51 protein-coding genes, 1 tRNA gene and 6 pseudogenes (1 of these 58 cut by a window edge) are annotated in these 57,671 nt (G+C 35.5%); 25 read left to right on the top strand and 33 right to left on the bottom strand.

What is annotated here, in order from left to right:
• Together NHG98_RS06030 and NHG98_RS06025 are read right to left on the bottom strand one after the other, a co-directional pair.
• A protein-coding gene (locus tag NHG98_RS06030; RefSeq protein ID WP_259245394.1) for a hypothetical protein crosses the window boundary here: on the bottom strand, positions 1-1,351 show its 5' portion. The gene continues 377 nt to the left of window position 1, outside the view; only the first 1,351 of its 1,728 coding nucleotides appear in the window; its start codon is at positions 1,349-1,351; the stop codon falls past the left edge of the window.
• A gap of 102 nt (positions 1,352-1,453) precedes the next feature.
• Positions 1,454-2,089: a hypothetical protein gene (locus NHG98_RS06025; protein WP_096617521.1), complete on the bottom strand. Its 636-nt coding sequence runs from the start codon at positions 2,087-2,089 to the stop codon at positions 1,454-1,456.
• A 257-nt stretch (positions 2,090-2,346) separates the two neighbouring features.
• Here NHG98_RS06025 and NHG98_RS06020 point away from each other — a divergent pair.
• From NHG98_RS06020 to NHG98_RS06010, 3 genes are all read left to right on the top strand, one after another.
• Positions 2,347-2,419 (top strand) — tRNA-Val (locus tag NHG98_RS06020).
• 11 nt (positions 2,420-2,430) lie between these two features.
• Positions 2,431-3,342, top strand: a complete 912-nt coding sequence (locus tag NHG98_RS06015) for a cation diffusion facilitator family transporter (protein ID WP_096617519.1) — start codon at positions 2,431-2,433, stop codon at positions 3,340-3,342.
• A 52-nt stretch (positions 3,343-3,394) separates the two neighbouring features.
• Positions 3,395-5,272, top strand: coding sequence for a hypothetical protein (locus NHG98_RS06010; protein ID WP_096617517.1), 1,878 nt, complete (start codon positions 3,395-3,397; stop codon positions 5,270-5,272).
• Here the strand turns inward: NHG98_RS06010 and plsY are convergent.
• The 7 genes from plsY to recA all read right to left on the bottom strand — a co-directional run bounded on the left by plsY (position 5,267) and on the right by recA (position 11,615).
• Complete coding sequence (gene plsY / locus NHG98_RS06005) at positions 5,267-5,842, bottom strand: glycerol-3-phosphate 1-O-acyltransferase PlsY (RefSeq protein WP_096617523.1); 576 nt, start codon at positions 5,840-5,842, stop codon at positions 5,267-5,269. The genes NHG98_RS06010 and plsY overlap by 6 nt on opposite strands.
• Entirely contained in the window at positions 5,842-6,069 is a 228-nt protein-coding gene (locus NHG98_RS06000; protein WP_096617515.1) for a hypothetical protein, read from the bottom strand. Before NHG98_RS06000 ends, plsY begins: the two co-directional genes overlap by 1 nt.
• A 10-nt stretch (positions 6,070-6,079) precedes the next feature.
• Positions 6,080-7,546, bottom strand: a complete 1,467-nt coding sequence (locus tag NHG98_RS05995; RefSeq protein ID WP_096617513.1) for an alanine/glycine:cation symporter family protein — start codon at positions 7,544-7,546, stop codon at positions 6,080-6,082.
• 2 nt (positions 7,547-7,548) lie between these two features.
• Entirely contained in the window at positions 7,549-8,892 is a 1,344-nt protein-coding gene (locus NHG98_RS05990; protein WP_096617511.1) for an alanine/glycine:cation symporter family protein, read from the bottom strand.
• Between the two features lie 31 nt (positions 8,893-8,923).
• A complete protein-coding gene (locus tag NHG98_RS05985) occupies positions 8,924-9,694 on the bottom strand; it encodes a CDP-alcohol phosphatidyltransferase family protein (RefSeq protein WP_096617509.1) in 771 nt (256 codons plus the stop codon).
• Positions 9,691-10,383, bottom strand: coding sequence for a phosphatidylserine decarboxylase (locus NHG98_RS05980; protein ID WP_096617507.1), 693 nt, complete (start codon positions 10,381-10,383; stop codon positions 9,691-9,693). The genes NHG98_RS05985 and NHG98_RS05980 overlap by 4 nt, the downstream gene beginning before the upstream one ends.
• 164 nt (positions 10,384-10,547) lie before the next feature.
• Positions 10,548-11,615, bottom strand: a complete 1,068-nt coding sequence (gene recA / locus NHG98_RS05975; protein WP_096617505.1) for a recombinase RecA — start codon at positions 11,613-11,615, stop codon at positions 10,548-10,550.
• A gap of 141 nt (positions 11,616-11,756) precedes the next feature.
• On the opposite strand from recA, the gene truA reads away from it, so the two are divergent.
• Positions 11,757-12,494 (top strand): tRNA pseudouridine(38-40) synthase TruA, encoded by a 738-nt coding sequence (truA, locus tag NHG98_RS05970; protein ID WP_096617503.1) that lies wholly within the window; start codon positions 11,757-11,759, stop codon positions 12,492-12,494.
• An 88-nt stretch (positions 12,495-12,582) separates the two neighbouring features.
• Here the strand turns inward: truA and dnaN are convergent, their stop codons facing one another.
• The 3 genes from dnaN to NHG98_RS05955 form a co-directional block, all read right to left on the bottom strand.
• Positions 12,583-13,740, bottom strand: coding sequence for a DNA polymerase III subunit beta (gene dnaN, locus NHG98_RS05965; RefSeq protein WP_096617501.1), 1,158 nt, complete (start codon positions 13,738-13,740; stop codon positions 12,583-12,585).
• Between the two features lie 122 nt (positions 13,741-13,862).
• Positions 13,863-14,360, bottom strand: coding sequence for an invasion associated locus B family protein (locus tag NHG98_RS05960; protein ID WP_096617499.1), 498 nt, complete (start codon positions 14,358-14,360; stop codon positions 13,863-13,865).
• Complete coding sequence (locus NHG98_RS05955) at positions 14,353-15,246, bottom strand: RNA polymerase factor sigma-32 (RefSeq protein WP_096617497.1); 894 nt, start codon at positions 15,244-15,246, stop codon at positions 14,353-14,355. Before NHG98_RS05955 ends, NHG98_RS05960 begins: the two co-directional genes overlap by 8 nt.
• 250 nt (positions 15,247-15,496) lie before the next feature.
• Between NHG98_RS05955 and NHG98_RS05950 the strand changes: the two genes are divergently transcribed.
• Positions 15,497-15,799, top strand: a complete 303-nt coding sequence (locus NHG98_RS05950; protein WP_259245392.1) for a hypothetical protein — start codon at positions 15,497-15,499, stop codon at positions 15,797-15,799.
• A 71-nt stretch (positions 15,800-15,870) separates the two neighbouring features.
• Here NHG98_RS05950 and NHG98_RS05945 read toward each other — a convergent pair whose 3' ends face one another.
• On the bottom strand, positions 15,871-16,365 hold the full coding sequence (locus tag NHG98_RS05945) for an RDD family protein (protein ID WP_096617492.1): 495 nt from the start codon (positions 16,363-16,365) through the stop codon (positions 15,871-15,873).
• Positions 16,366-16,507: 142 nt separating this feature from the next.
• On the opposite strand from NHG98_RS05945, the gene icd reads away from it, so the two are divergent.
• Together icd and nth are read left to right on the top strand one after the other, a co-directional pair.
• The gene (gene icd / locus NHG98_RS05940) at positions 16,508-17,935 is read left to right on the top strand and encodes an isocitrate dehydrogenase (protein ID WP_096617490.1); all 1,428 of its coding nucleotides are present in this window, start codon (positions 16,508-16,510) and stop codon (positions 17,933-17,935) included.
• Between the two features lie 27 nt (positions 17,936-17,962).
• On the top strand, positions 17,963-18,601 hold the full coding sequence (nth, locus tag NHG98_RS05935; RefSeq protein ID WP_096617488.1) for an endonuclease III: 639 nt from the start codon (positions 17,963-17,965) through the stop codon (positions 18,599-18,601).
• A gap of 296 nt (positions 18,602-18,897) precedes the next feature.
• Here the strand turns inward: nth and NHG98_RS05930 are convergent, their stop codons facing one another.
• The 9 genes and pseudogenes from NHG98_RS05930 to NHG98_RS05890 form a co-directional block, all read right to left on the bottom strand.
• Positions 18,898-19,032, bottom strand: a complete 135-nt coding sequence (locus tag NHG98_RS05930) for a hypothetical protein (protein WP_259245391.1) — start codon at positions 19,030-19,032, stop codon at positions 18,898-18,900.
• Between the two features lie 35 nt (positions 19,033-19,067).
• Positions 19,068-19,304, bottom strand: a complete 237-nt coding sequence (locus NHG98_RS05925) for a hypothetical protein (RefSeq protein ID WP_259245390.1) — start codon at positions 19,302-19,304, stop codon at positions 19,068-19,070.
• A 232-nt stretch (positions 19,305-19,536) separates the two neighbouring features.
• Positions 19,537-20,457: pseudogene (locus tag NHG98_RS05920) on the bottom strand (IS110 family RNA-guided transposase).
• Between the two features lie 214 nt (positions 20,458-20,671).
• Positions 20,672-20,842 (bottom strand): hypothetical protein, encoded by a 171-nt coding sequence (locus NHG98_RS05915; RefSeq protein WP_259245389.1) that lies wholly within the window; start codon positions 20,840-20,842, stop codon positions 20,672-20,674.
• Positions 20,843-20,954: 112 nt separating this feature from the next.
• Positions 20,955-21,317 (bottom strand): holo-[acyl-carrier-protein] synthase, encoded by a 363-nt coding sequence (locus NHG98_RS05910; protein ID WP_096617618.1) that lies wholly within the window; start codon positions 21,315-21,317, stop codon positions 20,955-20,957.
• A complete protein-coding gene (gene proS / locus NHG98_RS05905; protein ID WP_096617620.1) occupies positions 21,314-22,582 on the bottom strand; it encodes a proline--tRNA ligase in 1,269 nt (422 codons plus the stop codon). The genes NHG98_RS05910 and proS overlap by 4 nt, the downstream gene beginning before the upstream one ends.
• Positions 22,583-22,669: 87 nt before the next feature.
• Positions 22,670-24,136 carry a hypothetical protein gene (locus tag NHG98_RS05900; protein WP_096617622.1) on the bottom strand — a complete coding sequence of 489 codons (1,467 nt, stop codon included), beginning with the start codon at positions 24,134-24,136 and terminating at the stop codon, positions 22,670-22,672.
• 177 nt (positions 24,137-24,313) lie between these two features.
• On the bottom strand, positions 24,314-24,448 hold the full coding sequence (locus tag NHG98_RS05895; protein WP_259245388.1) for a hypothetical protein: 135 nt from the start codon (positions 24,446-24,448) through the stop codon (positions 24,314-24,316).
• Positions 24,449-24,486: 38 nt separating this feature from the next.
• Positions 24,487-25,653 (bottom strand): aspartate kinase, encoded by a 1,167-nt coding sequence (locus tag NHG98_RS05890; protein ID WP_096617628.1) that lies wholly within the window; start codon positions 25,651-25,653, stop codon positions 24,487-24,489.
• A gap of 184 nt (positions 25,654-25,837) precedes the next feature.
• Between NHG98_RS05890 and recJ the strand changes: the two genes are divergently transcribed.
• Positions 25,838-27,577, top strand: a complete 1,740-nt coding sequence (recJ, locus tag NHG98_RS05885) for a single-stranded-DNA-specific exonuclease RecJ (RefSeq protein ID WP_096617624.1) — start codon at positions 25,838-25,840, stop codon at positions 27,575-27,577.
• 18 nt (positions 27,578-27,595) lie between these two features.
• Here recJ and NHG98_RS05880 read toward each other — a convergent pair whose 3' ends face one another.
• The gene (locus NHG98_RS05880) at positions 27,596-28,768 is read right to left on the bottom strand and encodes an NADH-quinone oxidoreductase subunit D (RefSeq protein WP_096617626.1); all 1,173 of its coding nucleotides are present in this window, start codon (positions 28,766-28,768) and stop codon (positions 27,596-27,598) included.
• Positions 28,769-29,696: 928 nt separating this feature from the next.
• On the opposite strand from NHG98_RS05880, the gene NHG98_RS05875 reads away from it, so the two are divergent.
• From NHG98_RS05875 to NHG98_RS05850, 6 genes and pseudogenes are all read left to right on the top strand, one after another.
• A complete protein-coding gene (locus tag NHG98_RS05875; protein ID WP_259245386.1) occupies positions 29,697-29,831 on the top strand; it encodes a hypothetical protein in 135 nt (44 codons plus the stop codon).
• Positions 29,797-29,958 (top strand): annotated as a pseudogene (locus NHG98_RS05870) (transposase); the annotation flags it as partial. The gene NHG98_RS05875 and the pseudogene NHG98_RS05870, both read left to right, overlap by 35 nt.
• A 96-nt stretch (positions 29,959-30,054) precedes the next feature.
• A complete protein-coding gene (clpB, locus tag NHG98_RS05865; protein WP_096616905.1) occupies positions 30,055-32,709 on the top strand; it encodes an ATP-dependent chaperone ClpB in 2,655 nt (884 codons plus the stop codon).
• A gap of 27 nt (positions 32,710-32,736) precedes the next feature.
• Positions 32,737-37,479, top strand: a complete 4,743-nt coding sequence (locus NHG98_RS05860) for an NAD-glutamate dehydrogenase (RefSeq protein WP_096616903.1) — start codon at positions 32,737-32,739, stop codon at positions 37,477-37,479.
• A 5-nt stretch (positions 37,480-37,484) separates the two neighbouring features.
• Positions 37,485-37,781: a Sec-independent protein translocase subunit TatB gene (gene tatB, locus NHG98_RS05855; RefSeq protein WP_096616901.1), complete on the top strand. Its 297-nt coding sequence runs from the start codon at positions 37,485-37,487 to the stop codon at positions 37,779-37,781.
• A complete protein-coding gene (locus NHG98_RS05850) occupies positions 37,753-39,135 on the top strand; it encodes a PleD family two-component system response regulator (RefSeq protein ID WP_096616899.1) in 1,383 nt (460 codons plus the stop codon). The genes tatB and NHG98_RS05850 overlap by 29 nt, the downstream gene beginning before the upstream one ends.
• Before the next feature lie 102 nt (positions 39,136-39,237).
• On the opposite strand, the gene NHG98_RS05845 is transcribed toward NHG98_RS05850, so the two are convergent.
• Together NHG98_RS05845 and tnpC are read right to left on the bottom strand one after the other, a co-directional pair.
• Positions 39,238-40,170: a recombinase zinc beta ribbon domain-containing protein gene (locus NHG98_RS05845; protein WP_096616898.1), complete on the bottom strand. Its 933-nt coding sequence runs from the start codon at positions 40,168-40,170 to the stop codon at positions 39,238-39,240.
• Between the two features lie 51 nt (positions 40,171-40,221).
• A pseudogene (gene tnpC / locus NHG98_RS05840) lies at positions 40,222-41,422 on the bottom strand (IS66 family transposase); the annotation flags it as partial.
• A gap of 62 nt (positions 41,423-41,484) precedes the next feature.
• On the opposite strand from tnpC, the pseudogene NHG98_RS05835 reads away from it, so the two are divergent.
• A pseudogene (locus tag NHG98_RS05835) lies at positions 41,485-42,244 on the top strand (IS5 family transposase).
• Positions 42,245-42,333: 89 nt separating this feature from the next.
• On the opposite strand, the gene NHG98_RS05830 reads toward NHG98_RS05835, so the two are convergent.
• Together NHG98_RS05830 and NHG98_RS05825 are read right to left on the bottom strand one after the other, a co-directional pair.
• Complete coding sequence (locus NHG98_RS05830; RefSeq protein WP_259245385.1) at positions 42,334-42,708, bottom strand: hypothetical protein; 375 nt, start codon at positions 42,706-42,708, stop codon at positions 42,334-42,336.
• A 300-nt stretch (positions 42,709-43,008) separates the two neighbouring features.
• Complete coding sequence (locus tag NHG98_RS05825; RefSeq protein WP_259245384.1) at positions 43,009-45,330, bottom strand: DEAD/DEAH box helicase; 2,322 nt, start codon at positions 45,328-45,330, stop codon at positions 43,009-43,011.
• A gap of 86 nt (positions 45,331-45,416) precedes the next feature.
• Here NHG98_RS05825 and NHG98_RS05820 point away from each other — a divergent pair, with 86 nt between their 5' ends.
• The 5 genes and pseudogenes from NHG98_RS05820 to NHG98_RS05800 all read left to right on the top strand — a co-directional run bounded on the left by NHG98_RS05820 (position 45,417) and on the right by NHG98_RS05800 (position 49,001).
• Entirely contained in the window at positions 45,417-45,617 is a 201-nt protein-coding gene (locus NHG98_RS05820) for a hypothetical protein (RefSeq protein ID WP_096617692.1), read from the top strand.
• Positions 45,607-46,167 carry a hypothetical protein gene (locus NHG98_RS05815; protein ID WP_096617690.1) on the top strand — a complete coding sequence of 187 codons (561 nt, stop codon included), beginning with the start codon at positions 45,607-45,609 and terminating at the stop codon, positions 46,165-46,167. The genes NHG98_RS05820 and NHG98_RS05815 overlap by 11 nt, the downstream gene beginning before the upstream one ends.
• Positions 46,164-48,053 (top strand): lipase family protein, encoded by a 1,890-nt coding sequence (locus tag NHG98_RS05810; protein ID WP_259245383.1) that lies wholly within the window; start codon positions 46,164-46,166, stop codon positions 48,051-48,053. The genes NHG98_RS05815 and NHG98_RS05810 overlap by 4 nt, the downstream gene beginning before the upstream one ends.
• Positions 48,054-48,085: 32 nt before the next feature.
• Positions 48,086-48,882: pseudogene (locus tag NHG98_RS05805) on the top strand (IS5 family transposase).
• The gene (locus NHG98_RS05800) at positions 48,879-49,001 is read left to right on the top strand and encodes a hypothetical protein (RefSeq protein ID WP_259245382.1); all 123 of its coding nucleotides are present in this window, start codon (positions 48,879-48,881) and stop codon (positions 48,999-49,001) included. Before NHG98_RS05805 ends, NHG98_RS05800 begins: the two are co-directional and overlap by 4 nt.
• 97 nt (positions 49,002-49,098) lie before the next feature.
• On the opposite strand, the gene NHG98_RS05795 is transcribed toward NHG98_RS05800, so the two are convergent.
• Both NHG98_RS05795 and NHG98_RS05790 read right to left on the bottom strand, forming a co-directional pair.
• On the bottom strand, positions 49,099-50,277 hold the full coding sequence (locus NHG98_RS05795; RefSeq protein WP_096616531.1) for a ribonuclease D: 1,179 nt from the start codon (positions 50,275-50,277) through the stop codon (positions 49,099-49,101).
• Positions 50,278-50,407: 130 nt separating this feature from the next.
• Positions 50,408-51,118 (bottom strand): class II aldolase/adducin family protein, encoded by a 711-nt coding sequence (locus tag NHG98_RS05790; protein ID WP_096616529.1) that lies wholly within the window; start codon positions 51,116-51,118, stop codon positions 50,408-50,410.
• Positions 51,119-51,398: 280 nt separating this feature from the next.
• Between NHG98_RS05790 and NHG98_RS05785 the strand changes: the two genes are divergently transcribed.
• Positions 51,399-52,016 (top strand): AAA family ATPase, encoded by a 618-nt coding sequence (locus tag NHG98_RS05785; protein ID WP_259245381.1) that lies wholly within the window; start codon positions 51,399-51,401, stop codon positions 52,014-52,016.
• Between the two features lies 1 nt (position 52,017).
• Here NHG98_RS05785 and tsaB read toward each other — a convergent pair whose 3' ends face one another.
• The 3 genes from tsaB to NHG98_RS05770 all read right to left on the bottom strand — a co-directional run bounded on the left by tsaB (position 52,018) and on the right by NHG98_RS05770 (position 54,996).
• The gene (tsaB, locus tag NHG98_RS05780; RefSeq protein WP_096616526.1) at positions 52,018-52,611 is read right to left on the bottom strand and encodes a tRNA (adenosine(37)-N6)-threonylcarbamoyltransferase complex dimerization subunit type 1 TsaB; all 594 of its coding nucleotides are present in this window, start codon (positions 52,609-52,611) and stop codon (positions 52,018-52,020) included.
• Positions 52,611-53,741: a cation:dicarboxylate symporter family transporter gene (locus tag NHG98_RS05775; RefSeq protein ID WP_096616524.1), complete on the bottom strand. Its 1,131-nt coding sequence runs from the start codon at positions 53,739-53,741 to the stop codon at positions 52,611-52,613. Before NHG98_RS05775 ends, tsaB begins: the two co-directional genes overlap by 1 nt.
• A 265-nt stretch (positions 53,742-54,006) precedes the next feature.
• Positions 54,007-54,996 carry a ribonucleotide-diphosphate reductase subunit beta gene (locus tag NHG98_RS05770; RefSeq protein ID WP_096616522.1) on the bottom strand — a complete coding sequence of 330 codons (990 nt, stop codon included), beginning with the start codon at positions 54,994-54,996 and terminating at the stop codon, positions 54,007-54,009.
• 130 nt (positions 54,997-55,126) lie between these two features.
• On the opposite strand from NHG98_RS05770, the gene NHG98_RS05765 reads away from it, so the two are divergent.
• Entirely contained in the window at positions 55,127-55,465 is a 339-nt protein-coding gene (locus NHG98_RS05765; protein WP_096616519.1) for an outer membrane protein assembly factor BamE, read from the top strand.
• A gap of 87 nt (positions 55,466-55,552) precedes the next feature.
• On the opposite strand, the gene NHG98_RS05760 is transcribed toward NHG98_RS05765, so the two are convergent.
• Positions 55,553-56,173, bottom strand: a complete 621-nt coding sequence (locus NHG98_RS05760; protein ID WP_096616517.1) for a hypothetical protein — start codon at positions 56,171-56,173, stop codon at positions 55,553-55,555.
• A gap of 305 nt (positions 56,174-56,478) precedes the next feature.
• Between NHG98_RS05760 and NHG98_RS05755 the strand changes: the two are divergent.
• From NHG98_RS05755 to recO, 3 genes and pseudogenes are all read left to right on the top strand, one after another.
• A pseudogene (locus NHG98_RS05755) lies at positions 56,479-56,700 on the top strand (PDDEXK nuclease domain-containing protein); the annotation flags it as partial.
• Entirely contained in the window at positions 56,700-56,840 is a 141-nt protein-coding gene (locus NHG98_RS05750) for a hypothetical protein (RefSeq protein WP_007548500.1), read from the top strand. The pseudogene NHG98_RS05755 and the gene NHG98_RS05750, both read left to right, overlap by 1 nt.
• 67 nt (positions 56,841-56,907) lie before the next feature.
• Positions 56,908-57,630 carry a DNA repair protein RecO gene (gene recO / locus NHG98_RS05745; RefSeq protein WP_096616515.1) on the top strand — a complete coding sequence of 241 codons (723 nt, stop codon included), beginning with the start codon at positions 56,908-56,910 and terminating at the stop codon, positions 57,628-57,630.
• Positions 57,631-57,671: the final 41 nt, after the last annotated feature.

Genomic DNA, 57,671 nt, shown 5'->3' with positions numbered 1-57,671 from the left:
CTGATTCAGCCAATTTGTGCCAAAACTTTAACACAGATTGCTTTTCTGCTCCTTCTGCTCTATCATACAAGGCTTTCACATCATTATAATCTATCGTTACATTTGCCTTGTGTTTTCCTTCTGAACCTTGATCGTAGCTCTTTTCTATTTTCAAGATTGTATCCTTTAGAACAATCTTTTCTTGCCCTTCATTTTGCTCATGTATTACTGGTTTTTTAAGTGCTTCCAAACCACGCAATGAACCAGTAGGCTGGACTTCCGCCTTCTTTTCACTTATTTGTTCTCTCGAATTGTCAGGCTGCACTTCGTCTTCTTTGTTATCTACTGATTGATGCTCAAATTGAGCATCAACAGAACTATCTTCCGCGCTTGAGTGGGTTTTTACCCAATTAGAAAACTCTTCTCCTTTTTGGATTTTCTCTGCTTCGCTTTGGTAGATTTTTTGCATCATCTCCTTGAAATAAAAACGGCCATTTATAGTTTTCCTATCTTCTGTTGCTGCATAAAGTAAATTATCAATGAAATTTGGATAAGTTTCTTCGATATATGCAATAACTGCTGCACCGGTTTGATAAGGATCGATGGCTCCTTTAACTATTTCCTCTAGAGTATGTTCCTTGTATTCCTCATTAACAAGTTTTGCAAAATCAGCCGGTTTTTCTCCTTCTGTTAAGTGCGTTACGTACTCTGCTAACCCTTCCATTAAAACTTTGCCAAGATCGAGCTTAGAAGTTAAATAGAACGTTAACGCATGGACAAACTCATGCTTAATAACATAATTATAATCGTTATGATCAATTTTTCCATCATGGGTAAAATCACCATTATTCCTAGCGTTTTCAGCATGAGAGTACATATTACTGATATAGTTATTGTCAGAGGATTCTGCTGCACCACAACCTGGTATGTGAACGTCATGACCGCCACTTAAATATTTCTGATAGCTCTCCTTATTTTCAAACAGGAACAGCCTAAAATTAGCAACGTTTCCATGCGTTAGAAGTGGATTGTTATCTTTCTTTATTCCAAAGACTTCATTGAATGTTTTTACAGTTTCTTCTAGTGATTTTAGGAGACCTTCATTGTTGATAACACCATCGTTGTTTTGGTCAGTCAAATCTTCAAAACTTTTGTCCTGAAATAGGTCAATGTTTAGATTAAACTTATTGTCAGCATTGTCATCAGTAACGTTTAGATTTATTCTACCTTGGAATGTTAAACCTGTTTTTTGTTCATAATGCTCACTTGATCTTGTTTCCTCCTGAACTTTTTTTATCCCTCCGAATTCACTTTCTGTTGGAGGTGTTATATCATACTTATTATATATCCCCTTAATTTGATCAATACTCATACTGGTGTGAACAAGTTCTTCAGAGATTTTCTCATATAATACATTATACTCTACATTTGTATATCCCTTATTTGCCGGATCGCTTAGCCATCCCTTGAGATTTCACTCTGGATTATCTCTTAGCCAAGCTTTAAGCTCCTGATCGTAAGAACTATTTTTCAAATATTCTCTCATACTGTCTTCGCTTGACTTTGATCCATCAAGATTTTCAAGAACCCAGCTTCTTATAGATCCTTCCACCATCTTTTTGTATATAAATTTATAATACGCATCTGAATCCACAACGTAATTTTGGTAATCTTGATGGTTGACTGAATCCGCCCTTATATATGAAGCTTTAATATTAATCTGATCAGCCATATATCCGTGATCATGGGTTTTTACTGAATTTGTTTCGTAATTTACATAACATTTTGTGTCTTCCTTTGGTACAAGAGTAAGTAATTCATCCGTTGTAAACAAAGGAATACCTTTTTCCTTGCAGAAGTCATTTATTTCCTGAGTGGTAAAAGGTTTTTTTATCATCTTCTCAGAAATTTCATAATATAGTGAATTAAATTGCTCCACTGAAACATCCCCATGAGCTTGTTTTTCACAAATCAATTTATAAAAAGCATGGTCATTTGTGATCTTTACGTCTTCAACAGATTGATCGTTTGCTCTAACCCTACCTGTTGTTTGTAACTCGTTCTTTATAACTCTAGTTTTACTATTTTGTATTGACATATAATTAGACATTTTACCCTCCATTTCGTATTTAATTTTCAAATATATGTTTCAATATTAATATGATCTCTACTAAAAAAGTGTGAATTTTCATATTGATATAATCTATATCTTAGTGAAGAAGTATAAGTAATTAATTTAATATGAATAATATAAGATATAGCTTGACCACAAAAAAAATCTAAATTCTAACGTTACATTAGGATAGGGTAAGAATTTAAAAGCAAATTGACTTTCATTCCACCAAAGCACTATACTAAAACCACGATGGGTAATTAGCTCAGTTGGTAGAGCACTTGCTTGACGTGCAAGCGGTCGCTGGTTCGAACCCAGTGTTACCCACGTTTTTGTTCATGAAAAGATTTTATATGACAGCAGTGCATAACGGTAAACACTCAGCAGCGCAGTCCAAGCGCTTAATCTATTCCATAATAATAGTTGCGATAACAATGCTTATGGAAATAGTAGGTGGAATAATTTCACATTCGCTTGCTCTATTATCAGATGCAGGGCATATGCTTACTGACCTCTTTGCCTTAGTTTTAAGCTGGTTAGCACACAAATTTTCAGCTAAGAAATCTGATTTGCAAAGATCATACGGGTATCATCGGTTGCAGATAATTGCAGCATTTGTTAATGGTTTAACTTTATTCTTCATTGCAGTAATCATTATAATTGAGTCAATAAAAAGATTTATTTTTCCGGTAAATGTTGAGTGGAAAGTAATGTTAGTAATTGCTACACTTGGCCTGATCTCTAATATCATAGTCTTTTTTATATTACATAGTAAATGCGAGAGCAATATAAACATAAAAAGTGCTGTACTACACGTTATAGGAGATATTTTAGGTTCTGTAGCTGCTATACTTGCATCCATAATTATCATGTTTACTGGATGGCAAATGGTGGATCCGATTTTATCGGTATTTGTCAGTGTAATCATTTTGAATAGTGGCTACAAAATTCTAAAGAATTCTTGCCACATACTTCTTGAAGGTACACCTGAAGGGATATCTACTGAGGAAATAAAAAGTAAGATCACATCAGAATTACCTGAAGTGATAGATGTGCACCACATACATGCATGGTCACTGTCTGATAATTATTTTATAATTACCATGCATGCCAAAGTAAAGCAAGATGCACAACACACTGATATTTTGTATGAGATAAAAAAAATACTACTAAATAGGTTCGAGATAGCACACTCTACAGTCGAGATCGAATACGATGAGTGTGCGGATAATAAAATACTTAAACATTGACGTTTTAAATTATTATGCTATTACTAGAGTGTAATGATGTCAAAGGTAGGCTATGATAGGTATTTCTCAACTGCAATTTCCTTCAAAAGATTCTAGTAGACTGAAATTCGCTAGTTATTTTGTAAATTTCGTTGCGTTAAGTATTTTAGTTAATCCTGCTAACGCGTTCTTGTCCTTTGCTACTATATTCTTTAGAGCTGAGATAAAAACTTTTTACATTTACAAAGAAATAAAGGCCGCAAAGCGTGAGAAAATAACCAAAAAAGACTATTGGGAGATATTTTTTAAGAATAACATGATAAAGCTAGTATCTTTCTTCTTGTTTTCAGCATTTATAACATATCTCACTTTTACAACTACTTTCTTACTAATTTCATTTCTGGCAACGATACCACTCGCAATGGTGTTAATTCTATTGCAGAGTGAGCTAAGACCAAAAGATTTTAATCCAGTTACGTTATTTAAGGCTTCTATAAGTTTTTTCTTAGAAGGCGTAAAAGAAAATGTACGAGCTAGCGTTAATAAGCTCGATAATGCTTATGAACATTTACTCCCTCACCAATTAAATGATGATATCGTTAAAAATATTGATAAATTAAAAGATAAGTATTGCGAACAAGTACCTGAAGACGTAATCAAAAACGATGAATATATTCAATTCATTAGATATATAGATGGTTCATATGAGTTTAGTGATAAAGATAAAGGAAGAGTAATCGAGTTTTTAGGGGATTTTTGCAAAGATGATCAAAAGCATAGCTCTGGTTTCACAGGTGGACAGATTTTACTTTTAGTTCTGAAAGCCTGCAATGATGGAGATAGAGAAGCTGCAAAAAATAAAAAAGACGCGTTAATTACAAACTTGCTTGATAGCCAAACTTTCTCTAGAAAAGAGCGTATTCCTAACACCTGCTTTACCGGTATTGTTTATAGGATGTTAAGTACATTAGAAGGTATTCATCCTGATCCGGAAATTAGATTTATTCCTCCTAGGCAAATATTATTTTCAGAAGCAGAAAGTGAAGCACGTAAGTTTATGTTAGACAGGTTAAAGAATAAGAAAAATAACAAAGAAATCTTTAACGCTTGGTATAAGGCTCAAGATAACCCAGGTGATAATGAAAATCAAAAAATAGTTGATGATTTCATCTCAGAAGTAAGTGTTCCCTTAATGAGAAAATTACTGAATTTTACTTCTCAATATAGTGAACAAGTTGTGCTGACGTTAATGAAAAATATCAACTCTATAAAGTTAAATAGACTACAATATCTTGAACTGAGTCAGCACGTGGAAGATAAACTGGATGGACATGGTTTAAGCAATCAAGAAAATTTACTTGAAAGTATTAAAGAAAAAGTATTCTTGGGACTATTAAATCGAGATTTACTCAAGACAGATTTTTTCCTTAAGGGTTCATCTCTGGATGAAGCTGAGGAGATAGCTGATAAAATAATAGAGAAGGAAGTGAAGGAATTTAAATTAAAAGCTGAGGGGAATATTGAGGGTCAAGTGGTTAGGATGTTAGATGGATTAAGGTTTCTACCACAAGAAAAAAAACTCTATAGAGTATATTCAGAACTCAGTCGAAATAACGAAAATGATAAGGAAAAAATAAAGAAAATTTTGCAGAAAAAATTAGCAATGACGGAAGCAGTGATAAATGACATGCTAAAAAAAGAAGCTTCATGCAAACTAGAGTTAGAAATTGAAGACATTTATAATCAAAACAAATGTGACATAACTACGCTTTATAAAAAAATAAAAGAAGTGAAACAAGGGTTTATTGAAGATGGTCTTTTGACAACACAAGAAATAGATAAAGTAGTAAAAGAAAGAATAATACCTTTGAATAATGAAGCAAGGATAATACCGTCAAGCAATTTGTCTCGTATTTTAAGTGTCAATAATTTGGCAGCACATGAATTATAAAAACTTATGTTCCTTGCCTTGTAAAAGATTCGCAATATTTCTATGGTGTGTTAGGAAAACTAGTGTTCCTATAACTAGTAATATTAAAAACAAATTCCTCTGAAAAAAAAAGGACCATGCTACAGTCGTTGAGGTAGCACTTAATGAAGCAAGGGAAGAATATCGAAAGGTAAAAAACACTGCTAGCCAAACAAATATAAACACTAATGCCACAGGTATGTTAAACGCTATCAACACTCCCAGAGTTGTTGCAACTCCTTTGCCTCCTTTAAATTTTAGCCAAATAGGAAACATGTGCCCTAAAACTGCTAAAATTGCAGATACATATATATAAAAATCGTTATTATCACAAAATTGTTGTGCTATATAAACGACGATGAATCCTTTCAAGGAATCCAGAAATAATGCCAGAGCAGCAAGACATTTATTTCCTGTTCTTGCAACGTTTGTAGCGCCAATGTTTCCTGAACCTACTGCTCTTAAGTTTATCCCTTTTATTCTTATAATGATTAAGCTAAACGGTATTGAACCTAATATGTAGGATAGTATAAGGATTACGTACCTCTCCATCATTCTAGCATCCTCTCTCTTGTCATCCCAGTGCGTGACACTGGGATCCAGCGAACTTTGTTCGCAAACGAACCTAGTAGATAAATATAAAATTTTACATTAAAACATAACACTATGGTGGAATTATATACAAAATAGATCCCAGTGTCACGCACTGGGATGACAAGAGGGAGTTTTGCTATAACAAGAAGATGGCACTGGAATGACATCTGTTGTTGTACCTTCATATGCCAAAATTTAATTAATTTTATTATTCCTCAGCCTTTTTAGGTAGCACTGAACTTCATCGTTAATCTGATTACTAAACAGTATAAGCGCTGTCATGTTGATGAGAGCTAAACAAGAGAACGAAGTTCCACCGATATTGGCAATAGCCATTATATCTTTAGAAAGACCAGAAAAAAACGCTACAATTATTACTGCTATGCGGTATATCACTATACTTTTTGCACCGAATAAATATAGCCACCCCATTTCACAACAATATACAAACGAAATTACTGAAGAAAATGCAAACAAAGGTGCAGCTATGGTTAAAAGTATAGGAAACCATGAAGAAACAGTTTCAAATGCCTTTTGAGTGATTAATATCCCTTCGCCAACACTAGTCTGGTATGCACCTGTTATTACTATCGTTATTCCAGTTAAACAGCAAGTGAGCATTGTATCAAAACACGGTTCTATCATAGCAACAAGCCCAGTTCTTACTGGTTCTTCATCTTTAGTTGTTGCATGAGTAATTGCAGCAGAGCCGACACCAGCTTCGCTGGCAAAAATTGCTCTTTGAATTCCAGCAACAAATGCTCCTACCATCCCTCCGCCAACAGCATTAAAATCTATCATGTTGGAAAATAATATCTTAAATGTGTGACCAAGATTGTGGATATTAAATCCAATAATAACAAGGCAGCTACATATATATATGAGTGACATAATAGGCACTAGTGCAGAAGATACTCTAGCTATCCTTTTAATTCCGCCAATAATCACTAGAGCAAGCAGCGCAGAGATTATGGAAGAAAGAAACCAAGAGTGACCATCTACCCAACTTGAATAGCCAGATAATATTGAAACCATTTGGTTAGTTTGAAACGCTACACTTCCACCAAGACCTGATAATACAAAGAATACCGCATATATTGCAGCTAAAACAATACCAAGTTTTTTAAATCCAAATTCCTCCAGACCATTCCTTATATACTGAAAGGGACCACTAAACAATTGCTCCTGATCTTCTGTTCTATGTCTAAATGCTAGAGTCACTTCGGCAAATTTTGCTGACATACCAAAAAAACCTGTAATCATCATCCAAGGCACTGCTCCTGGCCCTCCCATTGAAACTGCAATTGCGACTCCAGCAACAGTTCCAAGGCCTACTGTGCTTGAAAGTGCAGTCATAAATGCCTGAAAATGCGTAATATGACCATCATGGTGATTCGTGTCATATTTTCCACATAAAATAGCAAACGCATGCTTAAACATTCTTATGTTGAGAAACTTAAAGCGTAAGGTTAAAAATACATAACCAAAGGATAGTAGAAGAAGTATGAACGGTATATAAAAGATTTTGAAAAACAGCACTTCATTAATGAAGTTATTTATTCCATTCAACACAGCGTCATAACTTTCGTAAAAACCTGAAGCAGCGTACACATCATTAAACAATAGGCAAAATAACACCATACAAAGCAATCTATAAACCATGTTTAATACCCTTTAGAATTGTAATAAGAATCTATTGTATTCAAAACTTCCCTTCTCAGTAGATATATTGCAACAGCATTTGGAACCATAAGGCACATAAACAAACTGTCACCTAGATAAGATATAAATTCTATATCATTTGACATACAACTGATATACACTGAAACCACTATAAGAATTTGGAACGGTATCAGTATTTTTTTATTACCAAATAAATACAGCAGAGCAACTTCACAGTAGTAACAATAAGCTATTATTGTAGAAAATGCAAAGGAAAACATCATTAGCGGAAAAACTAACTTGCTGAACAAGGGTAAAACTGTTGAAAATACCGAGCTAATTAATGTAATATCACCCACGTTATCAGTGCTATGCATATCAGTGATAATTATCACAATACCAGTCAAAAATGAGATTAATATTGTATCTATAAGTGGTGCAATCATTGCAACGCATCCAACTTTAATTGGATCTTCTTCTTTTACAGCTGAATGTGCTATAGCTGCTGTTCCGGTACCTGCTTCGTTAGCAAACACTGATCTTCTCACTCCGGCTATTAATCCGCTCAATACTCCGCCTCCTATAGCTGATTTGTTAAAGATGTCTTGGAATATTATGGATAAAGCATTCAGCAAATTACTTCCGTTCATACAAATTAAATATATACACATACCCACATATAGCACTATCATGATTGGTGCTAAACCTGTTGAAACAAAAGCAATACGCTTTATTCCTCCCAATATTACAATTAAGACGAGCAGGGATATAATAACAGATGCATTGTATTCAAAGAGGTTGGTTGATAATGCTGCAATTTGATTTGCTTGAAATGGTATGCCGCCTAAAATCATCGCAATAAGCAGCATAATCGCATAAGTAAGGGCAAGAAATCTACCAGTTTTTGCAAATCCAATTTTTGCAAGCCCGTACTTCATGTAATAAAAAGCCCCGCCAGTTGCATTTTCAGAGCGATAAGTGAATGCAAGCACCACCTCGGCAAACTTTATCGACATACCAAGTATTCCGGTAATTACCATCCAAAAAACTGCACTTGGCCCCCCTATTGTGATAGCTATTGCAACTCCTGATATTGTTCCAAGACCAACTGTTCCTGAAATTACTGTTGCAAACGCTTGAATATGAGTGATTATGCCATTGTTATTGTGATTACACTTTAGATTGAATAGCGTCTGTATTCCATACTTGAACAATCTAAAGTTAGTGAATTTGAATTGGATGGTACAAGAAACTCCAGTTGCAATTACCCAAATAATTATAAATGGAATGTTGAATATCTTTATGTACAGAAATGAATTTAACAGTTCACTTATTTTTACAATCATGCTGCTCACTACTTTTTATTATAACTTATAGCTAACGAGCTTTATACGAGTAATATATATAAAGCCCAGTGCTTACTGGAATAGTAAGTACATACACTACACCTAAAATTGGTAGCGTCATCCAGGGCTTACTGATGAAAAATATAATAAGTACTCCAAAAAATGACACAAATATATAGGATAGGCTTTTGGGAACATAAATATATTTTGCAGAGAAAGTTGGAATGTGACTTATCGAAAAAAATGAAATGGCCAGAAAGTAACAAGCTACGTTTCTTGTGTTAAAAAATCGCTCTATGAGAAGTAAGTATTCACTCTCATGAGATTGAAAGGTAATAATTATTGGTAACAAAGAAAGTAAAGCACACACTGGAGCTGGAACACCAGAAAAGAAAAATTTTTCCTGGTGTGATTGTTCTGAGTGTAGCGAAACATTAAATCTTGCAAGTCTTATTGATATGCAGATTACGTATATCATTACTAAAATCCAACCTATGACTTTGATTTCGTTTAGCTTCCAAAAATACAAAAGAAATGCAGGCGCTGCACCAAAATTTAGAAAATCTGCAAAAGAATCAAGCTGGGCTCCAAAATCGCTAGTTGATTTTAGAATTCTAGCTATTCTGCCATCCATTCCATCTATTATTGCTGCAATGATGATAAAAATTACTGAGAATTCCCATTGTTCATTAAATGTAAATTTAAGTGAAGTGAGACCAGAACATAAACCCAATAAAGTTATAAAGTTTGGGAATAATTTAGTAATAGGTAAGAATCTACTGTTACTTCCATCGTTATTCATATGACGTCAAAAGTAAGCTTCTCTTGAATGTTTTCCTTATTTAAGTTTGCTATAATTGTTTCACCACCAATAACAGTTTGCCCTTCTGAAACTCTGACTTCTGTATCAGCAGGAACATAAATATTCACTCTACTACCAAATCTTATAATGCCAAACCTTTCACCTGCTTTCACATTCTGGGATACTCCTAAATTACAAACGATACGACGTGCAATTAATCCAGCTATTTGCTCCACAATAATTTCTTTTCCCTTTTTGTATTCAATCACAATAACCTGCTTTTCATTTTCATTACTAGACCTATTGCTCATTGCAGATACAAACTTGCCTTTTTTATAATTCATTTCCTTTATCGTACCAGATATTGGTATACGGTTCACATGGACGTTCAAAACACTTAAAAATATGCTAACAAGCGTGAACTTCTTCTCTTCTCCATTTTCTGCCGATAAAGGATAATTAACTTCTTCAATTTTTGAAATCACACCATCAGCAGGACTCAATATAAGATCCTTATTGTTTGGCACAGCTCTTGCTGGATCGCGAAAGAAATAAGTACACAATAATGTCGGAAACAAGCACGTAACACCAAACCCCCAAGATATAGAGAATGCTATACACGTTACTATAAAGGCAACGACTATAAATAAATAACCTTCCCTGTTTATATTAGGTAAACTAAAACACATAATCTTATTAACAATAACCTATTGTTAACAATTTATCATTTATAATTTCTCATGAAAAGCTTTTTTTAACTGCTTCAGCAAAGTCCTCTTGATACAAGGTAACATTACAGATTAGCACACACCGTCATACTGTAACAACCCATCCAACACAAACTAAGTTTAGATCAGAACACGGATTCTTCTAAAAGTTGCTCACTATCTTCGTCTATTATGATAGAATTATCATGATTTCTGAGTAAATCTCTGATTTTTGTTTCTATTTTATTTGCGACTTCTTTGTTTGTTTTTAGGTAAGTTTTTACATTCTCTCTTCCTTGTCCAAGACGTGTGTTGTTATATGAATAGTAAGCACCTGCTTTTTCAAGCACACCAAGCTTTGCTCCCATATCTATTATTTCTCCGAGTTTTGATATACCTTCATTGTACATTATATCAAATTTCGCTTCTCTAAATGGAGGAGCAACTTTATTTTTTACAACTTTAACTCTTGTTTCATTGCCTGTAATATTTTCTTTGTCTTTTATTACACCAACTTTTCTTATGTCAAGCCTTACAGAAGTATAGAATTTTAATGCATTTCCACCCGTGGTAGTTTCAGGATTTCCATACACTACTCCTATTTTCATACGAATTTGATTAATAAATATCAATATACAGTTCGCTTTTGAAACGGCAGAGGTTAGCTTTCGTAGCCCGTGACTTAGAAGCCTTGCTTGCAGCCCCATATGTTGATCACCCATATCACCTTCAATTTCAGCTCTTGGAGTTAACGCTGCAACAGAGTCAATAACTATCACATCAACCGCACCAGAACACACTAAGTACTCAACAATGTGTAATGCTTGTTCCCCAGTGTCTGGTTGCGAAATTACTAAATCATCAGTGCTTACCCCAAGTTTACGAGCATATAAGACATCCAATGCATGTTCTGCATCGATAAATGCGCATGATCCTCCTTTTTTTTGTGCTTCAGCAATCACATGCAAGGCAAGAGTGGTTTTACCAGAACTCTCGGGACCAAATATTTCAATTATACGTCCTTTTGGCAGACCTCCAACACCTAGAGCCGAATCAAGCGCAATTGATCCCGTGGATATTGTGTCTATTTTCTCTACAGGGTTTTGCTTCAACTTCATTATTGCACCTTTACCAAATGCTTTTTCAATCTGGCTTATTGCGTTATCTAGCGCTTTTTGTTTATCATTATTTCTTTCTTCTGAGTTGTTTGCCATGGATCATTTATTAACTTGTATAACTTTCATGATAATCGAACGTGAACAATCTGCCAAGGGTTTTTTAATAACGAAGAACGTTATCGTAGAAAAATTAGCTACCTAAATTATATTAAGATAGAAAGTTAGATAGACTCTGCAGTGCGATACAAAATAACGATAGAATACAATGGTAGTAGTTTCTCTGGCTGGCAGAAGCAGCAACATTCTGCTAATTCAATCCAGGAAGCCATAGAAAATGCTATATTTAATTTTAGTGGTGAGAAAGTTACTTTGTACTGCGGTGGCAGGACTGATGCAGGGGTTCATGCTTTAGGACAAATTGCTCATTTTGATATGGAAAAGGAATTTGAGCTTTATAGAATAAGAAACGCAATAAATTATCATTTAAAATCAATTCCCATAGTCGTGCTTAATGCAGAAGTTGTAGATGATGCGTTTCACGCACGGTTTTCAGCAAAAAAAAGATATTACGAATACAGAATAGTTAATCGCTATGCTCCTGCCGCTCTGGAGACAGGTTATGTATGGCAAGTGTTTAACCCACTTGATGTAAATATTATGCGTGAAGCTGCTAAACATCTACTTGGAAAACATGACTTTTCAAGTTTTCGTTCAAAAGATTGTCAAGCCGCAAATCCGATGAGAACAATTGATGATATTGATATAATACAAAATGGGAATCATATACACATCAAAATATCTGCTATTTCCTTTTTACATAACCAAGTGAGGATCATTGTGGGTACTTTAGTTGAATTTGGAAAAAATAGAACCAATCCGCAAGAAATGCTAAATATATTAAACCAATGCAAAAGAAATGCAGCTGGAGTTACTGCACCACCTTTTGGCTTATATTTGGTAAAGATAGATTACTAATTTAATAAAAAGTAACGTTCTTAGTGAAATAAGTGTCATACCGCCACGGTATCTCCAGATCCTGCTAACAAGAAGCGGGATGACAAGTTTAAGTTCTCATTGGCATCACTACATATAATACACTTGAATCGTCTTCATCAGTGATAATTGTAGCACTATTACCATCGGCTAAGCTAAATTTACATTTATTTTTTATGCAGGATAGAACATCAAGCAAATAACGCGAGTTAAACCCTATTTCTATAGGAGCTTCATTGTAGTCCACTTCTATGGATTCAGTTGCATCACTGCACTCTTGAGAGTTTGAATGCAGAGTCAGCAGCTTTTCTTGTAGTGAGAATTTAATGGATTTTACTTTATCAGATACAACAACGGAAACTCGATCTATAACATCTGAAAGTTTTTTACTTTCAATAATCATATGCTTGTCTTGAGATGCTGGAATAACTGCTTTATAATTTGGAAAAGTCCCATCTATTAATTTTGATATTAGAATATATTCACCGCATGTAAACTTGATTTTTCTGTCTGAGAGTTTTACATTAATTTCATTACAATCGTCCAATATTTTTAACAGCTCCATAACAGTTTTACGTGGAATGATCACACCAAATTCGCCATTGATGTTCCCAGGCTTTGGTCTCTTTATACATGATAAACGGTGACCATCAGTTGCAACGCAGTACAGAAACTGCTCGTCTGTATGTAGATATATTCCATTTAAATTATACCTTGTATCATCTAGTGATACAGCAAATTTTGTTTTAGTTAATAAGTCTATCAGGTCCGTATTTAGTAGAATAAAATCATGTTTATAATTGTCTTCTTCAAGAGCAGGAAAGCTGCTTGAAACTACATTCGGTAAAGAAAAGTTTGCATTTCCGCAAGACATCAATAATTTTCCTTGGTTGTTTACTTCAAAATTGACATCCAAATCAGCGGGTAACTTCTTCACTATGTCATGTAAAGTATGCGCTGAAATTTTTACTTCTCCTTCTGTTAATACGGTTGCAGCAAGTGAGGCAAACATTGAAATGTCAAGATCAGTTGCCATTAATTTTATGCTGCCGTGTTGTGCTTTGATATTTATACATGCCAAAACATCTATTGCATTACGCCTTTCAACCACTCCACTTACTCTGGATAATGTATTTAAAAGACTTGTACGGCTCACGCTAAAACGCATCTGCTCGCACACAGAATTTTGCTTTTTGATTTCTGTATCTACACCTGCAGCCTCTGACATTGCTAACTCTCAAAATATATTTTAAATGATATCCACATCCCATATAAAGTAAAGTGCTATTTATATTTCCATTGAAAGAGTAGTCCAGTTTATACTATAGCTGGGTATTTTGTTACAATGATTTACTTTATATGGCATAAATCATGCATTTTTTGATACGCTTTTTGAAAGCCAAGTAGGGAATAAGTATCATCAATGGTCACTGTTTTTGTTTTTCCATTAACTACCATTGATAATCCCTGCTTCATTTTTAGAATGAGATCTTGATCTATTTTTGTATGCTCTGCCCACGCAAAACTTCCCTGTATTATAGGCAGTGTATATTTAATTTTTTTGTCGATATTGAGAGCTACAGGCTCCTTATCATACTGAAAACCAGAGGTAACGCTTACCTCATCTGCTTTTTTATCAACATAACTGACCATTACATACGGCTTGCGATTGGTTGTATAATGCTCGCTTTTTGTTTTAGGGTAAGATACAATGTAACACACTTTCTCTCCATCTTCTGATGCAGTATATACAAGCCAGTCTTTGTATTTTTCCTTCAATTGTACATCACTAACCGATGCAAAAGCGCCTATCGAAAAAAATATTAGAAATATAAAAAAACTACGCATGCAAACCAAATTTCAAACTTTCAGATTGTATATATTGTTTTACCTTAGCCATCGCCTGCTCAGCCAACTGCCTTATTCTTTCTCTTGAAACACAATATTTTTTACTAAGTTCATCCAGAGTTTGAATGTTTTCAGACAAATATCTACTGATAAAAATGTCTCTTGCCCTTTCGTTGAGGATCGCTAGTGCATTGTTTAAAATTGTTTCTTTTAATTCTTTTTCTTCATGATTCTGATAGGTTACTTCTTGACTAACCAAGTTACATGGGATCATATCTTGTAGCTCCCTTTTAGAGTCATCACCTATTTTTATGCAATCGTTTAGCGACTGATCCTTACAAGCCATACGGTAATTCATCTGCAGAACGTCTCCTTCGGATACAGAAAGCTCATTAGATATTGCTTTTATTTCTTCATTATTTAAGGTTTCCCTGTTTGTATACTGTAAAATTCTTTTTTTTATTTTACGTAAACTAAAAAACAATCTTCTTTGTGCTTGCGTTGTGCCTATTTTCACAAACGACCAAGATTTCAATATAAAGTCTTTTATTGAAGCTTCAATCCACCACACCGCATAAGTTGAAAAACGAAACCCTAAATCAGGATTAAACTTTTTCACTGCATGCATTAAACCCATATTTCCTTCCATGACCAGGTCCATCAACAATAGTCCATAATTTTTGAATTTCATTGCAATTTTCACTACCAAATTCAAATGGCTGGTAATCAATTTATGAGCAGAAGAAACATCCTTATATTGGTTCCAATTTTTTGCTAATCGTACCTCTTCCTCTTGAGACAGCATAGGAAATTTTTGCACCCTAGCAATATATTGCATGAGATTGGTTCTGCTATCGACACATAAGCTTGCCATTGGAGTCAACATAACAACTTAAATTAAAACTTCATATATATAATATATTGATTTTCGGGCAAAAATTCAAGCTTTGATTTGAAAAAAGTACAAACCTTCTATCTAGTTGGGATCTTAAAAACGATAAGCCCCAGCATCAGCTACCTGGGTAACACTATATATGACATCCTGCCAGCGTGTAATGATGAACATTATAGTTTAAATACGTAGTAAGTGGTGTCATCCCAGTACTCCTTTTTTTGTCATCTGAGTAGCCCCTTTCTTGTCATCCCAGTGCCTATTTCTTTGTCATCCGAGTAGCTTGACACTTGGATCCAGGAAAAAGAATGATGTCATGCAAGCCCCTATGATGTCATTCCAGTGCTCTTTTCTCGTCATCCCAGTGCTCCTTTCTCGTCATGCAAGTAGCCTCTTTCTCCTGTCATCCCAGTGCCCAGACACTGGGATCCAGGTTGCTCACAAGCAAACTAGCATAGAAAGTGGTTACAACGTTTTCGATGGGATTATATGGAAAACTGGATTCCAGACTGGAATGACACCGTCTGTTATGCAAATTACCTGCTAATTGCAATGTTCGTACAGCTGTGGGTCACGTGCTGGAATAATACCCTTGATGGTAACAACTAAAGAAAAATATCAACTAGGTTTATAGTCTATTACTACTGTTTTTGCAATTTTGTCGTGAAGAAATTGTTTACGCTGGTCAAGGATTGCAAATAATATGATTAAGATTGATACAACTATGAATAGACTAGAAATATTGAATAGTGTGTAGCAGATTATAAAATATAATACTCCAAAAACTGCTGTTCTGCTTATTGCTTGTATTAGAGTGATTTTTTCAAGTGTATTTTCGTCTTTTACACGCATGCGAAGTAACAATTGTCCTGGAGTACCACCAAATTCTATTATCGTAAATACATAAAATATTAATTCCAATATCAACCCTATTACTTGTATAGCTACTGCTTTATCTAAAATCATTTCAGTTACATTGAGTGATAGAGAATATGCTAAAGTAAATCCAATGATAAATCCGATAACAAACCCCATTCCCTGTACTAAAATATAATCAATTGCAAATGCAAAAATACGTCTTGTAATCCCTGCATAACTTACTTTAGTATCCATACTCTGCCCTGTTCTACTGTGACGTAACTAGTATAAAAATATGTTATTAAATAATCGTAAATATACTAATTTGTGCAATATTAGCTGCTTGTGCCACTCTATTATTTGAATTAACATTAAATCATTTATAACTAGGAAAGTTATGTCAACATCAGTCACAGTTGCGTATGGTGATGGTATTGGACCAGAAATTATGGAAGCGGTGCTGTCAATATTGCGCGAAGCAGAAGCAAAGATTTCAATAGATATTATTGAAATAGGAGAATGTATTTATAATAAGAAATGGTCTCACGTAATTTCTCCAAGTGGTTGGGAATCTATTGAAAGAACAAAGATATTACTCAAATCTCCGACAACCACTCCTCAAGGTAAAGGCCACAAAAGCTTGAACGTTGCACTCAGAAAAAATCTAGGGTTATATGCAAACATCAGGCCATGTATTTCATATCATCCTGTTATAGAAAATAAATTCGATAAGTTTGATATCGTAGTGATACGCGAAAATGAAGAAGATGTTTACACCGGAATGGAGCATAGGCTCACTGGTGACTTGTACCAATGCACTAAAATTATTACTAGGTCTGGCTCAGAGAAGATATGCAGGTACGCTTTTGAATACGTAAAAAAACACAATAGAAAAAAATTAACTTGCCTGACTAAAGATAACATAATGAAAATGACTGACGGAACTTTCCATGCCGCGTTTGATCGCATTGCAAAGGAATACCAGGACATAAAGGCAGAACATTATATAGTTGATATTGGAATGGCAAAAGTTGCTACAGAGCCCGAGAATTTCGATGTTATAGTAACCGAGAACTTGTATGGCGACATATTATCAGATATAGTGGCACAAACCTCTGGATCTGTGGGGCTTGCAGGAAGTAGTAACATTGGCAACGAATACGCGATGTTCGAAGCAGTGCATGGTTCTGCTCCTGATATTGCAGAAAAAAATATAGCTAATCCTTCTGGACTTTTAAATGCTGCAGTGTATATGTTAATTTACGTAGGTCAAGCCAGCACTGCAAAACTAATTTACAATGCATGGTTAAAAACCTTAGAAGATGGAATACACACTGCCGATTTATATAAAGAGAAAAAGAGTAAACAAAAAGTTGGTACAAAAGAATTTGCAGGAGCTATTATAGAGAATCTAGGAAAGAAGCCTGCAATATTATCTGAGCTTACAGTCGGTAGCAGTACAAATAGCAAAATAAGTGAAATACAAAATAGCTACGAACAGGACTACAAAGTTAGAAAGCTAGTTGGTAGCGATATAACGCTTGCCTGGAGTAAGCCGGCTGATTTTGACCAAATAGTGAAGTTGTTTGAAACAAGTAATCCGCAGATTATAGCAATATATTCAAAAGGCCTTGCGATTTGGCCAGGAAGTTCAAAGTCTTCAAGTGACCAAATAACCTGCAGGTTCATTGCAAATAGCGAAAAAAAACCTATCACAAATAGTGACGTAAACGACCTACTAATCAAACTTGAAGAAAATACCTTTGACGTAGTAAGAATGGATAAGTTGTATTTGTATGATGGGAAAGAGGGTTTCTTCGTTTAAATATTTAAAAGAGGTGTGGTAAATGAAATGGACTCAAAAAAAGTAGAACTGATATTTGAAAAATTCAAGCAATCAAATCCTGCACCAAAAATAGAGCTGAATTATACCAATGATTTTACGTTATTAGTTGCGATAGTTCTATCAGCGCGAACAACTGATATAAGCGTTAATAAAATTACAAAGGAGCTATTTAGTATCACTGATACGCCAGAAAAAATGCTGAGTTTTGGGCAGAGTGAGCTAAGAAAATGCATAAGCAGTATTGGTTTATATAATTCCAAAGCAAAAAACATAATCGGGCTCAGCAAAATATTGATTGAGAGGTACAATAGCAAAGTGCCTACTGATTTCGATGATTTGGTATCTTTACCAGGGGTTGGGAGAAAGAGCGCTAATGTGTTCTTAAATTCAGGGCTTGGCATTCCAACATTGGCAGTTGATACTCATGTTTTTAGAGTTAGCAATAGAATTGGGCTTGTGAAAGAAAAAGATGTACTTAAAACAGAGCAGTCTCTTTTGAATGTAGTGCCAAAAAAATACCTACTTTATGCTCATCATTGGCTAGTTTTGCATGGTAGATATGTTTGCAAAGCGCAAAAACCTTCGTGTGAAACATGCATAATACATGATTTATGTGAGTTTGAATGCAAGAGATATAAATTCTAGCACACTATCTTGTCATTCACAACTGTACGAACGTTGTAGTTTGGACCACCAGTGCCCAGACTACTTGGATCCAGCTTCTATGCAACTTAATTAAAAACGTTTGTTTTAGCGTAAGACAACTACCTTTAGCTCATCAGCTCAGTTATAAGCAAAATTTCTGGATTCCAGACTGGCATGACACCCTACTTAACCGTCATACCGCCGCGGTATCTCTTAGCCGCTAACAAGCAGCAGACCTTCATACCGCCGCGGCGCTAACACATAGCGGAATGACGAATTACTTAACCGTCATGCCGTCATGGTATCTCATCCGCTAACAAGAGATCCCGCTGCGGGATGACGAATTGCTTAACCGTCATACCACCGCGAACCGTTATACCACCACGAACCGTCATACCGCGATTCATTCGCGGTATCTCATCCGCTAACACATAGCGGAATGACGAATTACTTAACCGTCATACCGTCATGGTATCTCATCCGCTAACAAGAGATCCCGCTGCGGGATGACGAATTGCTTAACCGTCATACCACCGCGAACCGTTATACCGTCACGAACCGTCATACCGCGATTCATTCGCGGTATCTCATCCGCTAACAAGAGATCCCGCTGCGGGATGACGAATTGCTTAACCGTTATACCGCCATGAACCGTCATACCGCCGCGGTATCTCTTAGCCGCTAACAAGCAGCAGACCGTCATATCAACTATGTTTTTTTTAAATTTTTTGAATTTAGTTTTATTACAACTCTTGTTTATAATTTTGTATTTTTATTCAATTAGAAAATGCATTTTTGACAATAAACACCCTAATTTATCATAGAAAAATTTTATATCAAACAACAGTTACTGCTTAGATTTTATGGTTAACGAATATGTGCTTTAAGTGTGTGTGGACGCACATATTCGTTAACTTATTTTCTATGCAGATTTTTTAATTCACATTAACTGCTTCTTTAAGCCTGGCATTAGCAATAACCATAATTTTACGCATTAGAGCTTACCATCTTCTTCTTACCACTTTCAATGAGCTTGGAATAAAAGGCACCAAGTGCAGATTTGGACTTTGCAGCAGCCATTGCAGCCGTAAAAAGCTTAGTACGAACATTGCTTCTACCGCCTGTTATTCTTCGATAACCAATAGCTTTTCCACTTTCTTTTGGATGCGGTGCAACTCCAGCAAGACTTGCTACTTCTTTTCTGTTTAAGTAGCCAAGCTCCGGCATCAGACACACAAAATCTTGTGATAACTTTGGACCTATTCCTGGCACTGTTCTCAGAATTTTTTGGCGCTTCTGTAACTCTAGATTTTTATCAATGATTTTTTGTATGGCATTATTGAGCTTATTTATCTGACTGTTAAAAAAGTCAATGGTTTTTTGGCAACTTTTTTTTGTGTAGTCATTTTCAGGTGCTTCCAACCTACATTTCTCTTGGGCTCTCATTTGTGTAAGGTCATCACGACGTTGACAAAGTGCAATCAAAGTTGATTGTTCTTTAGAAGTAGGGAGAAAGAGTTCTATGGCGCATACTGAGCAAGAGCCATTGCATCTGATTTATCAGACTTTGCTAAAGTTCCGTGAGACAAGATAAAGCTTTTTACTTTACGGGTATTAGCTCGATGTACAGCGATATTCTTGTCAATAAGAAAATGCGATAAACCAAGCTCATATTTTCCTGTATTTTCTAAAGTTACTAAAGAATTAGGTAAGATACCTGAAAACTTTTTAAACAATTGTTGCCAACCAGAAGCATTATTATCAAATTCGACAACACTCTTCTGTGTGTGAACCGCAACAACATTTTTAAATTTTCCGATGTCAATACCAATAAAGTTTTGATAAGATGTAACCATATTAACAACCTCGATAGTTTATTGATTTAAGATTGTAAACGGGTGCATACATATGTCCCATGCAACTATTCAAACGTATCGAGGGATAGGGCTAGTGTACCTTGATATAGACGGTTGTTATAACACCAACGCCGCGCACACGCCCGTGATAGCTCTATTCCTATAGTGAGTAGAGTTATCTTCCCTCTTGTTTCTTTTATAACATATTTTTAACTTACAACCGCCGCGGTGCTAACACGTAGCGGGATGACGAGCTTATCGTCATGCCACCGCGAACCGTCATACCGCCGCGGTATCTCAGCATAGATTCCGCTAACACGTAGCGGGATGACGAGCTTATCGTCATGCCACCGCGAACCGTCATACCGCCGCGGTATCTCAGCATAGATTCCGCTAACTAGTAGCGGAATGACGGTTTCTCAAATTGTAGGTAAACCTAAGTCAGTTTAGCTATATAGATAGCATAAAGTCAACTGCATAAATTGAAACAATATCTGCTAGATGCAAATTATAACAAACGCAGTAGCGTAATCTCCATCGTCACTCAGAGAAAGATGAATTTTGGAGATAAAATCCTTTCTGACAGCAATATATGGTTTTCCTCTTACATCGCTGTATATTTCTATATCTTTCATTATAATGCCCTGGCTAAATCCAGTACCTCGTGCTTTAACAAAAGCTTCTTTTGCTGCAAAGCGTTTGGCAAAATACCTTGCTCGCATTTCTTGACTATTATACTTTCTACTTAGCTCTATTTCTTTTTCAGTGTAGATTCTATTAAGAAATTTTTCCCCGTATTTTTGTAATATTCTCAATACTCTTGGTATATATACTATGTCAGTGCCGATACCGCGTATCATTTTGTGCTAAAGCGATTTATTGCTTCCTCAATCTGCATTTCTTTTACCTCTCCAGTTGCTCTATTTTTTACTTCAACTATATTGTCATTTATTGCCTTTTTTCCAACAATTATTTGCCACGGCAAGCCTATCAGATCCATTCTAGAAAATTTTACTCCTATACTTCCTTCCGTATCATCGTAAAGCACTTCATCACTTTTCAAAGCTTTGTATATTTTATCTGCAGCCTCCGTTACTTTCGTTTGTAAATTGATTAAACCAATTCTGAAAGGAGCTACCGCTTCTGGCCAGATAATTCCCTTATCATCATGAAAAGCTTCTATTATTGCACCGACAAGCCTTGAAACCCCAATGCCATACGAACCCATATGCATGTTGACATTTTTTCCATCTTGAGAAGTAACACTTGCCTTCATAGGCTTTGAGTATTTGTCGCCAAAATAAAAAATATGCCCTATTTCAATACCTTTACTAACATTTAACTGCTCTTGCGGCACAAGGCAAGTTTTAGGGTCGTGCATATCATCTGCAACTGCATATATATTCTTCAAACTTTCAACATCTTCACTTTCCAGTAGTTCAGAAAATTTATTGTCATAATATAAAGTGCTCTCACCAGTGTTTGCCAATATATGAAACTCGTGACTCAAATTTCCTCCAATTGGCCCAGTGTCTGCTCTCACTCCAATTGGAGTAAGGCCCATTCGTTTGAAGATTTTTATGTAAGTTTTGTACATCAAATTATATGAATTCAGTGCACCTTCGTAATCTACATCAAAACTGTATGCATCCTTCATCAGAAATTCCCTACCCCTCATAACACCATAACGTGGTCTTACCTCATCACGGAATTTCCACTGGATATGATACAAATAAAGTGGCAAATCTTTGTAGCTCCTTACCTTATCTCTAATTAAGTCAGTTGCTACCTCCTCGTGCGTTGGCCCGAAAAGCATATCGCTCCCATGCCTATCCTTAATGTGCAGCATCTCTTTGCCGTAATCATCATAACGGCCTGATTCTCGCCAGAGACTTGCCGGCTGCACACAAGGCATTAATACTTTAATAACGCCAGACTTGTTCATTTCATCTCTGATGATGTTTTCAATATTTTTAAGCACTAAAAGACCAAGCGGTAACCATGAATAAATGCCAGACGCTGTTTGCTTGATTAAGCCTGCACGTAAAGAATATTGATGGGAGATAATTTTAGCATGGGCAGGCTTTTCCTTTAGAGTTGGCAGATAATATTTGGATAAGCGCATATAATAGATCTGATTGTATTAAGTAATCTTAATACAATCAGACCTGTAGGTAAACTTATTTTAATGAGGAAAGACTGGGATACCTCTCTATGAATTCAAAAGTTTAGTGCGTTTCTTCACAGAAAGAGCAGATGGATCTTGTATCTCACTATTCACTTGATCCACATAATTCACTTCTGTTACAGAAGGTTCCTCTTGTAAACTAGCAGGTACCTGTGGCTTCTCTGCCTCTGACTTAAAATCCAACGGAGATGTGGATTTAGACCCATAAGCACTATCAGGACTTTCGCTTCTTTTTTTATTGTCTGGTTGGAAACTTACAAGCTCCTCATCAGAATCTATTTCACTGGTGGCCCCTATAGGTGCATCTGCTTGGGCAGGGGCAAAATTTTGCTTATCCTGTTCCTCGTCTCCATTACTACTCGAACCGTTCGAGACAGTCGGGCTAGGCGGATCAATCTTTTCCCTTCTCTCAAGAAGCAAGTGTTTCATCATTTTAGATGCAATATCGCCGGATTCTTTTCCAGGCTTAGGTTGACTGCCAACTTTTCTCAATTTAAAACCTCCTCTTATCTCTGCACAAAGTTGACCCATTAATGGCGAAGGCCCAACTCCCTCATCATGCGTTTCTTCCTTGTCACCGTCATTTGACAATGTTGCGTTCAACTTATCTTGATTAATAGAATTTTCTTGTGGCACTTGAGATGCAGTATGGTCGGATTCTTCTCCAGACTTATTTGGAACAGGTGGAGGTGGAGGAGGTGGTGGTGGTACACTGGCACTTGTGTTTGTTTGTGCAGCAAGCATTACTGGAGGAGGAGGAGGTGGTGGTGGTACACTGGCACTTGTGTTTGTTTGTGCAGCAAGCATTACTGGAGGAGGAGGTGGTGGTGGTAGTACACTGGCACTTGTGTTTGTTTGTGCAGCAAGCATTACTGGAGGAGGAGGTGGTGGTGGTGGTACACTGGCACTTGTTTTCGTTTGTGCACCAAGTACTGGAGGAGGTGGTGGTGACTTAGGAGCAAGCACAGATTCTTTTATCACATCTTTCGTTGGCTGTCCCTTTCCAGTGTTAGTCTGGTCTTCTGGGGTGCCCACTTCGTCGATTTGCCAATTGCTAACTTTTTCTGGCGTAGGAATACCAGCTCCCATCAGCATGTTATCATTTGGGGTGCCCACTTCGTCGATTTGCCAATTGCTAACTTTTTCTGACATAGGAATACCAGCTCCCATCAGCATGTTATCATTCTTAGTACATATATTCACATTACCCGAGCCCGAGTCCGAGATTGTAAGATTAAGAGAGAGATTATTACTTGAAGGAGGCACACTTGATTTATCCTCCATTTCTGTCTGTGGAGAAACGGCAAGTTTAATAAAATATGCTACTGAAGCCAGTGCAATAACCGCAGAAACAGTAAAAATTGCTAAGGGAACTGCTTTAATTGCACCAGAACCAGCCGCAATAACATAAGGAAGATGTATATAAATTGCAACGGCAGATACACACAATGATAAAGCAGCAACCGAAACTTTAAGATTAGATGTAGACATTTTTCACCTCATTAGTCAACACAATGTTAATAATAACTAGATTATCAACAGTGTCAATAATTAATTATAAAAGATAAAGTAAAAATTTGAGTAGATAAGCTATAAGTAATATACAACCAGCAATAATAGACTTCTTGCATAATCCAAACTAAGTAGAAAAAAGGTATAGCTATACCGTCACGTTATCTCTAGATCCCGCTGCGGAATGACGATTGTCAGCGTGTCATCCCAGTGTCTGGGCACTGCCGTCATAAAGGACCCAGTGTCAGCTACTTGGATGACAGGAGAATGACACCCTCCTGGTAGGCCCAAATTGCAATGCTCGTACAGTTGTGGACGTCGAACCTATCCTAGTGTTGCATATCAAGCTCATACTCAGTATATAAATCTTTGACCAAAGCTACAACGTATTCTTTTTGAACAATTATACTAATTTTGATTTCGGATGTTGTGATAGCAAGTATTTCTATCTTTTTTTCGCTTAAAACCTTGAGTGTGCGGTGCATCACTTCAGTGTTAGACATAACACCAATGCCAATTATTGAAATTTTAGCTACATTGTCGTTTATAGCATAATTTTCATTCTTATTCAGTAACTTTTCCATTAAATCAATATCAAATTTGGAGATAACAAAACTTGACCCATGTATCATATCAATTTTAACGTTTGCCTCTACTATATCTCTTAAAGTACACAAGTTATTTGCAAGGTTAGTGAAAGTTACAAGAGCTTCATTAGTGCTATAAGCTATTCCAGTAATTAAGTATCTCTCTAGTACGTCCCTTTTGTGTAGTACTGTAGTGCCTTCTACTTCTTTAAAAGTGGATAGCACTTGCACTTTAATGTTATGCTTCATTGCAAGTTGTACTGAACGATTATGCAGTATTTTAGCACCAGATGACGACATTTCCAACATTTCATCGTAAGAGATAAATTTAAGCTTGCGTGCCTTTGGAACAATTCTCGGGTCTACTGTATATATTCCATCAATATCAGTAAAAATTTCGCAAGTTCTAACACCAAAGGCTACCGTGAAGGCAACTGCTGATATATCAGAGCCTCCTCTTCCAAAAGTAGTGATTCTATCATCATTTATACCCTGAAAACCAGCGATGATCGCAGCAGTATAACCCTCAGCAAAAGATCTTTTCACACGGTCAATCTTTATTGTTTTTATTTTAGACTCAGAATAAAAATCATCAGTTACAATTGGTAACTGCCAGGCAAGCCACGATTTAGCATTAACTCCGATCGATTGGAGAGTGATAGCTAATAGACCGCAAGAAATTTGTTCTCCTGCTGAAAGCATAACGTCATACTCTGATAACTCTTGTCTGCAACTTAAATTTGAGATTTGCCTAGCCTGAAAAGCCATTTGGTCAGTAAATCCTGCAACAGCAGATACAACAACGATTACATTACAACCTTTCTCAATGTCGTTTTTTATCAAATTTGCAACTCGGTTTAAATCAGTTAGCGAAGTCCCACCAAATTTTTTTATGATTATTTTGTCCATAGTTACAATATAACTCTCTTCTGAAGAAAAATATAGTTTTTGTAGAGATAGACGCACAGTTCCAGAGTGTGATGATATTTTTTTCTCACATCTTATCATACCATCACACTCTGGGACCATACATCTAATACAATTATAGAACAAGTTTAAAAGTTCTGGTAAAGTAGTTTTATTTACAAAGAATATGCTACTTGAAATTGAAAAGCGCAGCATAACAAATGCATTGTGGAAGTTGCAAGAAGCAGATCAAAGGGAAATCTTAACTCTTATACAGAGATTTGAGTTGCCAGAAGTACTAGCAAGAATATTGGTTACTCGTGGTGTTAACATAGAAAATGCGAGCGACTTCTTATATCCACTAATCAGATCGCTATTACCAGATCCCTTTCACCTTCTTGATATGGATAAAGCTGTTTCTCGTATAATACGGGCAATAAAAAATAATGAAAAAATTGCAATATTTGGTGACTATGATGTTGATGGTGCAACGTCGTCAGCATTGATTAACAGGTACATGAGAGCAATCGATATACACTCTATAATTTACATTCCAGATCGTGTTGATGAGGGCTATGGATTAAACACAGATGCTTTATTACAACTTAAAAAAAACGGGATCGATTTGTGTATTTCCGTTGATTGCGGTACGCTTGCATATCAACCAATAGAAGATGCAAAGGTCTTTGGTCTTGATATTATAGTTGTCGATCATCATCTTGGTACGGAAAAGTTACCAAGCGCCATAGCAGTTGTTAACCCAAACCGCCTTGATGAAAGCTCTCCTTATACTAACCTTGCAGCAGTTGGAGTGTCATTTTTGCTGATTATTGCTCTTAATAAAAGCCTACGTGAGCAAGGATTTTTTACCAATAAAAAAGAACCAGATTTATTTGATCTGCTGGATTTAGTTGCTCTTGGAACTGTTTGCGATGTTATGCAGATTACAAACCTCAATAGAGCATTTGTCTCACAAGGATTAAAAGTTATGTCAGCAAGAAAAAACGTTGGCTTGCGTGTTTTATTTGATGCTTTGGGGATCCTTGAAAAACCAAGTGTTTCACAATTAGGGTTTAGTATTGGGCCATGCATAAATGCTGGAGGAAGAATTGGAGAAGCATCGCTAGGTGCAAGGTTGCTTTCCACCGATGATGATGTAGAGGCACATTCAATTGCGCTAAAATTAATAGATTTGAATAATGCAAGGAAAGTGTTAGAAAATGAGGCTCTCTTGGAAGCTACAGCACAAGCGGAAAAATTTGCCCAATTAGGTGTAAATTTTATAATGGTAAGCGGCAACTGGCACCAGGGAATAATTGGTATAATTGCATCAAGGCTAAAGGAGCAGTTTCACTTACCAACAATAGTGATGTCTTTAAACAATGGAATAGGAAAAGCAAGCTGTAGATCAATTTTGGGAGTTGATATCGGTGCTGTAGTCCTTTCCGCAAAGTTTACAAATTTAATTATTGAAGGTGGTGGCCATAGTATGGCGGCAGGATTTTCAATTAAAGAAGACAAAATAAATGATTTGCATGATTTTTTTACTGAAAGATTTTCAAACTCTATAAATGAGAAAATTTTAAAAGCTGATAGTATAGTAACTGCTAAAGCAATAAACTTATCTCTGTGGAACCAACTGCAACGCTTGGGACCATTTGGAGTTGGGAATCCTGAACCAAGGTTTATCATTCAGGGAGCAAAGATAAGAAAGCCTGAAGTTATAGGAGTTGATCATATAAAATGTTTTATTGCTGATGATAATGTTATGGTAAGAGCTATTGCATTTCGCTCTGCAAATACTCACCTTGGCTCTGCTATCATGCAGGGTAATGTTAAAGCCATTTTGGGTAAAATCTCTATGAATTACTGGAATGGCAATGAATTTGTACAATTTTTAATAGAAGATGTATTGACCATTAGTTGAGTTACTATTTTACAATAATTACCTATCAATCTCACCAAAAACTATATCAAGTGAGCCAATAATTGCTGCAATGTCGGCAAGCATGTGTCCTTTTGCCATAAAATCCAAAGCTTGTAAATGTGCAAAGCCAGGTGCTCTTATTCGGCATCTATAAGGTCTATTGGTACCATCTGAAACTATATACACTCCAAACTCACCTTTTGGTGCCTCAACAGCTGTGTAAGCTTCACCTTTTGGTACGTGATATCCTTCTGAGTAAAGTTTAAAATGGTGAATCAAAGCTTCCATAGATTTTTTCATCTCTGCTCTTGGCGGTGGAGAAATTTTTCTATCTTCAGTTTTTACTGGGCCTCCAGGCATTTTCTCTATACACTGCTTCACCAAGCTAACAGACTGCCTAATCTCTGCCATTCTAACTAGATAACGGTCATAACAATCGCCATTTTGGCCAATAGGTATATCAAAATCTAGCTGATCATATATTTCATATGGCTGGCTTTTTCGCAAATCCCAAGCAAGCCCAGCCGCGCGCAACATTGGGCCACTAAAGCCCCAGTCAAGTGCCTGTTTAATTGATATTTCACTGATCCCTACAGTGCGTTGCTTCCATATCCTATTTTCTGTTAAAAGTTCATCAACATCGTCTATATACTTTGGAAATTGCTCTATAAACTTTGCAATATCCTCAATCAAACCTTCTGGAACATCTGCTGCAACTCCACCTGGTCTGATGTAAGCTGCGTGAAACCTTGCACCTGAAGCTCTTTCGTAAAATTCCAGTATTTTTTCTCTTTCTTCAAAGAGCCATAAAAGAGGGGTCATTGCTCCAACATCAAGCGCTTGAGAAGAAACGTTCAGTAAATGATTTAGTATTCTCGTCAATTCACAAAACAAGACACGTAAATACTTTGCCCTAATTGGCACTTCACATTGCAACAATTTCTCCACACAAAGTGAATATGCATGCTCTTGTGACATTGGTGACACATAGTCAAGGCGATCAAAATAAGGCAAAGCTTGAAGATACGTTTTATGTTCTATTAATTTTTCAGTACCACGGTGCAAAAGCCCAATATGAGGATCAGCTCTCTCAACCACTTCGCCGTCCATCTCTAAAACAAGGCGCAACACTCCATGTGCAGCTGGGTGCTGAGGGCCAAAATTTAACATCATTGTCTTTAGATCGGGCATGTTTGACAGTTTAAGATATTGAAATTGTATAGGCTAAAGTGCGCTCAAAGTCAATAGACTTCTTGCATAGGTCACAACTGTCATTCAATAGAAACAAAAAAACTTACTTGACACATTTTGCCAGCCCCCTTATTATGATAATAAGGGTATTTATGACTCAAAACTTGTTTTTGATCTGCGCAGGTTCAACAACAAAAATTCAGTAAAAAACTCAGAGTATTTATTGGCGGATTACATAAAATTATAGCGGCTGCATGTCTTTTTTATTTTTTCTACATTCAGCCAAATCGCGCTTATTTTAAGCGTTAGCACATTATTACAGCGCCACTTACAGTAATATAGAGTCAAAACTCGCACCACGGGGCTTCTTTTGCCTTTTTTTCGTTTGGTAAATTTCTTAATGTTTGTAGCTAAACGACAACCGTCATCTCGCTACGTGTTAGCGGCTAAGAGATACCGCGAATGAATCGCGGTATGACGGTTCACGGTGGCATGACGGTTAAGTAATTCGTCATCCCGCAGCGGGATCTCTTGTTAGCGTCGCGGCGGTATGACGGTTGGCGGTGGAATGACGGTTAAGCAATTCGTCATACCGCAGCGGGATCTATGTTAAGAGATACCACGGCGGTATGACGTAGGGCTACAGGTGTCATGCCAGTGCTCCTTTTTTTGTTATCCGAGTAGCCCTCTTCTTGTCATCCCAGTGCGTGACACTGGGATCTAATTTTTTATGCAAAATTACTATATTTGCAAATAGATACAATTTGAAATAATTTATACTATGAAGTTACGAAATGAGATCCCAGTGTCAGCTACTCGGATGACAAAGTGTGCTTCTGTCATCCTATGATAGCTCTAAAAAACCTGGATCCCAGTGTCTGGGCACTGGGATAACATCATAGAGGCGCTGGGATCCAGGAAATTGATTATGTACTATACAACACTTTCGATCAAAAGCTGGATTCCAGACAGGAATGACATCATATGGGCTACTTTCATGACATCGTTCTTTTTCCTGGATCCCAGTGACCTTTGTTGTATTGCCAAAGAGATGGGTCGTTGAGCGCTCTTTTGCTTGGTTGGAAAAGTGTAGGCAGTTGTGGAAAAATTGCGAACGTAAACTCAATACCAGCTTGCAAATTTTCCTTCATTTTACGAAGATTTTAAACAGGTTCTTAAGAAAGTTTTAAATTTTTGCAGACCATACCTAACAATAAACAACTTTAGGTTTAAATTTATGAAATCAGTTGTTATATACATCAGCAAATACGGATTTAACTGGTGTTATGGACTTAAATAAATTTACTGAAAAAGCAAAAAGTCTAATTCAAAGTGCTCAGATGAAAGCGTTGGGAGCTGGGCATCAGATTTTTATGCCTGAGCATTTACTAAAAGTAATGCTTGAGGATGAATTAGGTTTAGTTCAGGATTTGATAAACGCTTGTGCTGGAAATGTGCAAAGTATTTCTAATGCTGTGGATAGCGCAATAAAAAAGTTGCCAGTAATTGAAGGGCCAGGAAGTGGTGGCCTTCAACTTTCAAGAGCAATAGCAAAAGTTTTTGAAGATTCAATTGGTATTGCTCGGAGGAATAAAGATTCGTTTGTTGCCGTTGAGCGTTTACTGCAAGGCCTCACTGCACAAAAAGATGATACTGTAGGCAAAATTCTGGCAGAGAATGGTGTGACTCCACAAAAACTGAACTCAGTTATTGCAGAAATGAGAAAGGGCAGCAGTGCGGACTCGCCAAATAGTGAGGAAAAATTGAACGCTGCTAAGAGATATACAAAAGATGTTACAGAGCTTGCTATGCAAGGCAAGCTTGATCCTGTAATTGGTCGTGATGAAGAGATCAGAAGAACTATGCAGGTATCACTGAGGCGGACAAAAAATAATCCAGTGCTGATAGGTGAACCTGGTGTTGGAAAAACTGCAATAGTCGAGGGGCTTGCAAACAGAATTGTTGCAAACGATGTGCCACTTGGTTTGCGTGATGCAAAGGTTTTAGCTTTGGATCTGGGTAGCTTAATCGCTGGAACGAAGTTTAGAGGAGAATTTGAAGAAAGGTTAAAAGCAGTGATTAATGAAATTTCAAAAACAGAGGGAAAAGTTATCTTGTTTATAGATGAGCTTCATACTTTAGTTGGAGCAGGAGCAACAAGTGGTGCAATGGATGCCTCAAATCTGCTGAAGCCTGCTCTTGCGCGTGGAGAAATTCGCTGTATAGGAGCCACAACTTTAGACGAATATCGTGAACATATAGAAAAAGATCCTGCACTTGCACGGCGTTTCCAGCCTGTGTTTATCTCTCAACCAACTGAAACTGATACCATTTCAATACTCAGGGGTTTGAAGGAAAGATATGAAGTGCATCATGGTATAAGAATTACAGACGGTGCAATAATTGCTGCTGCAACGTTGTCTAATAGATATATAACAGATAGGTTTTTACCTGATAAAGCAATTGATTTGATTGATGAAGCAGCAAGTAGGGTGAGAATTGAAATGGATAGCAAGCCTGAAGTTATTGATGAACTTGAGAGAAAGGTTATACAGCTAAAGATTGAAGCAGAAGCTCTAAAAAAAGAAAGTGATGAAAATTCTAAACAGCGTTTAAAAAAGATAAATGAAGAGATCGAAAATCTAAACAGTAAATTTGCTGACTTGAACAGCAAATGGCAGATGGAAAAGAATAAAATAGCTAGAATACAAGAAACAGTTGAAAAATTAGATAACGCCAGAAAAGAGCTGGAATTGGCTCAGCGGAGTGGAAATTTAGGAAAAGCAGGAGAGCTGATGTATGGTGTGATCCCTCAGCTTGAGAATGAATTAAAAAATCAGGAAAAGGTTACTGATAGTTTCTTAAAGAAAGAAGTGACTGGAGATGATATTGCAAACATTGTTTCAAAGTGGACAGGAATTCCAGTTGATAACATGATGCACAGCGAAAAGGAAAAACTTCTTAATATGGAAAATGAAATAGGGAAAAAAGTAATAGGGCAGAAAGATGCAATAGAAGCGATAAGTAATGCAGTTAGGCGCTCTCGCTCTGGTGTGCAAGATACTAATCGACCTTTTGGTTCATTCTTATTCTTGGGTCCAACCGGAGTTGGAAAAACAGAATTGGCAAAAGCCCTTGCTGAATTTCTGTTTGACGATCAATCAGCGCTTTTGCGTTTTGATATGTCAGAATATATGGAAAAACATTCTGTTTCAAAGCTAATTGGCGCTCCTCCAGGATATGTTGGCTATGAACAAGGTGGCAGGTTAACTGAAGCAGTGAGGAGAAGACCATATCAGGTAATCTTATTTGATGAGATAGAAAAGGCAAATCCTGATATATTTAATATATTGCTACAGATCTTGGATGAAGGCAGACTTACCGATAGCCACGGTAAATTGATTGATTTTCGCAATACTATACTAATTCTAACTTCTAATCTTGGTGCTGAGATAATGCTAAAAGGGGAAGCGGAGAATAGGCCTATACTTCCTGTCATCCAAGTAGCTGACACTGGGATCCAGCCAGCGTCACGCGCTGGAATGACATCGGAAGGAGGAGTTGCTAACTCTGTAAAAAGCGAAGTGATGCAAATAGTTAAATCAGCATTTCGTCCAGAATTTTTAAACAGGCTGGATGAAATTATTATATTCCACAGTTTAACCAGAGATGACATCTATAAAATTATAGATGTTCAATTTTCTTATTTACAAAAAACACTTGCTAAGCGTAAACTGAGTATAAATTTGTCGCAGGAAGCTAAAGAACTAATAGCACAAACTGGCTATGACCCTGAATATGGAGCAAGGCACTTAAAAAGGGTTATACAAGAGTGTATTCAAAATAATTTAGCTAAATTAGTTTTATCAGGGGAAGTAGTAGAAAATGATGAGCTAATAGTGTACGCTCTTGATAATGAAATCTTAGTTAAAAAGGTTTAAGTTCACTGTGTATTTTTATTAAAAAAAATGTGTATAGATCATAATGTTGACACTGAGTCTTTATTTGAGTTAGTTGATCAAGAAAATCAGCAAGATAAAGAAAAAATTAAAAAATTTATTAAGTATTTTTATAGTTTTGTTTATAAAAGCGACCTAAAAGCCAACGATAAGTTTTTGCTATATATTGTAAACGATGCTTACAATTTTGTTTCTCAAAAAGAGAAAGATGAAAGTAAGTTAGTAGTAAGCAATATAGATGATATACCAGGAATAGAAGGCGATTTTACCACGATTAAGATAACAAACGATGATATGCCATTTTTGGTTGATTCTGTTATTGCAACTATTAAATCGCACAATTTAACCATATGCTATTACAGCAACAGCATAATTAACATTAAAAGAAAAGAGGACCTAATAGATGAGATTTACTCTTTGGAAGAAAGCAATGGAGTCAAAGAGTCAGTTATATATGTAATTATCAAAGGTATAAGTGAAAGTTTTGTTGATACATTAAAAGAATCTCTACAAAAAACGCTGAAAGCAGTTAATTGCGTTGTAAAAGATTGGCACTCAATGCTCAAGAAACTTGATGAGGCAAGTCTTTCTGTCATTCCAGCTGGGATCCAGGAAAAGGACACGTGGATTCCAGTGTCACGCACTGGAATGACACCAGACCGAAATCAAGAGCAAAAAGATTTTCTAGTTTGGTTAAAGAATAGTAACTTCGTATTTCTAGGTTATCAAGAATATATTGCTGGTAAAGATGAAAAACTCGTCTGTGATAGCAAAAAGGCCCTTGGCCTGATAAGAGTAGGTCAAAGTACGTTGATTCCTTCTGCAAACCTTGATTCCCTATACATACTGAGATCAGATCTAATCTCAATAGTCCATCGGCGTACATACATGAATTGTATAGGAGTAAAAGAATTTGATGACCAGGATAATGTAGTAAAGGAACGGCGTTTTTTCGGGCTATTTACTTCTGTAGCGGAGGTCCAAGATATTCGAACTATTCCAATAATAAGAGATAAAGTTAAAGTTATAGAAAAAAATGCAGGGTTTATAACCGGGGGCCACAATAACAAAGCTTTAATTTCTATTTTACAAGCATTCTCTTGTGATGAATTATTCCAATCAAATGAAGACGAATTATTTAAAATTTGCATTTCGATCATGTCTCTTGCGATTAGGCCAAGGGTCAGATTATTTTTAAGAAGAGTAGGGGATTTTATTAGTTGCATAGTGCTGATACCAATGCGTTATGGTAGCGCTAGGCTAATGTTCAAGATACGTGACATATTGAAGGATGAGACAAGTGCAGAAAGTTCAGATATTTATAACAATCACATTATCAATGAATATGATTTGATGAAATTGCATGTAGTGCTAAAGACCAAAAATGCTAGTGTTCCTGATGATGAAGTTTTGCGTATCGAAAACAAATTAAGGAACATTACGGAAAAGTGGGAAGATCGTTTTATAGACAATTTATATAATACTTTTAGTACTGTTGAGGATATATTCATCCGTTATTGCAAGGCATTTCCAATAAGCTATCAAGAGAGTTTCGAACCTCATGAAGCATATTACGATATGAAAAAATTGGAGATAGTGAGGAAAAAAGGAGTTAGCGAGGTCGATTTAAGACTTACTCGTGATAATCTTAATTATCAATTAAAGGTTTACACTTCGAGCAATGGAGGTCTTGAATTATCGAAGATATTAAGAATTACTAAGAATTTGGGAGCTAAGATTCTATCTCATAATGGCTATTACATAGAAATTAACGGCGGAATATGGATACACCATTTTGTGTTGTCAAGAGTCGATGAATTAATAGACAACATTACTCTAAAAGAGCAATTTGAAATAACACTTGCGAAAGTGTTTAGAAAGGAAATTAAAAATGATTATTTCAATAGTTTGGTCATTATTGCTGGACTGGAGTGGAAAGAAGTGCTTCTGGTTAGAGCGTTAAGTGCTTACCTAAAGCAGACGTCATTTAACTACAATCCAGAATATATCCAAAAGGTAGTCTCAGAGTATCCAAAAATAGTAAAGTATTTGATACAACTATTTCATGCAAGATTTGATCCTAACATAGACATTGATAGAGCAGAAACCACGGACATTTTCAGAGAAAAAATTGAGGAACTTCTAAAAGAGATCAGCAATGTTTCACATGATTACGTTTTGCGCTCGATATTTAACTTGATAATGGCTATTTTAAGGACCAGTTATTATCAAGATAATAAACCCTGCTTATCTATAAAATTTGACTCAAATAAAATAAATGATTTGCCTGATCCTCGTCCATATCGTGAATTGTATATTTATTCAAATCTTTTTGAGGGAATACATCTAAGAGGCGGGAAATTAGCCCGTGGTGGCTTAAGGTGGTCGGATAGGACGGAAGATTTTCGCACTGAAGTTTTGGGGCTCATGAAAGCTCAGATGACAAAAAATGCGGTTATTGTACCTGTTGGCGCAAAGGGTGGGTTTGTAATTAAGCAAGTTTATAAAGACAAAGATACTTTAAGAGAGAAAGGTGTTGAATGCTATAAGAGTTTTATCAGGGGAATGCTTGACATTACTGATAATGTAGTTAATGGCAAAATAATTCCACCAGAGAATGTGATTAGGTATGATGAAGATGATCCATATCTCGTGGTTGCTGCTGATAAAGGCACTGCTTCATTTTCTGATTATGCCAACCAAATAGCCTCTGAATACAATTTTTGGCTTGGTGATGCATTTGCATCTGGTGGATCAGTAGGTTATGACCACAAAAAGATGGGTATTACAGCCAGAGGTGCATGGATTGCAGCGCAGAGGCATTTTTGGAAAATGAATAAGGATATTTACCAGGATGCAACTGTTATTGGAATTGGGGATATGGCTGGCGACTTATTTGGAAATGGTATGCTGCTTTCAAAAAATATACATTTAATCGGCGCATTTAACCATATGCATATTTTTATTGACCCAAACCCTGATGCAGAAAAGAGTTTCACAGAGCGTAAACGCCTCTTTGAGTTACCATTTTCAACTTGGATGGATTATAACAAAGATTTGATTTCTAAGGGTGGAGGAGTATTTGAGCGTAGCAGCAAGCAAGTAAACATTTCTCAAGAAATAAAAAAATGCTTTAATATAACAGAAGATATACTACCTCCAAGTGATTTGATTAGATATCTACTCAAAGCAGAAGTGGACTTCATATGGAATGGAGGAATTGGCACGTTTGTTAAGGCAAAGAGTGAAAATCATAGCATGGTCGGTGACAAAGCAAACGATGAGTTGAGAGTAAATGGTAAAGATATTAGAGCTTCTATGTTTATAGAAGGCGGAAATTTAGGATGCACACAGCTTGGAAGAATAGAATATGCTGAAAGAGGTGGATATATCAATGCAGATTTTGTTGATAATTCAGCCGGAGTGATATGTTCGGACCTTGAAGTTAACATCAAGATTGCATTTGTTTCAGCTATGAAAGCAGGGGGTATTTCTTTAGAAAAAAGGAATGAAATACTGGCAAGTATGATGGACGAAGTTGCATTCAAAGTGCTTGAGAACCACAACAGAATTGAAACAAAAGCATTACTTCTTGAGTGTTTGCAAGCTAAAGAGAGATTGGAGCAGCACCACAGGTTACTGCTCAGTTTAGAAAAATCTGGGCTGTTAAACCGAAGCGTAGAATTTCTTCCAACTGAAGAAGAGATAGCAAGGATGTTAACTGGTGCAGAAGGTTTCAGTTCTCCTCAGCTTTCTATTCTAATGTCTTATACTAGAACGGCAATAAAAAATGAAATTATACATTCCGATCTGCCAGAAAAAGATCTTATATCTAATGACTACTTGCTAGGTTATTTTCCTAAAAAGATGATAACAAAGTTTAAGGATTTCATATTAAAACACCAACTTCGTAGAGAAATTATCTCTACTTGCATTGCAAATGATGTAGTGAATAGAATGGGCTGTATATTCATCAATAATTTGGCTGAGAACACTGGAATTAAGGTACAAGAAGCGGTTAACATATATATTGTTGTTAACCACCTGTATGATTTAAACAGCCTGTGGCAGAAAATTGATGAATTGGATGGAAAAATTGATGTTAACTCATACTTACAAATAGTGAGGAACGTACAGAAATTTATTGGCAGAGTATCGTTTTGGTTAGTGAAAAATCTTGGCAAGCTTAGCTTTGTAGAGTTGGATGATGTTACAAAATTTAAAGATGCAATTGAAACTTTAGGCCAGAACTTAACTGATGTTTTAGATGAACACCTATTAAAGGTCTATAGCCATGGATCAACTTCTTTAGTAGAACTTAATATAAATAAAGATCTAGCAAAAGAAGTTGCTGATCTATGTGTTCTTGCTTATGCATTGGACATTATATCTGTTGCTGAACAGACGTCTTTATCCATTCTTGATGCTGGTAAAATATACTTTGAGTTAAAGTCGCTGTTAAGATTCGATCTGATTAGAACAATTGCCATCAAGATGAAAAGCCGCTCTTCTTATTGGGATCGCAGCTTAGTTAATGATTTATTGGACGATTTAAGCAATTACCATCACAAGCTAGCTGTTGAAGTCATAAAAGCTACTGATAACCCCAAAGATAAGGTTCAAACCTGGGCTTGTAATGATAAGGACTACATAGAACGTTATAATAGTTTTTTAGATGAGATGGTTGCTTCTAAACTTGATTTAAGCAAATTAATATTTATAATCAGGAGGATTAAAGTACTTGCTTCATAGGAAAAATGTTTAATATAGGTCTTTCAGAAATTTTGGTCGTTGCTTTAGTGAGCATAATTGTTCTTGATAAAAATAAGGTGCCTGTATTTATTGATCTGATTAGGAATACATATAAGTATCTTATGATTATAAAATCAAAAGCTAGGAGGTTATTGAAAGACGCAGGAATTGAAGACTTATATAAAGAGTGTAATACTGAGAAAGTAAATTACATAGTTGGTAAAAATGGTAAGCTTTATCCTACTTACGATATAGATAATACATCCAAAGATAATGACAGCAAAGATCCTAGTAGTAGATGATGTACTATGTAATGTTAAGCTTTTAGAAGCTCGACTAAAAGCAGAGTACTATACGGTTATCGTGGCCTATGATGGCGAGGAAGCCATGGATTTAGTAGCAAAACAGCAGCCCGATATTATATTACTCGATATTATGATGCCAAAAATGAATGGCTTTGAAGTTTGTAAGGAGCTAAAGAATGATCCCTTGACAACCCATATTCCAATAATTATGGTAACTGCGCTGCATGACGCTCATGATAGAGTACAGGGCATTAATGCTGGTGCAGATGATTTTCTGACTAAACCAATAGACGAAACTGCTTTATCTGCAAGGATCAAGTCTCTCACGCGCTTAAAAATGATTATAGATGAATTGCGTTTAAGAGGAGAAACCAACGCTGAGATTGGTGGAGTAGCAGGAAACAGTATTATGGATTATTCTAATCAGATTTTTGATGCTAACATACTTGTTGTAGATGAAGATGTCTTTCAAGCAGAGCAGATATATAATGTACTAAAGCACCGCTTTAGGTCAATTAAAATACTGAGTGATCCAGTGGAGGCATTAAAAGTTGGTATTAAGAATAATTACGACCTGATCATTTCTGATATGCAGTTTTCAAAAACTGACGGCCTGCGTTTGTGTTCTGAGTTTCGTAGTAAAGTAGAAACACGCTATACACCAATTCTGATTCTTTCTGAGGATTATGATAAAAACAATTTAGTAAAAGCACTTGATGTAGGTGCTAATGATTATTTAACAGTACCTTTGGATGAGGGTGAGTTAATAGCAAGGGTTAATTCGCAAGTAAAACGAAAAAGATATCAAGATGCCTTGAGAATGAATTTATTTAATAATGCGGAAATGTCTATAAAGGACCCATTAACTAACTGTTATAATAGAAGATATTTTGATGCACACTTAAGAAACATTGTTAAGGACTCTGTGGAAAAGGATAGAAGGTTGTCTCTTATGATACTTGATATAGACTATTTTAAGATAGTGAATGACAGTTTTGGGCATAATGCTGGAGATGAACTTTTAAAGCAAGTACAGAAAAGAATTTCTGAAAATATCAGAGTGACAGATTTACTAGCTAGATTTGGTGGTGAGGAGTTTGTTGTTGTAATGCCAGATACCAATGTATCAGATGCGTATACTATTGCGGAGAGAATACGAAAAATTATTGCTAAAGAACCTTTTATACTTGCGGACAAAAATACAACCCATAACATAACTGTGAGCATTGGAATTGCAGAAATGCAAGGATCTGACCTTAACGATATTAAAAAATTTATAGTACGTGCTGACAAATATTTATATAAGGCAAAAAACAGTGGTAGAAATAGAGTGGTTACTGGCTATAGCTAAAGTGGCTTAAGTTTACCGACAACCGTCATTCCGCTACTCGTTAGCGGCTGAGATACCGCGCACAACTGTACGAACGTTGTAGTTTGGGCCACAAGTGGGGTGTCATCCCAGACCCCTTAGATAATGTGCCATCTTTTGATTTTGTCCATTCTGGACGGGGTTTTCAAGTTCTTTGATCTTAAATACCACATTTACTTCATCAAGATCAATGTTGACTTCTTTTACTAATGTCCTAATAAGACTACGTTTAGCTTGCCAATCTAGGTGTTCCAATTCCGATTTAACACTAGAATAAAAGCCCTTTATGCTATTTGTAATAAGATTCATTTTCTGCCGTAGTTCCTTTTGATCAATCACCTTTTTCTTCTCTCCTTCAATCTCTTTTAAACGTTCCTTCATTTTTTTCATTGCCTGCTTAAATTCTTCCTTGCTTATATATTTTTCCTCACTTGTATTCTCTTGAATATAATAATCATTTATAAGTTCTTTAATACTTTGTTTTAATTGACTCTCACGTCTTGCAAACCTTTCATCTAGTAATTCATTCTTATTTTCTGAAATCCTACGTTGGTACTCCTTTTTTATCATCTCTGGGTTTTTTAGTACACTTTTTACTTCCTCCCATATAGCTGTTTCTAGCATATCTGCACGAACCAATTTATTGTTACATTTCTTCTCACCATCAGTAATACATATGGTACCACCACAGCGATAATAGCTATGCGTTTTTTCTCCACTTCTATGGTGCACACTACTATACGCACTATCACAATTTTGACATGCAACTAGACTTTGTAGTAGGCTTGTCTCTTTCCCTCTCTGCATTCTTGCTCTTTTTCTATTTTCATCCAGTTGCTTTTGTACTTTATTAAATAGTCCTTCATCAACTATCTTTGGTACGGGTATATAAATCCAACTATCTTCATCTGTATTACGGACAGAAATTTTTACCCTTTGTTTACTTTTTCCTCTTCTTTCAACCTTTCTTGACTTGCCAAATGCTGCTTGTCCTTTATATGCAGGATTTCTTAGCATCCCTAGAATTGTTGCTGAACGCCAAATCTTGTATCCGTTCAGGGGTGTAGCTTAAGAGACAATAGATAGGAGATTTTGAAAAGGGTTGAGCTTCTTTTGCCTCCAGGTTAGGTACAATGAGATCACCCGTTCAAGAAACATGTTTCCTCGTACTGACTGTGTAAAATACGAATTCTTACGATAGACTACATAATGCCGTATCTGTCGCTCAACATGGTAATGGGATATTCCATGGGTCATCCAAAAATGTCCACATCATTGGCTCGGATTTTATAATACCCTTTACCGTTCGTGAAGCTCCTTTTGCTTCAAGTATATAAGATATTTTTATCATGCAGTACTGTTCGTAATTCTTTGGCTTAACTTTGAAATACTAATTTCATTTTCTGGCAAAGCATTTTTTAATGCAAACAATCCATTAGCTGCATCTTTTAAACAATGGCCAAGTCTCATTATTCCAACTATGAGATAACCTCTCGAAATTTCTCAATAAGTGAGCCCAACAAATTTGTCGTTTTTCATCACTGAAGTGGTTGTAAACTGCATATCTGTCAGTAATTACCAGGTTTTTGTAATCACAAAATGTACTATTCTTTAAAAATTTCATTCCTCTTGTATCTGCTAACTTTTGCTTTATTGTTGGCAAACATCCAGCACCAACCAAGTTTACCCTTAGTGTAATGGCTAGTTTCATCAATATGCAAAACTTTGCTTGCTCTCTCTACTCGTTCATATGCTTCTTTACACTTCGATGCAACCATTGCTTCACTATTGGATATACTGCCAATACTTATATTCAAGTTAAAAATATCCTTCATAATATTTGCTATTTCTCTCTTCGAGTTTTTATAAAACCCACTCAATGCCGTAATTACTGACTTAACTCTAGGGCCAAAGGTATCAGCCTTCTGGTAACTTGCTACTCCTTCTTTTTCCGCATTTACGACAGCGACCATGTTCTCTCAACTACGTAAGGCTTAATTTCTAACTTTTTGATAGACATATGGTTTTTCTGATATTGTGATCTTTTCACCACACTCGCATCTATTTGGTAACTCTACCTTCACCACCTCATCTGCTTCCATTTTAGCTCGGCAATTTCCTTTATGTCCAACTTGACCACCTATCTTCCTGCCGCACTTTGACTTATCTTCTGGTGTGTCTTTTTTTATTTTGTACAGCTCTTTTGAACTTGGTAAAGATGAATTCCTTGAGTTTACCTCTCTCTTAGTTCAGCATTCTCTATTTCTAAGAACCTGTACATGATCTCAAGAAAGGAATAAACTAAGAGATAATGTATATAAATTAGGATATATGAGGAGTTTATACCCAAGTGACATAGGTCGAGAAAAATTTGAGATTATCGTAGCAGATCTGGAGTCTTGTAGAAAAAAAACAAAACCAAGAAAACTTGATTTGTATGATGTATTTTGCGCAGTGTTATACGTCCTAAAAAGTGGTTGTCAATGGAGGATGCTGCCGAAAGAGTTTCCAAAGTGGCGAAGTTGTTACGACTACTTTAAAAAATGGAGTGAAAAACCGAGCATAGGTGAAGAAAGTATTTTGGAATGTGTTTTAAAAAAAATTAGTTGCGAAGAAACAATGGTCGGAAAGAGAAAACCAGTTTCTGTATAATTGATGCTCAAAGCGTTAAAAACGCAGATACTGCTGAAAGAAAAGGCTATGATGCAGGTAAAAAAATTTCAGGCATAAAGCGCCATATTGCTGTAGATACACAAGGTTTACCGCATGCAATTTATGTAACGACTGCAGAAGCAACTAGTGCTGTGAAAATGGTTAAAAATGCTAAACTCTGAAGTTAAAAACATACTGGTTGATGCCGGTTACACAGGAGAAAGTTTTGCTACACAGATAAAAGCAACTATTGGTGCAACTGTTGAAGTAATAAAGCGAAGCGAATTACATACCTTTGCTGTATTGCCAAAAAGGTGGGTTGTCGAGAGATCTTTTGCTTGGTTGGAAAAATGTAGGCGATTGTGGAAAAATTGTGAGCGAAAATTCAATACCAGCTTGCAAATTTGCTTTCACTGCTTTGCTTCTGAAAAGATTATGAACAGGCTCTAAGAAAGATTTTATTATAGCAGATTTATGCTGGATTTTACTTTGAAAAGCCAGACCACAGTGTGGCCTTTCGAACTGTCTTTAAAGACTATTAGCGACTTTGAACTCCCCTGCATCCAGCTTAAACTCACCTTCTCCTCTGGCAAAAGAACCAGTTTTGATATCAAGCCATTTATCCTCTTTTGAGTTTGTAGCCATACCTTTTACTATTTTTCTTTCGTTTAATAGTTCCTGTGCTAAACGTTCAAGTCTGTGCCTACTAACACCATGAAATGCAGCTGGTAATCTATGCCGTTGTTGAAACACTCCTGGTCCACCTGTGTGAGTAAATGGATGGCCTTCTTGGGCTGAAAGTTTAATGTAGTGAATAAGTATATTTTTTAACTCTTCATTGGAGAACTTAATAGCATTAATTTGTTCAGATATATCTTCTAGCAAGCCTGTTGGTGAACGCAAATAAGTTCTTACACTTCTGTCTGCTGCCCCATTGGACTTAACTATTGCTCCCTGATAAATTGTACTATGAGTTCTTTCAAGCTTTAGTGTATTATATTACAGGCGCTAAGAAGGTACCTAGAAATCGCTTAAAACGTAATTACAGGCTTTTTGCTTACCAATGAAATATAAAACACAAAATATAAATCTTTGTCTCCATTATACATGATGAAATTGGAAACGTAAATTTTGATCTTTGTCTCTATTTTGAACTATTGAGCGGTAGTTATCTGGTTCTTTACATTAAATAACTCAGCTATATTATAGTGCATTTTTTATATTAACTAAATCTCTTAATTGATCGTTGTTAAATTCTGTAATCCAACTCTCGCCACTACTTATAGTTAGGCTTGCTAATTCCTTCTTGCTTTGAATCATCTCATCAATACGCTCTTCAAATGTACCTGTTGAAAGTAGCCTGTACACCATGACATTACGTTCTTGCCCGATACGATAGGCCCGATCTGTTGCTTGTGCTTCCACTGCTGGGTTCCACCATAAGTCATAATGTATTACATGATTTGCTGCTGTTAAATTAAGTCCTGTTCCTCCAGCTTTTAAAGACACTATAAGAATATTTGATTGGAATGAATTTTGAAAATCATCAACCATTGTATCACGCACTTTTCGAGAAAGTCCTCCATGTAAAAATGGCACTTTTGATTCAAACCTTTCTTCAAGTAGCCTAGCTATAATCTTACCCATTTCAGTGTATTGAGTAAATATCAATGATTTTTCTGCAACTTCACCAATACTAATCAATATTTCCTCAAGCATCTGCATTTTACCGGATTGTTCAATACTCGCACGCTTTTTCTTGCCAAACTGTGATGGATGGTTACAAATTTGCTTTAAAGCATTGATAAGTTTAAAGATTAGTCCCTTACGTTCAATCCCTTCACTTTTTTCTATCTTCTCCATAGTTGTATCAACAACCTTTTGATAAAGAGCTGTTTGTTCTGAAGTGAGGGAACAATAACGATTATTCTCAATTTTATCTGGTAAATCCTGAATAATGCTTTCATCACTCTTAAGCCTACGTAACATAAAAGGGCTAGTGATTTTCATAAACCTTTCTAGACAAGTTCTATCTCTTGCTTTTTCAATTGGTGTTGCAAAATAGGTCTTAAACTGCTTAGGGGTACCAAGATAAGATTTATTGATAAAATCAAAAATGCTCCAATACTCAAGTAACCTATTCTCAACAGGAGTACCGCTCATTGCTATTCTATGCGTTGCCTCAATAGCTTTAATTGCCTTGGTTTGTTCGGTATTAGGATTTTTTATATTTTGTGCTTCATCAATCACGAGCAAAAACCAGCGAATTTTATTAAGTTCTTTTTTATCACGACGTGCAAGACCATAGGATGTTAGAGCTACATCATAATCACTTGCCAATTCTCGATTTTGTCCGTGATAGATGAAAAGCTTTAATTCTGGTGCAAAACGTTCCATCTCTCGTTGCCAATTACTTAATATGCTTGTTGGAGCTACTACCAAGACTCTACCTTGATCTAAAAACCCTGCATTTTTACAGTATAGAATGGCTGCAATAACCTGTATAGTCTTACCAAGACCCATATCATCAGCAATTATGCTACCAAACCCTGTTTCTATGTTCTGTATAAGCCAACTAAATCCGCGTTCTTGATATGGGCGTAGTTGTGCTATTAGATTATTTGGTGTAGTAACAGGTGTGTAAGTATTAAGTTTATTAAATAAGCTTGTAAGCTGCTGGTCAAATGCTACTTTAGTTTCATTTACTTCTCCTGTTAGAGCAGCTTGCATAAGCTCTGCTTGACTTAAATAATCAGGCAATTTATCAAGTTTTTTTAATAAAGCTTCTACCTCCTTATCATCCAAAAGCACATACTGATCGACTATTCGCACAAGCCCTCGGGAATCTTTTAGCAATTTTTTAAATTCTGTAACGCTTAATTTTTTATCTCCTATTGCTACTTTCCAATCAAATTTCAATAAATTTTCCAGCGTTAAAAAACTTTCGCGATCTTCTTTTATTTTATCCTTGGCAGATAAACTAAGACTTAATTGTGGTTTGAAGATTTTTTGTAAAGATTTCGGCAAAATAACTTTGATACCTATTGCTCTTAGTACAGGCAAGATATGTAAAAATAATGGTGCAAAATTATCTAAATTAAATGATAATGTGCTATTATCGTCAATCGACTTTTCTAGTTCAGGTATATATTCAGACAAAAGTGCAAGATCAGATAAAATACTAAGCTTTACGTTTTGATTAGAAAGTGCTTTTTCCAGCTTTATGAATGACTTCTCATCATCCAGTGATAACTGGACCTCAAGTTCAAATTTTTCATGGTGATCTTTTATCATTAGATAGAATTTGTAAGGCTTATCTGCTAAATAAAGGCGTGACAACCAGAGATTAATCGCTTGTGGTATTTCTTTGTTGTCAAATTTAGTAAACTTATATGAATTTCCAGTAAAGAATAATTCAAAGATGTCCTTATCTCCATACTTATCCAGAGATGCAGGAAAGTTATCTTCTATATACCCTAAAAGGATGAAAGAGATAGCAACATTTACTTGTTCCTCTGGTTCCATAGCGATTTCTTGATATTTGATCAATAGAGTTTGCTTGGCAAAATTAACGCTTAGTGCTATACTCTAGTAATTTTTATGAGGTAAAAATGGTTAGGAGTTTATTGGGCAGGCTTACGTCATCAGAAGAAGATGCTACAAAAGAAAATAAAGTTAAAAGTAGGAAAAATTCTGGGGACTCGGGTATTGAAGTCGAAGATTCATTTGTTGTAATTCCTGAAAGTTTAACTTTTACTAAAATAATAGATATTCTAAATAATGCAATAGAGCGTAATAATTATGGAGAATGAGATAGAATCGTACAACATTGAAGGTTATGAAGGCCAATCTGTTACACTAGATAATGAAAGCTTCAGAGATTTTTGTTTAAAGCAACTTGGTTTAGACTTACAAAACAGAGGCGATCACCAGCATATATATTCAAATATACTGTTACAATATAGTTTTGATCAAGTAAATAGTTATCCAGCAAAAGAGCTGGTACTTTCAGCAATTGCAGCTAATAACAAACTTGCAGAAAAATACCAGGACATACTTTTTGCTGAAGGAAATTTGAGTCTTTTACCTCTACTTATTGGCAGTCAAAAATATATTGCAGCTTTTATAGAGAGATTTCCTGACCTTTATATTGAACTAAAAAATCAGGTTGTACAACTTGTTGAACCTAATAAGATTGGCTTTTTCTCAGTTATAGCACTAAGACAAGAGCGAGAATTACTAAGTACAGTTCTTATTGAGTACGTCTTAAAAATCTTGAACAAGTGTTGCAAACAAGTAGCTTTAACCCTTTATATGGCATGCTTGAAACAGCATCTCTCGCTAAAAATAAAGACTTTATGAAGATAGTACTGGATTCACTTGAAAGATATATTGATGATCAGGCTAAAAAAGATCTATTAAAAAAGTGTATTGTTACTTTTTTAGAAACTGCAATAAGTCAGGAGCATGTTTCAATTGTTGAGTACTTGTGCAGAGAACGTATTGAAAAGAAAGGTTCAATAATTCAAGAAATCTATAAAGAAGCATTTGCAGATGAGAAAATTATTGAACAAATTAAAAACCAGGTTCTAAAAAATATTGATAGTGCAGGTAATGGACGTAAGGAAAAAAAACAAAAAATTTATGACCTAGTTTTGCAAGCCGCCTCATGTACTGGCAGTACAGATTTTATAATAAAAGTACTAGATTTAATTAAAAATGATCCCAAATTTTTAGGCGATACAGATAGGCGGACCTTCTTGCAAAATAGTCTAGTTACTATTTTAGATAATGTTATACGTGAAAAACATTCCTCAATTATTCAAAATGTGTATACAAATTTTATATTGAAACTCGCTGAAAATTCAGGAGTGGAGTTTTTAACCATTCAACAAAAATATAAAAACGCTTGTCATACTTCTATAAATGTAGATAACAGTGTCGCCAGTCAGCTTAATGAAAAGGAACCTAATGGAGGTGATTCAAATCTAGAACAAGATGAATTTGAAATAACTGATATTCAAGAAGAGCAAAGGCCAGGTGCTTTAGGACTAAACAAAACTGAAATTGCAGGATTTAGCCAAGAGAAGTTATTAGAGATGACCAATTTTATTAAGGTAGGCTATTATGTTGGTAATTATAATCTTAATAATAAAAAGTTTTCTGAGTTAGAGGAAAGATCTTATAGAGTTCCAGCTAAACTTAAGGAAGAAGGTTATAAAATAATTCAATTCTATAATATGCGTGATAATGAACAACCATATCGACATGCTGGTTATGTTTTTATAAAAGATAAGGGAATAACTATAGTTTACCGCGGTAGTCGTAATTGGTTTGACTACATGAAAGATGCTGAAATGATTTTGACTAGTTCAGGTGAGCTTTTGCCTGAAGGTGGAAAAATCCATTCAGGTTTTTACTCTTTATTTAAAGATTCTTGGGGTAGTGTTTATGAGATATTAAAAGGACATGCTAATGATCAAAAGTTAGAAATTAAAGATTTTAAAATTAACCTTACAGGTCATAGTATGGGAGGTGCTATTGCCACCATAGCTGCTCTATGTTTAAGTGTAAGAGAGGGTACAGAAGATTTGCATGTTGCAACTTTTGCTTCCCCAAGGGTTTTAGATTCTGCTGCTGCTGAGGTTTATGAAGAGCGCCTTGGAAAGAAAACTATTAGAGTAGTTAATCAATCAGATTTCATACCTTCATTACCACTTGGTTCTATGGGTTATAAACACGTGGGTGAACAATTAAGAATAAGTAGTAGTTCTTCACTTTATGCTCATTCATTGGACATGTATCGCAATCTCATTGCAAATCTTGAACCTGACCAATTTAAGTATGATAATAGTGTATCTATATACTATTATCTTTCTTACCTTGTTACAGTATTGTATAATGTGTCCACTGTACCAAGTTACCTCATTCCAAATACCCATTCAAATGGTGATGAGCAATATTTTAAACAAGTAAAGAACAAACATAAAGATGCTTCACTTTCTGAAATGATAAAATATTCTGGATCTAGTAATGAAGAGAAAGTAGTAATTTATGAGGATTCTGAATCTGGTGAAGACGGGTTTATAACCTTTGTGATGCCATCTTTACATAGACATGGAAGAAGTAAAGGGTTAAAAATTAACCCTCCTTATATTGCTTTTTTTGTTAACAATAATTATCTCAGTGGAAAGGAAGAACTTTCTGCACAAACTCCTCCAGTTACATTAGACTTCTTTCAAAATTAGAAGAAGGAGTGTAAGATCAAGTATTTGAAAGCATGAAATATAAGGAAATAGAAAAGTTAGAAGGAGAAAAGTTTCGACGTTTAACAGGGGTAAAAAAAGCAACATTTGAGCGAATGGTAGAAATTATGGATGAGAAAGAAAAAAAGCTAGAAGTGGAAGAAAAAGCAAACTTTGCGTAGAAGACAGGCTACTGATGGCACTAGAATATATAACCGCACATATTTTCATATTGGACAAAGTTATGGCATGAGTGAAAGTAATTGTTTTAAAATAATAAGATGGGTAGAAGACACATTAATAAAATATCCAGATTTTGCATTACCAGGAAAAAAAGAACTATTAAAGAGTGATGTAGAATATGAAGTTTTAGTAATAGACGGAACTGAGACGCCAGTAGAGAGGCCAAAAAAAAGCAAAAGCCCTTCTACTCTGGAAAGAAAAAAAGGCATACTATAAAAACACAAATAGTAACAGAGAAGAAAAGTCATATGCACATCTTTCTCGAATGGCAGAAAACACGATTTTCGGATGTTTAGAGAATCAAAAGTAGCAGCAAACTAAAATCTTAGCTGATGCTGGCTACAGGGGAATGCAGAAGATACACAAAAATGTTGTATTATCGCACAGGAAAAAGAAAAAGAATCCGTTAAGCAAAGAACAAAAAAAAGAGAACAGGACACTTATGAGCCACAGGGCAATACTTGAAAACGTAATTGGCTTATTGAAAAGGTTTAAAATCATTTCCGATAGATATAGAAAGCGACGAAAACGTTTTGGTTTAAGATTTAATTTGATTGCTGCTATCCACAATTTTGAGCTCCTTACATGAATTTTGAAAGAAGTCTAATCAATTTTCCTGGATCCCAGTGTCTGGGCACTGGGATGACACCCTACTTAACCGTCATACCGCGATTCATTCGCGGTATCTCAAAGCATAGATCCCGCTAACACGTAGCAACTGTTCTCCCTTGGTCATACTGCCGCGGTATCTCTAGATCCCGCTAACAAGCAGCGGAATGACGATTGTCGATAAATCTAAGTTACTTTAGCAACAGTTATTCTCCACCAAATTACTCCGAATTTTAGTTGTATTATTTGCGGATTTCACTGCTGAAATCTCAAATTTTGAGCTTGTGTTCAGAAATAATTCGATTGACCTGCCAAAAAAATCGTATCTCCACCCCTTGAATAGTTTATCTATCTGCCCAGATATTGACCCGGTTAACTCATCTTTTGAAGAAACTAATTTCTTTGATATATTACTTTCTTTACATTTACTATCTAAAATAATTGAGAGTATATCGAATACAGATTTGTCATAATTATTCGGTAAGATGCTGTTTTGCTGCATCCAATTTTTTTCATTTTCATTAAAAATATTCACAAACTCTAGTAAATCTGCATCTTTTATATTTTTTGCATTCCTCTTGAGATCATCTAAAATCTCATCAACATGCTCTACATTTTTTTCAATAAAACCAGCTATGACAGCATTATTAATTACTTTATTACGATTCATATTATAGCGCTGTGCTAAGGTCTCTTGCCATTCACTAACTGCTTTAACAGTTAATACCAATCTTGGATTTGCTTCATAATTAAATTTAATTCTCTTCCATGCATCTTTTGGACTATGTAAATACTTATTTATATTAACTATTGATTCCATCTCTTCTTGAAACCAACACGTCCTATTATTTTCTTCAAGTTTATTGCACAATATTTGGTATAAGTCATATAGGTGTACCACGTCGTTTATTGCATAGTCTAACTGATCCTTGGACAACGGACGCCTTAACCAATCTGAATTTTTAGCTTTAATTTTATCCAGCACTACTCCTTGATATTGCTCTACCACTTTTGAGTAACCAATAAAGTCATGATAATAATGACAAAACATAGCGGCAACTTGGGTATCAAAAATGGGAGTGGGAATACATTTAAACACAGTGAGTAAGGATTCTATGTCCTGCCGGCAGCTATGAAACACTTTGGTTATCCCATGATTTAGCATTATTTTCTTAATGAATGATAAATCAATTTCTGGCACTAATGCGTCTACAATAAAACTCTTCTCTCCGTAAGAAATTTGAATTAACGATAATTTTGGGTAGTAAGTTAAATTATTTCTAATGAACTCCGTGTCAACTGCTATAAATTTCGGCTTTTTTGCTATTAATTCTTCACACGTATCTTCCAGCTCTGATGTTGTACTAATTAGCATATATTTTTCACTTGGCGGTTCTACTTTTTCTGGGTAAGGTCAGAGTATCCACTTTAACCTCTCTAAATTTGCTTACAACCTCTTAACTTGACGCATAGGACTCCCTACTTGGATGTAGTGCGAAAGCCTCTTACAACTTACTTTTAATTAGTCTAACCCATGCGTGCCAATCCCTCTCACCAAAATTGCTTTCAAAAGATAGGAGATCCTTTACAGCTTTTGAGCAAATTTCTTCACTTGGAATTGATAACTCCCTATTCATTGCTAACGTTAAACATTGAGTTTTGCACGCTCGTTCTAAATGATACGTGTAAAACATTGCTTCTTGTATAGTCCGACCACACGTTATAGATCCATGATTGCGCATTAACATAACAAAATTTTCTTTCAGATCAGCTATTAACCTCTTTCCTTCTGTATTGCTAAGTGCTAGGGAATTATAATTATGGTAAGAGATTTTATTGTAAAAGTGCAGTGCCCATTGACTTATTGGAAGTAGTCCATCTTTTAGAGAAGAAACTGCTACAATAGAAGGTGTATGCAGGTGAAAAATTGCTTGAATGTCTTTCCTTGCTTGATAAACAAAACCATGAATTATATAGCCAGTTTTATTATATTGATATTCTGTACCCTCAATCACACTTCCATCTAGTGATACTCTCATCAATGAATTTTCATTCACTTCGTCAAAGCGTATACCAAATGGGTAAATATAAAACGACTTTTGATCTTCAGAACGTACCGAGAGGTGAGTATATGTATGATCATCCAGTTTAAGGTAAGACAAAATCTGATAGGCATAGACTAGATCCCTTTTTACTCTGCTCTTTGTTAACAACACAATCCTCTGTTAGAATCTTCTGAAGATTTATACACGAAAAAAGGCTTGTAGTAAACTAATAAGTCTATGCCACTCTGTCTTGCTTTCTGAATACCAAACACTTTTGTGTTGTAGCTTGCTTAAAAATATTTATCGTTATTATAGAATTTATATATAGAATTTATGTTTCTAAATTACATAACATCCTAACTAAAAAAATAATTTTCTATATAATATTTCATATGTTTTAAAGCTTTATTTTTATGTTATCATAAATGTAAGTTTCAAGATTGAAAATAATATGGTAAATATTAACACAAAAAAACAGCCAGCAGGATTCTTCATATATCTCTCTGGTCTTCCAGGAAGTGGTAAACTTTCCACAGCAATAGAATTATCCTATATGATAGACGCATTAATTGTAAATAGTAAGTTCTATAACAATGTTCAAGTTTGCTCTATATACAATGGTGTCTTTGAACGTGATCAAATACCTAAAGAAGTTCAAGATAGAATATATGGCATTATGCAAATTATGCTTCAGGTAATAGAAAATTATCCGATTCACTCAAAAAATTACATATTTATTGATGAGTTGATGGAAAATAATGACCAGAACATGAGGATGTATGATTCAACAGTAAGACTTAGTAAAAAAATGAACACAGAAATCCTTCCTGTGGTACTTAGGTGTGATCTACCGACATTACAAAAGCGTATTGCATTAAAAAGGCAAAGAAAAAATAGGAAGGTGGATAATGTAAATAGCATGATAGAGCAATTTAGGATTAACAATTTATTTATACCACCGAATGCCATAGAGATAGAAAATTCAGATATAAGTATAAAAGAAGTAGCTCAAGAGATAGTAAACCAGATGCATAAGCTTAGCCAAATTAGCATGTACGCGAAAGAATAGTCTATAATGATTGCATATACTGAAGCTCATTTAAATATAGAGCCTCAACTTCATTTAATTTTTGCTTGTTCTTCAGTCTATAATGAACTAATAGTCCTGCATGGCTAGCATTTAAATTGCAATCCATATGTGTACTGCTTGTAGCGTGACACTTGGATCCAGGTTCACGTGCTGCAGTTGGACCAGATAGCGGCAATAAATTGAAATCAAATAACTGCGTATAAAACCCTTGAGCATTTTTGATTATAGCTCTGATATTTTTTTTGCTACTCGTACAAAGCAAAGATATTGTGTAAGCTTGAACTTCCAGCGCACTAACTCCGTATAATGGCTTATTTGTAGCAAGATTTATACCTTGTGCTGCTGATATACCAACTCTAATTCCAGTGAAACTTCCCGGGCCAACTACTACCGCTAAATGATCTATTTTATCGTAATTATAATTGTGCTTATCAAACAAAGTATTCAGAATTTGAAAAAATGATTCTACATGATTGTTGCTGGTGGAATTGCGCTCTACAAAACAATTACCATCATAATCAACTATTGCTATTGAACTACCAGTACCTACAGTATCAATCGCTAAAATAGACATTACTTAAGCTTATCATAGAGTTTTGTAAACATCATAGTAAAGGCACCATTACCCATAACATTTGCTGAAGTGATTATTGGATCAAACACTATATACAAGGCTGTGATTAACGAAAGCATTTCTGGAGAAAATTTGAGGTATTTCTCAAGAATAGGTAGCATTACCATAATTCCTCCTGCCGGCACTGCAACGATAGCAAACTTAAATAACAAAAAATAGAGAAGAAAAGTTACATAGTCCGTTGTGGACAATAAATAACCAGAAGTGATTACCATTGATAATATTATAACAAAAAAGCAATCACCTACTAAATGAAAGCTAGCAGTTATTGGTACAACAGACGATGCTATGTCAGGTTGCTTTACATTTTTTTTGCTTCCTTCAAGAGTAAGAGGCATAGTTGCATTACTAGACATTGTGCTCATTGCAGTAATAAATGCCGGTATCATATTGCCTATACTAGCTATCCAGCTTGTGATCTTGAATGAATTTGCTGCTCCATATAAGAGGAAAACATAAAGGTAGGTTGCAGATGCTATAATAATGAAAATTATTGAGTAATCCTTAAATATTATAGATAAAACTTGATCATGCTGCATTTTTAAAGCAAGCCCAAGTACAAATATTGGAATAATCGGCGTCAAAAACGTCTTCAAAATAAAGAGAGTTAAATCTAACATTTTGTTCGAAAGCTCTTCGCTTTTCTTAGGTAGCAGTATAGACACTACTATGCTGGACACAAATCCACAAGCAAGAGCATGAAAGTTAGAAAGGAGTAGCGGAAGCCTAAATGACCATAAAGGAACAATTGTTTCTTCATACGTTATATCTTGTATTGAATAAGTGTTTTGCATGATAAAATGCCCAACAGAATAAGCTATTAAACTTGAAGCCAGATTCGATAAGAAGATCATTATAATAAGTAACAATATGAACTTTATAGCTGACTGCTTAAGATTGTTAACACTGCTAAAGATTAACGCAAAAATAATAAAAGGCATTATAAATAGCAAAACCTCTTTTATACTCAGGCTCGTTGAGTACAAGAAGGTTTTTGCTTCCATTGGAACTAAATGACCAAAGAATGCAACTGAAGTGATGACCGTGAGTAAGATTAATAGTTGTAGCACGTTCTTATATACCAATGTCCTGTGGACATATATATGGTAAGTTAGTTGTTAAGTAAAGCAAAACTGTCTAAACTGCTGTGGAACACTATGAAAAACCAGCTGCTTTTGCTACTCTAGTGCATACTGCACGGATATTGTCTATCAGATCCCAGTGCCTTGACTACTTCGATCCAGGAAAATTGATTATGCACTATACAACATTCTCGATCAAAAAACTGATTCCAGTGTCAGCTACTTGCACGACAAGGAAGAGTGAAATTAGCACTCACCTATTATTCGTGTCGTTTTCAGTAAAAGCCTCCTCCCATGTGCCTTGAGTTGCTGCACGACTATACTCTGTTACTCTATTTTCAAAGAAATTCGTATGTTCAACGCCATTTAGTATTTCATCGAGCCATGGAATAGGATTATCATTGACATCATATATAGACTCAAGACCTAATTGCATTAACCGTCTGTTTGCTATGTAGCGTATGTAATTGCGCACTTCTTCTGCGGATAGTCCTTCAACATCTCCTAAATCAAAGGCAAGCTTTATGAACTCGTCCTCAAGCTCAACAATAGTGCGGCATGCAGAATATAATTCCTCTTTAAACTCGTTGTCCCAAATTTCATTATTCTCTTTAATAAATGTATTAAATAACATAATAATTGAATTGGTGTGCAAAGTTTCATCACGAGCTGACCAGGAGATTATCTGCCCCATGCCTTTCATTTTTCCAAAGCGTTGGAAATTGAGCAAAATTGCAAACGATGCGAATAACTGCAACCCCTCGGTAAATGCACCAAACACTGCTAGAGTTTTAGCTACATGTTTTTTATCGTGTTTTTTGCTTTCCTCAAATTCTAGCATGTATTCATATTTCTTTCTCATAGCATCATACTTTAAAAATGCTTGATACTCGCTTTCTGGCATGCCAATTGTGTCTAAAAGATAAGAATAAGCTGCAATGTGTATGGTTTCCATATTGGAAAAACTTGCAAGCATCATGCATATTTCTGTTGGCTTAAATATATTTGAATAATGCCTCATGTAGCAGTTATTTACTTCAATGTCCGCTTGAGTAAAGAATCTAAAAATCTGAGTTAGTAGATTTTTCTCTACGTTTGAAAGTTTAGTTTTCCAATCCTTCACGTCATCAGCAAGCGGAACTTCCTCAGGTATCCAATGAATTCTTTGTTGCTGCAGCCACGCATCATACGCCCAAGGGTAATTAAAAGGTTTGTATATTGGATCTGCTTCTAACAATGACATAAGACACCTATTATTTTCTAAAGTAAATATTATATTAAATGATATTGAGAATCAGTCAATTTAACTTTTTGAAATTTGACGGCAGGTAATTTATTAGTGTATTATAGCTTCAAGTAATTTATCAACAGAAATGCAAGTATTAATATCTTTTATTTTATTATTTACAGTGAGCTGCACACACACTATTCACAACCACGGAGCTCCTGGCATTAGTGTTGAATTGTGGAGCAAGATAGAGGCAGGTGACGATAAAGAAAAAGTGGTTCACACTTTAGGATCACCAACATTAGTATCAAAGTTCGATGACAATGTCTGGTACTATGTCTCATATAAAATTAAACAAGCTAACTTCTTAGGAAAAAGGAAGTATAGCAGTAAGTCTCTGCAAATTTCATTCGATCAGAATGGTAAAGTTGCAGATACAAAAGAAACTGACATCTCAGAGAGATCTTTGGCTGTTCTTGATTGAAAATCTGCTCAGATCTTCCTACGTCATACCGCCGCGGCGCTAACAAGCAGTGGAATGACGGCTTATTAAATTATAGAATTACTTTAGCTATAGAATAAAGTCTAGTGTTACTTCACGCCAAATGTGGTGGTGCTGAGTAGGCAAGCCAGTCAATGGGCTGCATTTATATACTGCACGCATTGCGTTATCTGCTATCGACCTGAAAAGTGGATTATTTCGATAGGAATCACTGTCTGCTACATCGGCCATAATTATCTCGCCTTGACTGGATAATAATAAGTTAATTTTTATATTAAAATTTTCTTTGTAAGCTATGCTTTCAGGAATGCTCCAGCATTTTGTAAGTTTGTCTCTTATAGAGTTAATAATTTCTGTTACAACTAATTCATCCTTTTTATTCTCAACGCTTTTTTCGTTTCCTATTTCATTTTTTGCCTCTCTAACATCCTTTCTTAGTTTCTTCCCTACACTTTTTTTTCTTTTTGGAACTGGAATGAATTCTTTACCCTCGTTAATAATGACTTCTTCTTGCATTTCGATAATTTGCCTCGGTTGTGCTACAACAGTGTGCTCAACTGTTTCTTTTTTCCTTTGTGGTATAGGAACAACTGACGTATCATTCGTTTGGGCTTTTGTTGAAGGTAACGAAAAAAGCAGAAAACAACATAAAGATAAAAAAAGAATGTAATTAGAATAGAAAAAACGCATATGTTAAGCAGCTTGTTTTACTGGTTTAAAGCTAATATTGCACATAAAGTCAACATATTTTAGTTGATGGACGAGTTTGAAGTAAATAAGGAATCCCCTCAAAGTTGCAGGCAAGAGAAAGATTGTCTTCTCGACAGACAAAGGAATTGCATAATGGATTAAAAGAAACCGTATGACAAAAATTATAGGAAAAGAATATACAGAATTTTTAGAGCAGTTGAAAGAACATATCGCTACTAGTCGTTATAAAGCAGCGCTTGCAGTAAATAAGTAAGCTTATTTTGCTTTACCACCATATTGGTACAGAGATCCTAAAACACTCAACAGACCAGCCATCTATAGGATTAATTTTATGTAAATCAAAAAATAATGTATTGGCCGAATATACACTGCGAGACATGACAAAGCCAATAGGTCTTGCAGAATACCGAATAACTGAAAATCTACCAGAGAACATAAAAACAGCTTTACCGACAATAGAAGAATTAGAAGCTGAATTATCCAAAATTTCAGATGAGGAAAAGTAATGTTACTAAAATCATTCAAACAATTATTTAGCAAACCAAAAGCTCAGTATGAAATGCATCAGGCTCAGGAAGAAGAGTGGCAGCCAATAACTTACTCTCTCATAGCCTTGAAACTTTGGAAGCAAACAGTAACAGAGTAAGTGATTTTTATGGATTACAAGCTCTAGGTGTACTATCCTATAATATCATACGGTCAATATACTCTAAATGAGATGGAAAGATGAAGGCATCATTATAGCTGCTAAAAAATACGGCGATAAAAACTTAATTCTTTCTCTGTTTACAAAAAATCATGGAAAGCGCAGGGGATTAATTAAGCTAACAAACAATAGCAATTATAAGTTTCAGATAAGTAATCTATTACATGCAGAATGGAGTGCTAAGTTACCCGAAAATCTAGGTTTTTTAAAGTGCGAATTAATCGAATCTCCATTCCATCATTTCTTTCAAGATAGGTTAAAAAGCATTACTATTGTCTCTTTCTCCTCTATTTTAGAAAAAGTGCTTCCAGAAAGTGAACCCTGCGCCGTGCTGTATGACAATTTTCGATATTTCATCGATGTAATTAAACACAACAATCAGTCTTGGCAAAGCCATTATCTCAACTTAGAGCTTCTGCTTCTTACGCAATTGGGATTCAAGTTAGACTTATCCAAATGTGCTGTAACAAGTGTTAAGGAAAACTTACAATTTATTTCTCCAAAAACTGGTAGAGCAGTGTCAAAAAAAGCAGGAGATTATTATGCAGATAAACTCCTACCTTTTCCACAAATGTTGCATGATGTATACAATAATAACCTACAAAACAGCTACTCATTCCAAGAATTTCAGTTAGGACTGAAAGTAACAGGATATTTTTTAAATAAGTATCTATTTTTGCAGTTAAACATGAAATTTCCAGAGCTGAGAAACCTCATGTTGTTGCTTTAACCTTAGTTATCATTTTTTTGAAATCATTTCAGAAATCTATA

The sequence above is a fragment of the Wolbachia endosymbiont of Aedes albopictus genome, assembly GCF_024804185.1.
Taxonomy (GTDB): Bacteria; Pseudomonadota; Alphaproteobacteria; order Rickettsiales; family Anaplasmataceae; genus Wolbachia; species Wolbachia pipientis_B.
This window is presented reverse-complemented; position numbering and strand designations above follow the sequence as displayed.

Coding starts and splice junctions, on each gene's coding strand:
- NHG98_RS06025 (WP_096617521.1), bottom strand. CDS start 2,089: ATGTCTAATTATATGTCAATACAAAATAGTAAAACTAGAGTTATAAAG.
- NHG98_RS06015 (WP_096617519.1), top strand. CDS start 2,431: ATGAAAAGATTTTATATGACAGCAGTGCATAACGGTAAACACTCAGCA.
- NHG98_RS06010 (WP_096617517.1), top strand. CDS start 3,395: ATGATAGGTATTTCTCAACTGCAATTTCCTTCAAAAGATTCTAGTAGA.
- plsY (WP_096617523.1), bottom strand. CDS start 5,842: ATGGAGAGGTACGTAATCCTTATACTATCCTACATATTAGGTTCAATA.
- NHG98_RS06000 (WP_096617515.1), bottom strand. CDS start 6,069: ATGAAGGTACAACAACAGATGTCATTCCAGTGCCATCTTCTTGTTATA.
- NHG98_RS05995 (WP_096617513.1), bottom strand. CDS start 7,546: ATGGTTTATAGATTGCTTTGTATGGTGTTATTTTGCCTATTGTTTAAT.
- NHG98_RS05990 (WP_096617511.1), bottom strand. CDS start 8,892: ATGATTGTAAAAATAAGTGAACTGTTAAATTCATTTCTGTACATAAAG.
- NHG98_RS05985 (WP_096617509.1), bottom strand. CDS start 9,694: ATGAATAACGATGGAAGTAACAGTAGATTCTTACCTATTACTAAATTA.
- NHG98_RS05980 (WP_096617507.1), bottom strand. CDS start 10,383: ATGTGTTTTAGTTTACCTAATATAAACAGGGAAGGTTATTTATTTATA.
- recA (WP_096617505.1), bottom strand. CDS start 11,615: ATGGCAAACAACTCAGAAGAAAGAAATAATGATAAACAAAAAGCGCTA.
- dnaN (WP_096617501.1), bottom strand. CDS start 13,740: ATGTCAGAGGCTGCAGGTGTAGATACAGAAATCAAAAAGCAAAATTCT.
- NHG98_RS05960 (WP_096617499.1), bottom strand. CDS start 14,360: ATGCGTAGTTTTTTTATATTTCTAATATTTTTTTCGATAGGCGCTTTT.
- NHG98_RS05955 (WP_096617497.1), bottom strand. CDS start 15,246: ATGTTGACTCCAATGGCAAGCTTATGTGTCGATAGCAGAACCAATCTC.
- NHG98_RS05945 (WP_096617492.1), bottom strand. CDS start 16,365: ATGGATACTAAAGTAAGTTATGCAGGGATTACAAGACGTATTTTTGCA.
- icd (WP_096617490.1), top strand. CDS start 16,508: ATGTCAACATCAGTCACAGTTGCGTATGGTGATGGTATTGGACCAGAA.
- nth (WP_096617488.1), top strand. CDS start 17,963: ATGGACTCAAAAAAAGTAGAACTGATATTTGAAAAATTCAAGCAATCA.
- NHG98_RS05925 (WP_259245390.1), bottom strand. CDS start 19,304: ATGACGGTCTGCTGCTTGTTAGCGGCTAAGAGATACCGCGGCGGTATG.
- NHG98_RS05915 (WP_259245389.1), bottom strand. CDS start 20,842: ATGCTGAGATACCGCGGCGGTATGACGGTTCGCGGTGGCATGACGATA.
- NHG98_RS05910 (WP_096617618.1), bottom strand. CDS start 21,317: ATGATACGCGGTATCGGCACTGACATAGTATATATACCAAGAGTATTG.
- proS (WP_096617620.1), bottom strand. CDS start 22,582: ATGCGCTTATCCAAATATTATCTGCCAACTCTAAAGGAAAAGCCTGCC.
- NHG98_RS05900 (WP_096617622.1), bottom strand. CDS start 24,136: ATGTCTACATCTAATCTTAAAGTTTCGGTTGCTGCTTTATCATTGTGT.
- NHG98_RS05890 (WP_096617628.1), bottom strand. CDS start 25,653: ATGGACAAAATAATCATAAAAAAATTTGGTGGGACTTCGCTAACTGAT.
- recJ (WP_096617624.1), top strand. CDS start 25,838: ATGCTACTTGAAATTGAAAAGCGCAGCATAACAAATGCATTGTGGAAG.
- NHG98_RS05880 (WP_096617626.1), bottom strand. CDS start 28,768: ATGCCCGATCTAAAGACAATGATGTTAAATTTTGGCCCTCAGCACCCA.
- NHG98_RS05875 (WP_259245386.1), top strand. CDS start 29,697: ATGTACTATACAACACTTTCGATCAAAAGCTGGATTCCAGACAGGAAT.
- clpB (WP_096616905.1), top strand. CDS start 30,055: ATGGACTTAAATAAATTTACTGAAAAAGCAAAAAGTCTAATTCAAAGT.
- NHG98_RS05860 (WP_096616903.1), top strand. CDS start 32,737: ATGTGTATAGATCATAATGTTGACACTGAGTCTTTATTTGAGTTAGTT.
- tatB (WP_096616901.1), top strand. CDS start 37,485: ATGTTTAATATAGGTCTTTCAGAAATTTTGGTCGTTGCTTTAGTGAGC.
- NHG98_RS05850 (WP_096616899.1), top strand. CDS start 37,753: ATGACAGCAAAGATCCTAGTAGTAGATGATGTACTATGTAATGTTAAG.
- NHG98_RS05845 (WP_096616898.1), bottom strand. CDS start 40,170: ATGCTAAGAAATCCTGCATATAAAGGACAAGCAGCATTTGGCAAGTCA.
- NHG98_RS05825 (WP_259245384.1), bottom strand. CDS start 45,330: ATGGAACCAGAGGAACAAGTAAATGTTGCTATCTCTTTCATCCTTTTA.
- NHG98_RS05820 (WP_096617692.1), top strand. CDS start 45,417: ATGGTTAGGAGTTTATTGGGCAGGCTTACGTCATCAGAAGAAGATGCT.
- NHG98_RS05815 (WP_096617690.1), top strand. CDS start 45,607: ATGGAGAATGAGATAGAATCGTACAACATTGAAGGTTATGAAGGCCAA.
- NHG98_RS05810 (WP_259245383.1), top strand. CDS start 46,164: ATGAAGATAGTACTGGATTCACTTGAAAGATATATTGATGATCAGGCT.
- NHG98_RS05800 (WP_259245382.1), top strand. CDS start 48,879: ATGAATTTTGAAAGAAGTCTAATCAATTTTCCTGGATCCCAGTGTCTG.
- NHG98_RS05795 (WP_096616531.1), bottom strand. CDS start 50,277: ATGCTAATTAGTACAACATCAGAGCTGGAAGATACGTGTGAAGAATTA.
- NHG98_RS05785 (WP_259245381.1), top strand. CDS start 51,399: ATGGTAAATATTAACACAAAAAAACAGCCAGCAGGATTCTTCATATAT.
- tsaB (WP_096616526.1), bottom strand. CDS start 52,611: ATGTCTATTTTAGCGATTGATACTGTAGGTACTGGTAGTTCAATAGCA.
- NHG98_RS05770 (WP_096616522.1), bottom strand. CDS start 54,996: ATGTCATTGTTAGAAGCAGATCCAATATACAAACCTTTTAATTACCCT.
- NHG98_RS05765 (WP_096616519.1), top strand. CDS start 55,127: ATGCAAGTATTAATATCTTTTATTTTATTATTTACAGTGAGCTGCACA.
- NHG98_RS05760 (WP_096616517.1), bottom strand. CDS start 56,173: ATGCGTTTTTTCTATTCTAATTACATTCTTTTTTTATCTTTATGTTGT.
- NHG98_RS05750 (WP_007548500.1), top strand. CDS start 56,700: ATGTTACTAAAATCATTCAAACAATTATTTAGCAAACCAAAAGCTCAG.
- recO (WP_096616515.1), top strand. CDS start 56,908: ATGAGATGGAAAGATGAAGGCATCATTATAGCTGCTAAAAAATACGGC.